This is a genomic window from Bradyrhizobium sp. UFLA05-112, from assembly GCF_053572325.1.
Genome location: NZ_JBANBK010000005.1, coordinates 1 through 57671 on the forward strand (window position 1 = coordinate 1; position 57671 = coordinate 57671).

A 57671-nucleotide genomic window follows, 5' to 3' on the forward strand; every position below is an offset into this window, starting at 1 on the left:
GTACGTACGCGAACATGCGCAGGTTTCCGGGATTAGAGCCGAATCCGGTGATCTCCGTCAGCGGACTGTGCTGGCCCGTGCCGCGCAAGTTTTCGGCAAAGCGCAGACCGTCCAGCTTTGGCAGACGTCTTAAGAGATCGACATTCCTGGTTAACGACACCGACAGCTCCTGATGGGGCAACTTCCAACGCCACCCCAAAACAGATAGTTGCTGCGACGCAAAATAAAAAGTCTGTGTGCCGTCAATCCCCGTGAATTAACGGGCAATTCGACTACGCAATCGACAACGTTGCCTAGAGTTCATGCGGGCGCGCGGCGCATCCATGTCAGAAATGCGACGCAGATCATGATTAACGTCGCAAACAGGGCGATCGCGACAAAAAAACCTGCACGCGATGAGTGCAACGATTCGACAGCAAAGAATACCGCACCGATTGCGGCGACACCGGCTGCATTCCCGATCTGAATGGTTGTGCCGTACATGCCGGATGCCGAGCCTGCCGCGACAGGCTTCACCGTCGAGAGCACGGCACCCGAGAGCGGCGCCATCACGAGACCCTGGCCATAGCCGAAGATGATCATGGTGAGCGCAAGCATGACCGGCGTCGGCGCATCGACAGAGAAGGCAAGAAGCGCGAGCGCCGCGAGACCCGCGGTCTGAAGCGCGCAGCCCTCGATCAGCACCTTGGTGCCACGATGCCGCGCCCGCACGCCGCTGTGGCGCGACGCCACGACGAAGGCGAACGCGAGCGGAATGAAGGCGCTGCCGGCCGCGAGCGGCGGAATCTTCAACCCCTTTTGCATGAACAGCGTCATGATCAGGTAGAAGGACAGATTGGCGAGAAAGAAAAAGAACGCGGCGCCAAGTCCGCGCAGGAAAGCAGAGTCCGACAACAGCGTGAGATCGATCAGCGGCATGCCGCCGCGCCGCGCCACGGCGTGCTCCAGGCGCAGGAAGAACGCGAGCATAGCGACTCCAATGGCCACCACGCCCCAGAGCCACGGCGCCCAGCCAGCATCGTGGCCGAACAGCAGCGGCCCGATCAGGCACAACAAGCCTGCGAACAAGACAAGACTGCCGGCGACGTCGAGCCGCGTGCCGACTCGTCGCGTGGCCTGTGGCATGATGCGCATCGCGGCGGCGATGATGAGGAGGCCGAACGGCACGTTGACGAAGAACACCGAGCGCCAGCCGGCATGCGCAAGGTCGATCGTCAAGAGCAGGCCGCCGAGCAGGAAGCCGGCGGCACCGGCGAGCCCCAGCACGATGCCATAGATGCCAAACGCGCGGTGGCGCGACCCGTCAGTAAATAGAAGATGCAACGTCGCCAATACTTGCGGCACCATCAGTGCCGCGGTTGCGCCTTGCGCCAGCCGCGCGATGATCAGCTCGGAAGCGGATTGCGCAAGCCCGCACCACAGCGAGGTCAGCGTGAAGCCGGCAACACCGGCCAGAAACACGTTCTTCGTGCCATGGATGTCGCCGAGCCGACCGCCCGTGACCACCAGCGTCGCATAGGCGATCAGGTAGATCGCAACCACGGATTCGATCTGCGCCGGCGTCGCATGCAGGTCGACCGCGATGGTCGGGATCGCGACGTTGACCACGAAGGCGTCGACGCCGAACATGAACTGCGCGGCCACCACGATCGCCAACACCCACCAGCGGCGACTTGAATCCAGCGGCTTTGCGACGATCCGATGCATTGGCACGCGCCCGTTTCGAATTTCTCTGGCCGGATGCTTTCAGATTGGATGCAGCGGAGCGATTACCTCCGAGGTAGGATTCGCGCACTCTTCCTTCCGCCTGCGGCAAGAGAGAAAAGAAGCACGGTCGCTCTCATCCCCGCACATAGCTGCATTCCGCCGCGCGGGAGACGGCGCGATTGCCTTCGCATGCGCGAGCACGTAGCTTCGCGGACCAAACAAACAGAAAATTCAGCCGGAGAGAACGCCATGGCGCGCCTGAAATTCGGAGCCTTTCTTGCCCCGCATCACCCGATCGGGGAGCATCCGATGCTCCAGTTCCGGCGCGATCTCGACCTCGTCGAGCAACTCGACGCGCTCGGCTATGACGAGTTCTGGTGCGGCGAGCATCATTCCTCCGGTTGGGAGATGATTGCGTCGCCAGAGATGTTCCTGGCAGCGGCCGGCGAGCGCAGCAAACGCATCAGGCTCGGCACCGGCGTCGTCTCGCTGCCCTATCACCATCCGTTCAACGTCGCCCAGCGCATGGTGCAGCTCGACCACATGACCGGCGGACGCGCGATCTTCGGCTCCGGCCCCGGCGCGCTCGCATCCGACGCACATACGCTCGGCATCGACCCGATGACGCAGCGCGACCGTCAGGACGAGGCGATCGCCATTATCCGCCGCCTCTTCAATGGCGAGCGCGTCACTGCCAAGAGTGATTGGTTCACGATGAACGACGCCGCGCTCCAGCTCCTGCCGCTCCAGGAGGAGATGCCGTTCGTGGTGGCCTCGCAGATCTCACCCTCCGGCATGACGCTCGCCGGCAAATATGGCATCGGCATCATCTCGCTTGGCTCGATGACGACGCAGGGCCTGATGTCGCTGCGTCAGCAATGGGAATTCGCCGAGGATGCCGCGAAAAAGCACGGCACCAAGGTCGATCGCGCCGACTGGCGCGTGCTGCTCACCTGGCACATCGCCGAAACCCGCGAGCAGGCCCGCCGCGAGGCCGGCGCCGGGCTGATGCGCTGGCACAACGAATATAATGTCGGCACGCTGCAACGGCCGGGCCTGACCGCGTTCTCCTCGCCGGACGAGGCCGTGGACAAGACCGCCTTCGTCGACGGCGCGGCCTCCACCATCGGCACGCCCTATGATCTCGTGAATACCATCAAGAACGTGATGGAGGTGTCCGGCGGCGTCGGCGCCATCATCGGCTTCGTGCACGACTGGGCCAATCCGGAAGCCACGCGCCGGAGCTGGGACATGGTCGCGCGCTATGTGGTGCCCGAGATCAACGGCTACATCGACGGACTTCGCAGGTCGCAAAAATTCGTGATCGAGAACCGTGCGATCTTCGAGCGCGCGGGCCAGGCGGTGATGGCCAAGATCATGGAGAACGAGAAGGCCGCCGAGGCCCTGAAGCAGACCGGCCCCGGCCGCGTCGCGATCCCCGCCGTCAACGCGCCGGATTTGCAGAAGGAGGCGGCGAAAAGGCAGGCCTAGGGTCCGCGGCATTCGCTTGCGAACGCCGTCACATCGGTTCCGCCCCAACTGTGCTATGCTGACTGCGTAGCCGGCCGCGTGGTCGCACGATCCCGTTCGGTCAACAACCGGAGCCAACGCCATGTCGATGCAGAGTGTGGCCTCGCCCGCGATCAGCTGGACCGCCCCCAGGCGCAACGAGCTCAAGCACATTCCGGGTGACGAGGGCTGGCCGATCATCGGCAAGACGCTCCAGGTGCTGGCCGACCCCAAGGGGCACATCGAGGCGGCCGGGGCGAAATATGGGCCGGTCTATCGCACCCACATTTTCGGCGAGACCAATGTCGTGCTGCTCGGGCCCGAAGCAAACGAGCTCGTGCTGTTCGACCAGCAAAAGCTGTTCTCCTCGACCCATGGCTGGAACAAGGTGCTCGGCCTGTTGTTTCCACGCGGCCTGATGCTGCTCGATTTCGACGAGCACCGCCTGCACCGCAAGGCGCTGTCGGTCGCCTTCAAGTCCGGGCCGATGAAGTCCTATCTCAGCGATCTCGACAAGGGCATCGCGGCGCGAGTGGCGCAGTGGAAGACGAAGCCGGGCGTGATGCAGATCTATCCGGCGATGAAGCAGCTCACGCTCGATCTCGCCGCGACGTCGTTCCTCGGCGCCGATATCGGGCCGGAGGTCGACGAAATCAACCGCGCCTTCGTCGACATGGTGGCGGCCGCCGTCACCCCGATCCGCCGCCCCCTGCCGGGCACGCAGATGGCGCGCGGCGTGAACGGGCGCAAGCGGATCGTCGCCTTTTTCAGGGAGCAGATTCCGCTGCGCCGCGCCAGGCAAGGCGGCGAGGACCTGTTCTCGCAGCTCTGCCACGCCACCCATGAGGATGGCGCGCTGCTCTCCGAGCAGGACATCATCGACCATATGAGCTTCCTGATGATGGCCGCGCATGACACGCTGACCTCGTCACTGACGTCCTTCATCGGCGAGCTCGCGGCGCATCCGGAATGGCAAAGCAGGCTGCGCGACGAGGTTACGGCGCTAAAACTGTCGGCTGGCGCGCCGACGAGCTTCGACGATCTCGAAAAGATGCCGCTGTCGGAGATGGCGTTCAAGGAGGCGCTGCGGATCAAGCCGCCGGTGCCGTCGATGCCGCGCCGCGCGATGCGCGACTTCACGTTCAAGGGGTTTACGATTCCGGCCGGCACGGCGGTCGGCGTCAATCCGCTCTATACCCATCACATGAAGGACATCTGGCCGGAGCCGGATCATTTCGATCCCTTACGCTTCACCGAGGAGGCGCAGCGCAACCGTCACCGCTTCGCCTGGATACCCTTTGGCGGCGGCGCGCATATGTGCCTCGGCCTGCACTTCGCCTACATGCAGGCGAAATGCTTTGCGCGGCACTTCTTGCAGAATCTCGAGGTATCGCTGGAGCCGGGCTACAAGCCGGACTGGCAGATGTGGCCGATCCCGAAGCCGCGCGACGGATTGCGGGTTGTGGTGAAGGCGGTGTGACATCGTCGAGATCGTAGGGTGGGCAAAGCGAAGCGTGCCCACCACGTCTGTCGCAATCGTGGAGAGATGGTGGGCACGACGCGCGAAGAGCGCGTCTTTGCCCACCCTACGAATCCCGCCCTGCCTCGCCTTCCGGTATACGCCACCTCGCGATCACAATTTTGGCACCTTCAGCGACAAAGACTTCTGCTGGTCGCTCCAGCCTGCCCATGGGATGTTCCTGTCTTCGAATGCTTCAAGGCCAATCGACCGGCACTGCGCGGTGTCGTCGTTCCAAGGGCCAATAGTCCCGCCTGCCAATGCCGGGGCAAGCTATGCTTGCGCAGGCGGCCTGTGCAGCGCCTTCATTTGCAGCCCGCCTTCCGAGTTCGCTTTGCGGTTGAACGGCAGATGATGAAACTGGTCGACGAATTCCGGAAAGGCTGGCTCGGCATCTCGCCGCCTTCGCTGGCGCTCAGCGTCGGCTTTGCGACGATCTGTCTCGTGCTCGCGACGCTGGTGCGCTGGGGCCTCGCCCAGGTGCGGCCGGACATCTTCTTCACGCCGTATTTTCCGGCCGTGTTCTTTGCCGCCGCATTCGGGGGCCTGCGCATCGGCGTCATCACCGCGCTGATCGGCGGCGTGCTTGGCGTCAGCCTGAATTTCGGCGATGCCCATGCCGACACCGCGCGCTTCGTCCTGCTCGTGCTGTACTGGGCCGTCACCGCGCTCACGATCTGGGGCGTCGAGCACTACCGCTCACTGCTCATCGAGCAGCGGCGGATCTCCAAGCGCCTTATCGAGGAAGAGGATTATCGCAAGCTCCTGGTCGACGAATTGCAGCACCGGCTGAAGAACAAGCTCTCGACCGTGCACGCGGTGCTGCATCAGGTGCTGCATGACCAGCCGCAGGTCTGGGCCCGCGTCGATCCGCGGCTGCGGTCGCTGGCGGCAACTGACGATCTGATCGCGCGCGTCGACAATTCCGGCTGCGACATACGCGACCTCCTGATTTCCGAGCTCGGCCCTTACGGCCATGTCCGCTTCTCGCTGAACGGCGAGCGGCTGTTCCTGCCGGCAAAGCTTGCGGTCACGCTGTCACTGATGTTTCACGAGCTCGCCACCAATGCGAGCAAATATGGTGCGTTTTCTGCACCACGCGGCCTGTTGCAGGTGTCCTGGACCGTCTCCGACGATCGTCTCACCATCACGTGGGACGAAACGGAAGGACCCAGCGTCGACAAGGTCTCGGCACCGGGCTTCGGCACCAAATTGTTGAAATCGGCGCTAATCGCCTTCGACGGCAAGACCGAGATCTCATACCTGAAGAGCGGCGTTCATTGCATCATGCAATGTCGCATTCCCAAATCCTGACACTTTGGCGGCAAAGCCAAAGCAGTCCGCGCGCATTCCTCGCGGTTTCGCAGGTGCCGTTGATACTCTGTTAATGACGATGGGTGCCGCGCGTGCCGGCGCGAACAGGTTGTGGAAACCACGCCTGTATTTCTGCGTATCCCTTAACCAAAACTAAGAGGGACTTCGGCAAGATCGCGCCATTACAAAGCCGCGCCCGAACAACAAGATTCATGAATTCTATGGACGACAGCAAATACTGCGGCGCGACTGATGCCGAGCTCGGATTTCTCAAGGAAATCGTTAGAATGCTGCCTGCCGGCGTGACCGTGCAGGACGCGCGCGGCGACCTCATTCTGGTTAACGATGCCGCCGCCCGCCATCTCGGCATGGATGGCAACCGGCCCACACCGGACCTGGCGCAGCGCCGCCAGGCCTGCCAGCAGGCGATGCGGGGCGGCCAGCCGGTGGTGGCCGAGGAATCCGTCCATGATGGCACCGCGCGCCAGGTCCTGCTCACCACCCATCGTCCGGTCCGCCTTGCCGGCCGCGATCTCCTCATCTCCACCTCCTCCGACATCACCGAGCAGAAGAATTTCGAGGACCAGCTGTTTCGCTCGGCCTATTTCGACGAGCTCACCGGCCTGCCCTCCCGGCGCGTGATCGAGCACCGCGCCAACGGCATTTTGGCGCGCGAGCACAGCGGCGAACGTTTCGCACTCGCCTTTCTCGACATCGATAATTTCAAGCACATCAACGACTATTACGGTCATTCGGTCGGCGATGCGCTGCTGGTTGAGCTATCGAAGCGGCTCGGCCGCGACTTGCGCGAAACCGACATGCTGTCGCGGATCTCGGGCGACGAATTCCTGCTGCTGCTCTCGCCGATCAAGAGCGAGGAGGAGGTCGCCGAATTTATCCAGGCGACGCTGAAACGCCTCACCGCGCCCTTCTTCATCGACTCTTCCGAGATCTTCGCCTCCACCTCGGTCGGCGTCAGCCTCTATCCCGATCACGGCCGCTCCTTCGAGGTGCTGCGTCAAAATGCCGACATCGCGATGTACCGCATCAAGAACGACGGCAAGGGCTCCGCCGCGTTCTTCGATTCCGGCATGGAGCGCGAGGCGCTCGCGCGCATGAAGATCGAGCAGTCGCTGCGGCTCGCCATTCTCGAGAAGCGTTTCTGCTGCGCTTTCCAATCCAAGGTCGACATCCGCACGCAGGCGGTGAAGGGCATCGAGGCCTTGGTGCGCCTGCGCGACGACGAGGGCGTGATCCAGGCACCGGGCTCGTTCATCAACCTCGCGGTCGAGCTCGGGCTGATCGACGAGCTCACCCATCTCGTGCTGGCCGAGATCGTGCGGTCGATCGACCTGATCAACGACACCTTTGGCGCGGAAGCCAGCATCAGCATCAACATCGCCGCCAAGCAGGCGGGCAATCCCGAATTCATGCGCTCTTTTGCGCGGGCGCTGGACGAGACCGGCTTTCCGAAACGCTTCATGATCGAAGTGACGGAGGACGCCTTCGTCGCCACGAATCTTTTTCAGTCCGAGATCCTGCCGATGTTCCGCAAGCTTGGCGTCGGCATCTCCATCGACGATTTTGGCATCGGCTACTCCTCGCTTTCGGCTCTCGCCGACATCACGGCCGACGAGCTCAAGATCGACCGCTCCTTCATCACCGACATCCATAAGCGCCCGCGCAGCCAGGGCATCTTGCGCGCGATCGAATCCTTGAGCGAGGCGCTGGGCATGACAGTCATCGCGGAAGGCCTCGAATCCTATGAGGAGCTGGCCTATCTCCAGGCCGCGACCAAGATCCGCTATGCGCAGGGCTATTACTTCGCCCGGCCGATCTTCCTGGAGGAGCTGAAGCTCGCAACGCCCGCGGCCAGCGAAGCGCGCGTCAGCACCGCAAGCCGCCCGGCGCAGCAGAACCGCCAGGGCTATTCGCGCGCGAGCGGATACCGGCGATAGGGTCGGCGCTGGTGCAACATTCTCAGTGTCGTCCCGGCGAAGGCCGGGACCCACAACCCCAGGAAGGAGTCGTGGCGCGAGCTGGTAACCACGAGTCTTCGCCAAACCACTTCCTGTGGTAATCGCGACGAGCGCAGAGCGCTCGCGCGGAGGTCCTGGATTTGCGCTCCGCTTCGCTGCGCTTGTCCAGGACGACGTGCTGGACGAGTTTTCGCCCTTTGAAATTGCTGGCCTTTTGCTAAGAAGCAGGCGAACGTCCGGGCTTGCCTCGCTTGGCAGCCACCGAGGTACGCCATGTCCGCCTCCGTCGTCAGCGATTCCGCCTATATTCGCGCCCGCGCCATGGAGACGCTGTTCGAGCGGCTGGAGCATCTCTGCGAGGGTGCCATTGCGATCGATCGCAGCGGGCGCGTGGTCTATGTCAACGAGAAATACGTCACCGCGATCGGCCTTTCGCACGAGTCCGAGGCGCTCGGACGTCCGATCGAGGAGATCATTCCCAACAGCCTGATGCGGCGGGTGGTGGAGACCGGCGAGCCGATCATCCTCGACATCATGGAGCTCGGCGGCGAGCAGCTCGTCGTCACCCGCATGCCGATCGAGGACGAGCGCGGCAACATCATCGGCGCCATCGGCTTCGTGCTCTATGACCGCCTCGAGGGCCTGAAGCCGCTGCTCGCGCGTGTCACTCAGCTCGAGAGCGATCTGCGACTGGCGCGGCGGCAATTGTCGCATGTCCGCGCCGCACGCTTCACTTTTGCCGATTACGTCGGCGCGACGCCAGGCATCGCACAGGCCAAGGAGCTGGCGGCGCGCGCCGCGCGGCAGAACGTCACCGTGCTGCTGACCGGCGAGACCGGGACGGGCAAGGAGATGCTGGCGCAGGCCATCCACAACGCCTCCTCCCGCGCCGAAAAGCCGTTCGTCAGCGTCAACGTCGCCGCCATTCCCGACACGCTGATCGAGTCGGAATTCTTCGGGACAGTGCCGGGCGCCTATACCGGGGCCGACCGCAAGGGCCGCGAGGGAAAATTCCGCATCGCCGATGGCGGCACGCTGTTCCTCGACGAGATCGGCGAGATGCCGCTGCAGCTCCAGGCCAAGCTGCTCCGCGTGCTGCAGGAGCGCGAGATCGAGCCGCTCGGCTCCGACAAGGTCACCAAGATCGACGTGCGCGTGGTCGCCGCGACCAATGTGGATCTGCACAAGCGTGTCAGCGACGGCGCGTTCCGCGCCGATCTCTATTACCGGCTCAACGTGCTCTCGATCGGCCTGCCGCCCTTGCGCGACTGTCTCGGCGATCTTCCTGACATCTGCGCGCGACTGCTCGAGGACATCAGTGCGACCGGCGACTACGTCAACGCGAAGATCACACCGAGCGCGCTCGCCGCGCTTGCCCGCTACGACTGGCCCGGCAACGTCCGCGAGCTCCGCAATATTCTGGAGCGCGCGCTGATCCTGAGCGACTCGGGACGGCTGACCGGCGAGGATTTTGCCCGCATCCTGCCCGTCGGGGACACCAGACCTGTGGCGCAGGTCCGCACGGGCGGCACCATCGTCCCCTATGCCGAAGCGGAAGCCGAGTTCGAGAAGCACACGCTCGAGCAGGCGCTCGCCGCCAGCAACGGCCAGATCTCGGAAGCCGCAAAGATGCTCCAGATCTCGCGCGCGACCTTCTACAAGAAGCTCGCCAAGTTCGGCCTCGCCTCGGGACCGGCTTCCGTCTGAGTTTCGAGACTGAAAGTGTCCGGAGTCTCAGACTCCGGACACTGCGCACCGCGCTCCCTTCCCGTCGCCGATGCGCGAATTGCCGGGTTTTCAGCCACTTTGCCCACAACCGCCGCATCTGGCGCGGAGCTTGCTTTTCGCTCTGCACAAAGACGCATGTTGCAAGTGCGCGCTTGGCAAAAACAGGGAGAACCCAAGATGAGTGGAGCGATCACAGTCAATCAGCTTCAGGCAAAGCAGCCATCGCACGTCACCGTCGCCACTGCGAGCCTGATCGGCACGGCGATCGAATGGTACGATTTCTTCCTCTACGGCACCGCCGCCGCGCTGATCTTCAACAAGCTGTTCTTTCCGACCTTCGACCCCATGATGGGCACGCTGCTGGCGTTTGCGACCTATGCGCTCGGCTTCATCGCGCGCCCGCTCGGCGGCGTCGTGTTCGGCCACTACGGCGACAAGATCGGCCGCAAGACCATGCTCTATCTGACGCTTCTGATCATGGGCGCTGCGACCGCGGCAATCGGCTTCCTGCCGACCTATGAGACCGCCGGCATCTGGGCCGCGATCCTGCTCGTCGCCTGCCGCCTGATCCAGGGCTTTGGCTTAGGCGGCGAATGGGGCGGCGCCGTGCTGATGGCGGTCGAGCACGCGCCCGAGGACAAGAAGGGCTTTTACGGGAGCTGGCCGCAGCTCGGGGCGCCGCTTGGCCTGGTGCTCGGCACGCTGGTGTTCTCGGTCGTCTCGTCGATGCTGACCGACGCGCAGCTCTATGCCTGGGGCTGGCGCATCCCGTTTCTGTTCTCGATCGCGCTGGTGCTGGTCGGCCTATGGATCCGCTTCACCATCGCGGAATCGCCGGAGTTCCAGAAGGTCAAGGACACCAAGCAGGAAGTGAAGATGCCGATCCTCGAGGCGATCCGGATGTATCCGAAGAACATTCTGCTCGCGATGGGCGCGCGCTTCGCCGAGAACGGCTTCTTCTACATCTATGCAACCTTCGTGCTCGCCTATGCGACGCAATCGCTCGGCATGAACAAGCAGGACATGCTGAACGGCGTTCTGATCGCGGCCGCGATCGAGACGTTCACGATCCCTGCGTTCGGCGCGCTCTCCGACCGCGTCGGGCGGCGGCCGGTTTACATCTTCGGCGCGGTCTTTTCCGCGCTGATGTCGTTCCCGCTGTTCATGCTGCTGTCGACCAAGAATCCGCAAGCCGCCTGGATCGCGATCGTGCTGGGTCTCGCCGTCGGACATGCGGCGATGTACGGCCCGCAGGCGAGCTTCCTGTCGGAGCTGTTCGGCACCAAGGTGCGCTATAGCGGCGTCTCGCTCGGCTACAATCTCGCCTCGATCTTCGCCGGTGCGCTGTCGCCGCTGATCGCGACCGGTCTGATGACGGCCTATGCGCCGGCAACCTGGCCGATCTCACTGTACATGATCGTGCTCGCGATCATCACCATTGTGTCGGTCTACTTCGCCACCGAAACACGCAAAACAGCTCAGGCCTGGGCGGCCTGAGCCTCGTCTAGCGCCGCAGGGAGCGGCCTGTTCGAGGGTCGCTCCCCGCGATAAGATCGACCAAAGCGCGATGAGATTAGGTAGAATCGTCATCGCGCTTTAGGTTGTTGTTTGAGCATGATCTTTCCGGAAAACCGCTTCACACTTCTCCGGATCATGCTTTAGAGCAACAATAACGGCATGCGGTCCAGGGATCGGGAGAAACGCCGTGAGCCAGCACCCAGCTCTGCCTTACCTACGCAATTCCGAGAAGGGCAAGATCGTCACGGCGGCGGAAGCCGTCATGCTGATCCGCGACGGCGACACGGTCGCCACCGGCGGCTTCGTCGGCATCGGCTTTGCCGAGGAGATTGCGATTGCGCTGGAGGAGCTCTATCTCTCCAACGAGGGCGATGCGCCCTATACGCAAGGCAAACCGCAGAATCTGACGCTGGTCTATGCGGCGGGCCAGGGCGACGGCAAGCATCGCGGCCTCAACCATTTCGCGCATGAGGGCCTGGTCCGCCGCGTGATCGGCGGGCATTGGGGACTTGCCCCCAAATTGCAGCAGCTCGCAATCGCGGGCCAGATCGAGGCCTACAACCTGCCACAGGGCGTCATCACGCATCTGTTCCGCGACATCGCCGCGCACCGTCCCGGCCACATCACCCGCGTCGGCATGGGCACCTTCGTCGACCCCCGCAACGGCGGCGGCAAGCTGAACGCGCGCACCACCGAGGACATGGTGGAGCTGATCAAGATCGGCGGCGAGGAGTGCCTGCTGTACAGGACGTTTCCGATCCATGTCGGGATCATTCGCGCCACCACCGGCGATCCCGACGGCAACCTGACCATGGAGAAGGAGGCGCTGACGCTTGAAGCGCTCGCCATCGCTATGGCCGCGCATAATTCCGGCGGCATCGTCATCGCCCAGGTCGAGCGGGTCGCCGAAAGCGGCAGCCTCAATCCGCGCCAGGTCAAGATCCCCGGCATCCTCGTCGACTGCGTCGTGGTGGCAAAGCCCGAGCACCATTGGCAGACTTTTGGCACGCAATATAACCCGGCCTTCTCGGGCGAGATCAGGGTGCGTGCCACGTCGCTCCCCGCAATGCCAATGAACGAGCGCAAGATCATCGCCCGCCGCGCCGCCTTCGAATTGAAGGCCAACAGCGTCGTCAATCTCGGCATCGGCATGCCCGAGGGAATCGCCTCGATTGCCAACGAGGAGCGGATCATCGATCTCATCACGCTGACGGCCGAGCCCGGCGTGATCGGCGGCATCCCCGCCAGCGGAATCGACTTTGGCGCGGCGATCAACACGCAGGCCGTGATCGACCAGCCCTACCAGTTCGATTTCTACGACGGCGGCGGGCTCGATGCGGCTTTCCTCGGCCTTGCCCAGGTCGATCGTGCCGGCAATCTCAATGTCAGCAAGTTCGGACCGAAGCTTGCCGGCGCCGGCGGCTTCATCAACATCAGCCAGAACGCCAAGGAGGTCGTGTTCGTCGGCACCTTCGGCGCGGGCAAGCAGGCCATTGCGGTCAGCGACGGCAGGCTGTCGATCGTCCAGGAAGCGAAGTCGCGCAAGTTCGTGGACCATGTCGAGCACGTCACCTTCAGCGGCGTCGTGTCGGCGGCGCGTGGGCAGCGCGTGCTCTATGTCACCGAGCGCTGCGTCTTCAGCTTACGACCCGACGGCCTCGAGCTCGTCGAGGTCGCCCCCGGCATCGATATCGAGCGCGACATCCTGCGCCTGATGGACTTCAAGCCGCTGATCCCGCGCGACCCCGCCCCGATGGACGCGCGCATTTTCCGCGACGATCTGATGGAGCTGCGCGAACGGCTTCTGACGATCCCGCTCGACCAGCGCTTCACGCTGGACGAGCAGCAGAACCTGTTCTTCGTCAACCTGGAACGCTATCCCCTGCGCAGCAAGGCCGATATCGACGCCATCGCGCGGATCGTCGAGGCCAGGCTCGCCCCGCTCGGCCGCCGGGTCTACGCCATCGTCAACTACGACAACTTCTCGATCCTCCCCGAGCTGATGGACGACTACTCGGCCATGGTCCGCAGCCTCGTCGACCGCTTCTATTCCGGCGTGTCGCGCTATACGACTTCAGGGTTCCTGCGCATCAAGCTCGGCGAGGCCTTGGAGAAGCGCGGCGTAGCACCGCACATCTTCGAGAGCGCAGCCGAAGCGCAGTCGGACTGGCGGCAGATCGAAGGGACGGACGGACGCGATGACGGCGCGTCACGCGGCGCGCGGCAGGCTCAAAAATGATGCAGGCCTTGCATGCGCGATTTCAGGCGGAAGGTTGAATTGCAATGTTCGCCGCGCTGTGCAAATCGCTGTTGCCCAACAAAATCAATCAGGAGGGACCATCTTGCGTTTACCAGTCATAATAACAACAACCATAGCAACAACGATTTTTGGCCTCGCCGCAGCCACCGCCGCGCGCGCAGATGACCTGAAGATCGCGCTGATCTACGGCAAGACCGGTCCGCTGGAGGCCTATGCCAAGCAGACCGAGACCGGCCTGCAAATGGGTTTTGAATACGCCACCAAGGGCACCATGACGCTCGACGGTCGCAAGATCGTCATCATCACCAAGGACGACCAGGGCAAGCCGGACCTTGCCAAGGCCGCGCTCGCCGAAGCCTATCAGGACGACAAGGTCGATATCGCGATCGGCACGACGTCGTCGGCCGCGGCGCTGGCGATCCTGCCCGTTGCCGAAGAGAACAAGAAGATTCTGATCGTCGAGCCTGCCGTCGCGGACCAGATTACCGGCGAGAAGTGGAATCGCTACATCTTCCGCACCGCGCGCAACTCCTCGCAGGACGCGATCTCCAACGCGGTCGCGATCGGCAAGCAGGGCGTCACCGTTGCGACGCTGGCTCAGGACTATGCCTTCGGCCGCGACGGCGTCGCCGCCTTCAAGGAGGCGCTGGCCAAGACCGGCGCGACGTTAGCTGCCGAAGAATATGCCCCGACCTCGACCACCGACTTCACCGCGGTCGGCCAGCGTCTGTTCGACGCGCTAAAGGACAAGCCGGGCCGCAAGGTGATCTGGGTGATCTGGGCGGGCGCCGGCAATCCGCTGGCCAAGCTCCAGGACATGGATCCGAAACGCTACGGCATCGAGCTCTCGACCGGCGGCAACATCCTGCCGGCGCTCGCGGCATACAAGGCGCTGCCGGGCATGGAAGGCGCGACCTATTACTACTATGACATCCCGAAGAACCCGGTGAACGACTGGCTGGTGGCCGAGCACCAGAAGCGCTTCAACGCGCCGCCGGACTTCTTCACCGCGGGTGGCTTTGCCGCTGCGATGTCCGTCGTCGCCGCCGTCACCAAGGCGAAGTCGACCGACACCGAGAAGCTGATCACGGCGATGGAAGGCATGGAATTCGACACGCCGAAGGGCAAGATGGTGTTCCGCAAAGAAGACCATCAGGCGCTCCAGAGCATGTATCACTTCAAGGTCAAGGTCGATCCGAACGTTGCCTGGGCCATCCTCGAGCCGGTGCGCGAGCTGAAGATCGAGGACATGAACGTTCCGATCCGCAACAAGCGCTGAGCTTCTTTCTTCACCTCCCCCGCTTGCGGGGGAGGCCGGGTGGGGGCTCTTTCCTCTTGGGGGTTCTCGCCTGCGGAGACACCCTCTCCCGTAGCCGACGCTCCGCATCGGCGTCCTTTTCTAGAACGGCGGCCGCAGGCCGCCTATGCCTCCCCCGCAAGCGGGGGAGGGTGCGCAGTATGATCCGCGGTTAGATCCTCATCTCATCATTCGCCAGACTGCCAATGACGCTGACCCTTGAAACCCGCGACCTCACCATCCGCTTCGGCGGCCATGTCGCGGTCAACAACGTCACCTGTAGCTTCCGCCCGGGCGAGCTCACCGCCATCGTCGGACCGAACGGCGCCGGCAAGACCACCTATTTCAACCTGATCTCGGGCCAGTTGCGCGCGACGAGCGGCAGCATTTTGTTCGACGGTACCGACATCACCGAGCATTCCGCGCCGCTGCGCACCCGCGCCGGCCTCGGCCGCGCGTTCCAGCTCACAAACCTGTTTCCGAACCTGACGGTGGAAGAGAATGTCCGCCTCGCCGTGCAGGCGGCGAACGGCACGCATTACGAGATGCTGCGGCCCTGGATGGTGCGGCGTGACCTGATCACGCGCGCGGACGGCATCCTCGATCAGGTCGCGCTCGGCGGCCGCCGCGGCGTCGCCGCGACCGCACTGTCGCACGGCGACCAGCGCAAGCTCGAGGTCGCGCTGATGATCGCGCTGGAGCCGAAAGTGTTCATGTTCGACGAGCCGACCGCAGGCATGAGCATCGACGAGGTGCCCGTCGTTCTCAATCTCATCGCACAGCTCAAGCAGGACAGCAGCAAGATCATCCTCCTGGTCGAGCACAAGATGGACGTGGTGCGTTCGCTCGCCGACCGCATCATCGTGCTGCACAACGGACAACTCGTTGCCGATGGTCCGCCGGCCGAGGTGATCGCTTCCCCCATCGTGCAGGAAGCCTATCTCGGCGTCGCACCCAAGAAAGCTGCAGAGGGCGCAGCATGACCGACCTACTGACACTGTCCGGCGTGCACACCCATATCGGCCGCTATCACATCCTCCAGGGCATCGACCTCGTGGTCCCTCAGGGGCAGACCACCATGCTGCTCGGGCGCAACGGCGCCGGCAAGACCACGACGCTGCGCACCATCATGGGCCTGTGGCAGGCCTCCAGCGGCGAGATCAGCCTCGCCGGCGCGCGCATCGAGGGCCGCGCCACGCCCGACATCGCCCGGCTCGGCGTCGGCTACGTACCGGAGAGCATGGCGGTGTTCTCCGACCTCACGGTGAGGGAGAACCTGGTGCTGGCGGCGCGCGACGGCCCGCTCGACGACGCCCAGCTCGATTGGATTTTTGGCTTCTTCCCGGCGCTGCGCCGCTTCTGGCTGTCGCGCGCCGGCAGTCTCTCCGGCGGGCAGAAGCAGATGCTCTCGATTGCGCGGGCCATCATCGAGCCGCGCAAGCTCTTGCTGATCGACGAGCCGACCAAGGGGCTGGCGCCCGCGATCGTCATGGCGCTGATCGAGTGCCTGAAGGAGATCAAGCGCAAGGGCGCGACGATTCTCCTGGTCGAACAGAACTTCTTTGCCGCCCGCGAGCTCGGCGACAGCGTGCTGGTCATGGACAACGGCAAAATCGTCCATCGCGGCGAGATGGCGGCGCTCGCCGCCGACGTGCCGCTCCAGGAGCGGCTGCTCGGCCTGAGCCTAGAGGCACATCAATGACCGACCTTGCCGCAACCGATCCGCTGCCGAAGCCGAAACGCGACATCGCGCCGATCCTGCTGCCGATTGCGCTCGCACTCGCCGTGATTCCCTTCGTCGGCTCGACCAGCTCCTGGCTCACTCTGACTGCCGCGAGCCTCGCCATGGGCATGATGATCTTCATCATGGCCTCGGGGCTCACGCTGGTGTTCGGCCTGATGGACGTGCTCAATTTCGGCCACGGCGCCTTCATCGCGGTCGGCGCCTATGTGGCGACCCTGATCCTGCTGCCGTTCGCGGCCGCGATGCAGGCGGATTCGCTCTGGCTAAACCTTGCGGTGCTTGCGCCGGCCGCGCTGCTCTCGATGGCGGTGTCCGGCGCGCTCGGCCTCGTCGTCGAACGCGTGCTGATCCTCCCCGTCTACGGCCAGCACCTGAAGCAGATTTTGATGACGACCGGCGGCCTGATCGTCGCCGAGCAGACGCTTTATGCCGTGTGGGGCCCGCAGATCATCCCGCTGCCGCTGCCGACCTCGCTACGCGGCTCCTTCATCATCGGCGACGTCGCGATCGCGAAATACCGCCTGCTTGCGATGCTGGTCGGCCTCGTCGTCTTCATCGCGATCCAGCTCGTGCTCAACCGCAGCAAGCTCGGGCTCCTGATCCGCGCCGGCGTCGAGAACCGCGAGATGGTGGAGGCGCTCGGCTATCGTATCCGCCGCCTGTTCCTCGGCGTGTTCATGACGGGATCGGCCCTCGCCGGCCTCGGCGGCGTGATGTGGGCGCTCTATCGCGAGCAGGTTCACGCCTCCATGAGCGACGACCTCACCGTGCTGATCTTCATTGTCGTCATCATTGGCGGGTTAGGTTCGATCGGCGGCTGCTTCATCGGCGCACTTCTGGTCGCCATGGTCGCAAATTACGGCGGCTTCCTGGTGCCGAAACTCGCACTCGTCTCTAACATCCTACTGATGGTCGCCGTTCTGATGTGGCGGCCGCGCGGCCTCTATGCGGTGACCAGCCGATGATGATCCTGTCAGGCGACCCGCCGCGGAGCCGCGTTCTCACCCTCACTCTCCTCGTCATCATCCTGGCGCTGGCGGCAACGCCCTATTTGTTTCCGGGCGCCAAGGCGATGAACGTGGCGGCCAAGATCTGCATCTTCGCTGCGCTGGTCGCCTCCTATGACCTCCTGCTCGGCTACACCGGCACGGTGTCGTTCGCCCACACCATGTTCTACGGCATCGGTAGCTACGCGATCGCGATCGCGCTCTATTCGATGGGGCCCAATTGGGGTGCGGTGGCAACCGGCATCGTCATCGGCCTGCCCCTTGCGGCGCTGCTGGCGCTTGCGATCGGGCTGTTCTCGCTTAGGGTCGCGGCGATCTTCTTTGCAATGATCACGCTTGCGGTCGCCTCCGCTTTCCAGGTGTTGGCCTCGCAGCTCTCCTGGCTGACCGGCGGCGAGGACGGGCGGAGCTTTCAACTGCCGGAGCTACTGCGGCCTGGCACCGTGCTGATCCCAAAGAGCCTTGCAGGTTTCGAGTTCAACGGCCGGACCCTGACCTTCTATCTCGTCTTCGTTGCGTCGGCCCTGATGATCCTCGCGCTGCTGCGAGTCGTGAACTCTCCGTTCGGCCGCGTGCTCCAGGCGATCCGCGAGAACCGGTTTCGCGCCGAGGCACTCGGCTACCGCACCGTATTCCACCTCACCTATGCCAATTGCCTGGCTGCGCTGGTTGCCGCCAGCGCCGGCATCCTCAACGCTCTGTGGCTACGCTACGCCGGCCCCGACACCTCGCTGAGCTTCTCGATCATGCTGGATATTCTCCTGATGGTCGTGATCGGCGGCATGGGCACGATCTACGGCGCGATCATCGGCGCGACGATCTTCATCCTTGCGCAGAACTATCTGCAATCGTTGATGGGCGTTGCCTCGAAGGCAGCAGCCGACGCCGGCCTGCCGCTGCTGCCAGGCCTGTTGCACCCGGATCGCTGGCTGCTGTGGCTCGGACTGCTCTTCATTGCCAGCGTCTACTTCTTTCCGACCGGCGTGGTCGGACGTCTGCGCAATGCCGGCGCCAAGAAGACGTGACGCCTCACGCGTTAAGCCGTCATTAACGATGCGGCGCCCGCCCCTTCATCTGTGCAATACACAACCTTGAGACGACGCAGCACGATTCATCGCTTGCCAGACCGGCCTAATGGCCTTGTGGTAACCGATTAAAGCTTGGGTAACCGGCTTTCCTAAGGTTTGGGCCATCTGTGCATAGTAAGCCTCTTCCCCTAGGGAGGGGGAATGCGCCGGATGTCGTCCACGATCACGAGCAGAATATCCGCGGCCGCCAGGGGCGGCTGGAACGCTGCCATACGGCGCGGACCCGTGCTGTGGCTGACGCTGAGCGGCGCCCTGCTGGTGGCCGGCATTTTCGTCGTCACCACCATGGCGATCGGCGACTTCCGCGAACGCGCCCTCGTCAACAACGAGCGCGAGCTGGAAAACACGGTGCTCTTGCTGACTCGCCATTTCGATCAGCAGTTCGAGGATGCCGAGACTGTCGCCGCCGATCTGATCGCGCAGATGAACCTGCCAGACATCTCCTCGCCCGAGATGTTCCGCGAGCGCATGTCGAGCGATGAAGCCCATCGCATGCTTACGAACAAGATCAGCGCCGTGAACTATCTCGGCGATATCGCGATCTACGACACCGACGGCAACATCATCAACTGGTCGCGACACGAGCCGTTGCCGAAGATCAACATCTCCTCACGGGCCTATTTCCAGACCTTCAAATCCGATCCGCAATCCGAGCCGGTGCTGCTGGAAACCGTGCGCAGCCTTCTCATCGGCAGGTGGACCACGGTGGTGGCACGCCGGCTGACGAGCCCGCAGGGCGAATTCCTCGGCGTCATGCTGCGCCGGATCGATCCTGAGAGCTATCAGAAATATTTCTCCTCCGTTGCGCTCGGCAAGGGCGCAGCCATCTCGCTGTTCGACCGCCGCGGCGCGATGCTGGCACGCTACCCGCACATCGATGAGCTGATCGGAAAAAGTTACGCCAACGCACCGTTGTTGCAGAAGATTGCGACCAAGGGTGGCCGGCAGACGGTGCGGATCGAGAAGAGTCCGATCGACGGTCAGGGGCGGCTGGGTGCCGGTGCGCCGCTCGTGCATTTCCCGATCATCATCATCGCGACCAATACGATGGAATCGGCGCTTGCGGACTGGCGCGAGCAAACCCGTTTCATGATCATCGCGGCCACGCTGGTGGCGACGATCATTGCACTCATCCTCTATCTCATCATCCGCCAGATCAGTCGCCAGAGTCGCGAGGCGCAAGCGCGAATCGAGTCGGAACGACTGCGGCTCGACACTGCGCTGAATAACATGTCGCAGGGCCTGGTCCTCTACGACGCCACCGGACACATCGTCACCTGCAACCGGCGCTATACCGACCTGTTCGGCCTGTCCCCGGACGTCATCAAGCCCGGCTGCCACATCCAAGACGCAATGTACCACTGCAAGGAGATGGGGCTATTCGACGGCGACGTCATCGAATTCTGCGCCGGCGTGATGCGGATCGTCGCCGAGGGCAAGGTCTCGACAAAAGTGACGGAGCTGCCCGATGGGCGCGCCTTCCAGATCATCGATACGCCGCTCGCACAGGGCGGATGGGTCGCCACGATCGAGGAGATCACCGAGCGACGCAATCTCGAGCAGGAGCGCGACCGTAACTACACTTTCCTGCGCGAGATCATCGACCACATCCCGTCGCAGATCACGGTGAAGGACGCGCGCACGCGACAATATCTGCTGGTCAACCGGATTGCCGATGACGTGTTCGGTGAATCCGGCGCGTCGATCGTCGGCAAGACCGCCTTCGACATTATTCCGGAGCGGGACGCCAAGACCGTCACTTGCGACGACGACCGCCTGCTGCGATCGCCCGACGAGCTGCTCGTGGACGAGCGGGCCTGGGAAACGCGCACCGGCGGCCGCCGCCATGTCATCTCCAAGCGCATCGGCATTCGCGACAAGGCCGGCGAGCCGCGCTACATCATCAACGTCATCGAGGACGTGACCGAGCGGCGCCGCGCCGACGAGAAGATCGCGCATATGGCGCATTACGACGCGCTGACCGACCTGCCGAACCGCGTGCTGTTCCGCGAGCAGATCGAGCGCGAGCTCGAGAAGGTCGCGAGCGGCCAGCAGTTCGCGCTGCTTTACATCGACGTCGACGAGTTCAAGGGCATCAACGATTCACTCGGCCATCATGTCGGCGACGAGCTGTTGAAGGCGGTCGCGGCCCGCATCCGCGCCTGTCTCAAGCCGGGCGACCTGATCGCGCGGCTCGGCGGCGACGAGTTCGCGGTGATCCAGACCAGGATCGAGACATCCGCCGACGTGCTCGCGTTCGTGACGCGGATCCACGAGGCGATCCGCCGGCCCTACCATTGTCTCGGCCATCAGCTCTCGACCGATGCCTCGATCGGCATCGCGCTGGCGCCGCAGGACGGCATCGATCTCGACCAGCTGATCAAGAATGCCGACCTCGCGATGTACGGCGCCAAGGCGGAGGGACGCCGCACCTATCGCTTCTTCGTGCCGGCGATGGATGCGTGTGCCAAGGCACGCCTTGCGATGGAGCAGGACCTGCGTCAGGCCCTGGTCGACGGCGGCTTCGAGCTTCACTATCAGCCGCTGGTCAATCTGCGCTCCGGCGAGGTCTCCGGCTGCGAGGCGCTGCTCCGCTGGCGCCACCCCGAACGCGGCATGGTCTCGCCGGCCGAGTTCATTCCCGTGGCTGAGGACACCGGCCTGATCAACGAGCTCGGCGACTGGGTGCTGCGCACGGCCTGTGCCGAGGCCGCAAGCTGGCCCCGCCATGTGCGGCTTGCGGTCAACGTCTCGCCGGTGCAGCTCAAGTGCGAGACACTGGCTCTGAAGATTGCCGGCGCGCTCGCCGCGTCCGGTCTCGATCCCTGCCGCCTCGAGCTCGAGATCACCGAGGCCGTGCTGATCCGCGACGACGAGGCCGCGCTCTCGATCCTGCATCAGCTCCGCTCGATCGGCGTGCGCATCGCGCTCGACGATTTCGGCACCGGCTATTCGTCGCTGAGCTATCTGAAGCGCTTCCCGTTCGACAAGATCAAGATCGACCGCTGCTTCGTCGCCGACATCGCTGAGACCAGCGGCGCACCCGTCATCGTTCAGGCCGTGGTCAACATCGCCGGCGCCAGCAACATGACCACCGTCGCCGAAGGCGTCGAGACCGAGGCGCAGCGCGATATGCTGCGCGCCCTCGGCTGCACGGAGATGCAGGGCTATCTGTTCAGCGCGCCGAAGGCCGCGAACGATGTGCGAAAACTGTTCAGGCCGAGCAGCGCGCAAGTGCAGGCGGTGGCCTGAAGATGGCGAAGCCCGCCCGCCCCAAACAGTTAGACGTCGCGCATTCCTATGCCGTGCGGCTGATGCAGCATCTGGTGGTCCCGACCTTCGTGATCGACCCCAAGCGCCGCGTCGTGATCTGGAACAGAGCCTGCGAGCGCCTGACCGGGGTTGCCGCCTCCGAAGTGATGGGCACGAGCAAGCACTGGCAGGCCTTCTACGAGACGAAGCGCTATTGTCTTGCCGATCTCGTCGCGCTCGACCTGCCCGAGCAGCTGCCGGAGCTTTATTCCGAATACACCGCGCGCGGTCACAACGGGCTCGGCTTCGGCGCCGAGAACTGGTGCATGATGCCGAAGCTCGGCAACCAGCTCTATCTTGCGATCGATGCTGGCCCGATCCACGACGAGGCCGGCAATCTGATCGCGGTGGTCGAGACCTTGCGCGACCTGACCGACCAGAAGCGCGCCGAGATGGCCCTCAAGGAGCTCGCCAGCAAGGATGGGCTGACCGGGCTCTCCAACCGCCGCTCCTTCGACCAGATGCTGATGACCGAATGGTCGCGCGCGCAGCGGACGCAGCTGCCGCTCTCGCTGCTGTTCGTCGACGTCGACCATTTCAAGCTGTTCAACGACCTGCACGGCCACCAGACCGGCGACGAATGCCTGCGCGCGGTCGCCAACGTCGTCCGCAGCCACGCTGCGCGCCCGCTGGACCTTGCGACGCGCTATGGCGGCGAGGAGTTCGCGATGATCCTCCCCGAGATGAATTGCGAGGCCGCCTGCACCCTCGCCGAGCAGATCCGCTGCGCGGTCATGGACTTGCGGATCACGCATGGCGCGGAGGGCGCCGGCGACCACGTCACGCTCAGCGTCGGCGTCGCAAGCCACGTCCCCGGCGAACACGACGACCGCCCGGACCGATTGCTCGGAGCAGCCGACCAGGCGCTCTACGCCGCCAAACGGCTCGGCCGCAACCGTGTCATCTCCGCCGAAGCCATGTTGGCCGAATTCGCCCGCCTCGATCGCGGGATTCGGGAGGTTCCGGCCCTGGCAGCGCGCCGGTCCAGCCGGAGCTGACAAGGGCGTCGAGCGGAGGTTGCCGACCCCGCGCCAATCAGCTAAATGGGGCCTCGCTGCACCCGTAGCTCAGCTGGATAGAGCGTTGCCCTCCGAAGGCAGGTGTCAAGTCCTCTGGTGCGAAAAGTGAGGAAGAAAGAGTATTGTACTGCAATGGCTTGCGAGGATAGCGCATTGGGCTTAACTCAGTCGCGAAATCTGCGTAAGCACTGCGTAAGCAGTAAGCACCCGTAGCTCAGCTGGATAGAGCGTCGCCCTCCGAAGGCGAAGGCCACACGTTCGAATCGTGTCGGGTGCGCCAAATTTTTGAAGTGATGCTAAACTGGCGGTCTTACTGTTAAGAAATGTATCGGTGCCCCCTAGGATCGCCAGCACCACTTGCCATCCCGATAGCTCCAGTTATTCGATGCGGAAGAAGATGTCGGGCGGTTTGAGCTTTACCCGCCATGTTCTTGAACGCGAAATCCGTCCTCCGGCCCCACGCTCGGAAGCTACGGTTTTCGCGGTGACTACGGGGCAACGTCGCGTAACTAGCCGCAACGACCTTTGTTGCACCTCTCGTTTTTTTGCTGTCGATTTGAACGATCGAATACAAAGGAGAACAGTGCAGCGGAGGAGAGGAAGTCAGTCAACTCCCATTGAAAGATAAAGCATTTTCGACCTTCCTAGACCAAAACTACCGTTTGAGCTACGGCCGAAAAACGGGGTTTGCCACCGATAAGAGCCTTATGCCAACAGCCCGTCATCGACACAGTGCCCTCACAGTCACCCAAAGGGCACTCACGCGATGTGTTTGCCCTCAGGTCTGTTGACTCGCCTGAAGAGGAGCCGTGAGCTGTCTTTGGACATCGGGCAAGGTGAACTGAAACACAGCGCCGCGAGGCTCGTTCGCTTCCACCCATAGCTTGCCCCCATGAGCCTCAATGATGGAGCGGCATATCGACAGCCCCATCCCTGTTCCACTAGACTTCGTGGTGTAGAAGGCGTCGAAGACTCGATCGAGGTGCGCCGGACCAATGCCGGGCCCGGAATCGCGGACGGCCACGAGGGCATCTGCGTGGTCTTGCTCGGTGCTGATCACCAGCTCTCGTCCCCCCTCCTCAACCGAGCTCATTGCTTCAGTCGCGTTCAGAATCAGGTTCAGCAAGACCTGTTGCAGCTGAATGCGATCCCCCAGAACCGGAAGCAATCCATCCGCAAGCCGGGTCTGGACCGAGACGCCATTCCTCTGGGTCACGCTTTGCGCAAATACGAGTACTTCGCTGATCGCCGCATTGAGGTCAAAACGCTCCTTTCGCGGCGGCGCTTTCTTGATTTGCTCTCGGATACGATCGATGATTTCTCCGGATCGATCTGCGTCCGCAATGACACAGGAGAGCGCTTCCCCGACCTCGCCCAGGTCTGGCGGCTGCATTTTCAGAAAATTCTGGGCTGCCCGGGCGTTGTTGCGCGCGCTGGCGATCGGTTGTGTGATTTCGTGAGAGAGCGAGGCTGCCAGTTCTCCCATCATGCTCACGCGGTTCATGTGGGCGAAATCCGATTCCATCTCCCGCAACCGCGCCAGCGCTTGTGTGCGATCCTCGATGTCCGTATTGGTGCCGTACCACGCAACAACCTTTCCTGCGTCGTCGCGCGAAGGCTCCGCACGAAGCAGGAACCAGCGATACGATCCGTCATAGCGGCGCATGCGGGCTGCAACTTCGCCGGGCTTTTCAGATGCAAGCAGTTGCCGCCAGATATCATTCACGCGCGGAAGGTCTTCGGGATGGATCGACCCATCCCGTCGCCAACGATCAAGCGAGACCCGCGTGTAGTCGAGCAACCGTTTGTTGAGATACTCGACGGAGCCGTCGGCTCCGGCGCGCCAGGCAGCAACCGGAATTGAGTCAAGAGTTTGTTGCACGTGCCTGACGTTGGCCAATTCGGCCTCGCTTCGTCGCAAGGCACTTTCGGCCATCTTCAGGCCCTGGATATCCGTGTTGGTGCCGTACCATGCGACAACTGCTCCTGCCTTGTCGCGCGAAGGCTCCGCACGATTGAGGAACCAACGATACGATCCATCGGAGCCGCGCAGGCGGGCTTCGACTTCGCCAGATTTTTCGGATGCCAACGATTGTAGCCAAACGTCCCGCAGGCGCGGAGCGTCGTCGGGATGGATCAAAGCAAGCCACTGCCAACCCAGCACTTGATCAAGCGAGACCCCTGTGTAGTCCAGCCAACGTTTGTTGATGTACTCGACGGAGCCGTCCGCCCGGGCGCGCCAAGCCATCGCCGGGATCGAATCAAGCGTTGCCTGTAGCTGGACCGCCTGTTCCGCGCGCTTGCGTTCGGTTAAATCGAGCACGAATGCAACGCCCTCGTCGCCGCCTTGTTCGAAAAGTGTGGCGCCAACAAGCACGGGAACACGGCTTCCGTCTTTCCGAAGGTACTCCTTCTCGAAGGGCTGCACGATCCCTGTTGAAAGCAGTTGTGCCCGCGTGAGCTGGTCGCGCTCGCTCCATTCCGGAGGACTCAGCTTGGTCCAGCGCACGCGACCCAAAACCAGATCCTCACGATCATATCCCACGATACGTAGAAACGCGTCATTGGCTTCAACAATCCGTCCTTTGCGATCGCGAATGAAGATCCCGATGATGTTGGCGTCGACCAGGCGCCGGATCTTCCCTTCGCGATCCGCGACGTCGTGATAAAGGCGCGCATTTTCGAGTGAAATCGCCGCCTGCGACGCAAGCACCTTCAATAAAGCGACGCGATCAGGCGTGAACACGTTCGGCGTCAGATTGTTCTCAAGGTAGAGAACCGCGGCGAGCTTTCCTTGATTGATCAGCGGTACGCTGAGAATAGAACGGACAGCACTCTGAACAATATAGGGATCACCAGAAAATGCATGCTGAGATGAAGCGTCATCGAGAAGCACTGTCTCATGGGTGCGCGTTCCATAGCGAACCAATGACTCCGGCAACGCCGGCGTGCTGGAGGACCGGTCCCGCAGGTGCACTTTTACGTTCTCTCCACTAGCGACCGCTTCCGCTTGTACCTGCAGCTCATCACCTCGCGGAACAATCAGTAGACCTCGTTCGGCGCCGGCGTGCTCGAGGGCTCCGCGCAAGAGCCTGTCGATGAGTTTGTCGAGAACTATCTCGCAAGAGAGCGCTTGCGATACCTTGATCACGGTCGCGAGATCGAGCTGTTCGACCGGCGCTTCGATAGTACCCGCTGGAGCCGTCGCGCGCTCGTCCTGCCTCAGCCGTGGATGGAGCTGATCGAGTTGCCGCACCTTTCCGTCGGCGCCCCATCGGAGATAGCCATCCCGCGCGTTTTTTAGGTAGAGGTGCGCGATCTCCTGGAAGCCGCGCGCCAAGTAGAAGCGGGCAGCCAGCTCGTAGGCGAGCGCCTCGTTGTGGACAAAGCCGTTGTCTCGCGCCGAGCGGATGGCCTGTTCATACAACTGCTCGGCATCGAGCACGCGGCCTTCGATCCGGGCGATCTCCGCGCCGACCAGGGCGGCGCGGTTCTCGAAGTTCTCCGGGCAATTGGCCTCCCACACGCGGAGCTGCTGGTGATGAGCGGCTAGTGCATCCACATGCTGCTGCCGTTGCTCGGGAAGCGCGGCGTAGTAAAATGCTGCGTGGGATAGCGCAGCGTAGAACTGATATTCTGCGGTTTCGAAGAGGGACGCCGATGTCCACAGCAGCCGTTGCGCCCTCTCCGAGGCATCGAGGGCGGCCCTATAGTCCCCGGCAAGGAAGCGTGCTTGGACCTTTCGGCACCAATACCAGCATTCGGCAAGTGCCAAATCCGAGTTACTGGACAAATGGCTCTCCATCTGAAGCTCGTCGAACTGCCCATCGTCGAAGCAACCAAATGTCGGGGTAAACCCGCGAAGCGTTCGTACCAGCCCGAGCTGTACAGCGATGATGTCAGTGACGAAGCCAAACTGCACCTTTCGCGCGAACGAGAGGCCATGCTCGGCCTCGCGCTGCACCTCGGGGAGCGGATCGCCCGCCGCGAGAAGGTTCGTGTTCAATTGGTTGCCGCAGTAGGCAGCGTAAGTGAGATCGCCGGTCAGGCTGGCGACCTCGAAAGCGCGGCGCACGAAATCGCGGCCAGCCCGGACATGTCTTGTCCAAGGCATAATCATGTTCCCGAAAAGCATGAAAGCGCGAGCCTGGAACCGCTTCAGGCCACGTTGTTCGGCCAAATCGCAGCCGAGCCGGCCGAAGCGAAATGCGGCCTGGTAATCGTGGAACTGCGCGCCAGCGACCACGCCGAGCGTGGCATAGGCAAAGCACGAGCCTTCGCAGTTGCCTTGCTCGAGGCTGAGGTTGACTGCCCGGCAAGCGATCAAGGCATATAGATTCGCATCCGTAAAGAATGCGGGGTTTATGATCCTAGTGAGGACCTCCAGTGTCGCGAGGGATGCCACATCGCTCATCAAGGGCAGGTCGACCAGATCCTCGATCGATCGGCTGCCGAGCTGCGACCAGATCCGCTGATACTCGCGCCGCACCTCCTCTTCCGTTGGGTGTCGCGACCACTCGATGCCCAGACGCCGGAGGTAGTCGAGGCCGACCGCGACCGCCTGACTGCTCTGACCAAGAGTCGTGTGCAGCTCCGCGAGCAGGCAGGCAATGCTGGCGCGTTCGACCGTTGTTGCGGCGCATGGCGACAGTGCTTTCAGACGATGCTCCGCTTCCGCCAGCGCGCCGCTCAGGAACTCACATTCGGCGCGGTTCAGCTCCAGCGCAAACGAGAGCTCGTGTCGGCGCTCCAACGCGTCTTCTGGCAGCAGCGCCGCGCCGGCAACGAGATAGTTGAGCGCCGAGGTATAAGCAGTCGATACCTTGGCGCGCTTGCCAGCGGCCAGGTTCAACTCTGCAAGCTGCTCGCGCTCGTCGCGTGACGCAATTAGAGTCGCGCCGCGGTTGAGCTGGTTGACAATCTCGAAGACCGCCTCATCGCGCTTTTCCGGCGGTGTCTCTGCCAAGAGAAGCCGGCCAATTTTCAAATGCGCCTCGGCCCGCGCCTCCTCCGGGATCAGCGCGTAGGCTGCCTCCTGCACTCGGTCGTGAACGAACTTGTAGGAGCGCGCGCCACGATCGATCAATTGCTGGTGCAGGGTGTCCGTCAGAGCGACGTGCACCTTTTCCTCGGACGTTCCGAGAACGATCGAAAGGATATTGAAATCGGCAACGTTGCCGAGGCACGCAAGCTGCCGCAACGCGTGCTGCGTGTCGAGCGGTAGTCGCGTCAGCTTCCCGGCCAGAAGCTCCACGACGTTGTCTGTGTATCTTTTAGCGTGGATGCCTCCCATGTCCCAAGACCATCGCCGCTGCTCGTGATCGAAGGCCAGCAGCCCCTCGTCGGCGACCACGTGAAGAAATTGGATCACGAAGAATGGATTGCCGTCGGTTTTCGTGTGCACCAACCATGCAAGTGGGGCGGCCCGCTCAGGGTCGCAGCGGAGCGTGTCCGCGACAAGTTCTCCCAGGTCTTCTGTTGTCAGCGGAGCAAGTTTGATGTCCTGCACCCTACCGGTTGCGCGGATCGCCTCCAGCTTGCGTATGAGCGGATGCGCTGCGGTGACTTCATTATCGCGGAAGGCGCCGATGAGGAGGAGATTGCGGAGATCGGACCGGCTCAACAGGTCTTCCAAAAGGTCGAGCGTTGCCGCGTCGAGCCATTGCAAGTCATCGAGGAACAGCGCCAGGGGATGTTCCGGTCGAGCGAAGACACCGATGAACTGCCGAAACACCAACTGAAAGCGCCGTTGCGCGTCTTGCGGGGGAAGCTCAGGGACCGGCGGTGGCTCTCCGATGAGGACCCTCAGCTCAGGAACGAGATCCACCATCAGTCCTACGTTCGGTCCCAGCGCTTCCCGCAATGCATCGCGCCAAGGTGTAAGGTCGGCTTCGCTTTTGCCGAGCAGCGGCCGGATCAGGCTCTGAAAGGCTTGTGCCAGCGTCGAGTAGGGAATGTCGCGTTTGTACTGATCGAACTTGCCGGAAGCGAAAAGGCCACGCGGTGGTACCAGCACGGGCTGGATCTCGTTGACGACCGAGGATTTGCCCACGCCGGAATAGCCCGAGACCAGGACCAATTCCGGGGCGCCACCATTGACGACGCGATCGAAGGAGGCAAGCAAGGTGTCGACCTCGCGTTGCCGCCCGTAAAGTTTCTCGGGAATCACGAGCCGGTCGGGCGTGTCGTGTTCGCCCAGTGCAAAGTCGTCGATCCGGCCCTGCGCCTCCCATTCGATCAGGCAGCTGCGTAGATCATGCTCGAGGCCAGCCGCAATTTGATAGCGGTCTTCGGCCCTCTTCGCGAGCAGCTTCATGACAATCGCCGAGACGACGCCAGGAATTTCTTTCAACCGCTCGGCCGGCGGCGCCGGCCGCCTGGCGAGATGGCAGTGCACCCATTCGATGGGGTCCACGGCAACAAACGGCAAAACACCGGTGAGCATTTGGTAGAAGGTGACGCCGAGCGCGTAGAGGTCGCTCCGCGTATCGATGGACCGGTTCATCCGTCCGGTCTGTTCCGGCGCCATGTAGGCCAGCGTGCTGGCAATCGTCTCGGGAGGGTGAGGCGACTGGCGCTCGCGCGCGAAGCGCGACGCAATGCCGAACCCGGTCAGCCTCACCTCGCCGGTCGCGTCGTTGAGCAGGATGTGGGCCGGCTTGATGTCTTTATGGACGAGGCCGCGCTGATGAAGGTTACCCAGTGCCGAGGCAATCGTGCAGCCGAGGCGCAAAAAGCGCGCCATATCCATGGGCGCGCCGAGCAACATCTCGAGCAGCTCACTGCCCGTGTCATCGAGCACCAGCATGGTTCGATTGGCTTCGCGCACGAGCTCCAATGGCCGCACTGCCCACGTGCCATCGAGTTCGTCCTTCAGCTCGTATTCGTGCGCGAGGCGATCGAGGGTCGAACGGGACGGGTGGTCGGCCGCAGGCGCTACGAGCAGCACGGCGCGCCGCTTACCGTCATCGTCGAGCCGCCAGCCGCGATGAAAGACGCGTTCGCTGTCCTTCCAGAGGATCTGAGAGCTGCCATCCGAGTACGCGCTGTTCAATGAATGCTGCAACAACTAACAAACTCCGGGATCGGACTTTCCGGGTCGAGTGGGACCAAGCGCGGTCTAATTGACGACGGAGCCGACATTCGGCCGACTTCCGCTGGACTTCTGTCGAGACTGCATAGGTTTGCTGCTTGCGCAGCGGCGGCGCTATTACCTCAGGGCGTCCATGAGTACTCGCCCAAACGGACGGTCTTCGACCAGATAGCGGACTGCTTCAGCGGCTTGAGACAGCGGAAAGACCCTGCTGATCGTAGGCTGCAGCTTGCCTTCCTTCAGGAATTCCAAGAGAGCCGCGTTCGCTGCAGCCACCGTTTGTTGGGCAAAGAGTCTGAAAGTGAACCCACGGATTGTTGCAGCTTTCCAAATGATGTCGGTAACGTTGACCTCGGCCTCACGTCCTCCAGCATAGCCGGCAGTGACCACAGTGCCACCAAAGGCGAGCGAGGCGAGCGCCTCACCAGTCAGTTTTCCGCTGACGCCGTCGACGACGATATCAACGCCCTTGCCTTCGGTGATCCGCATAACACCCTCCTTGAGGCTTTCTTTGGAGAGGTCGATCACATGATCATATCCAGCCGCGCGAGCTTGGTTTGCCTTTTTGGTGCTGCTGGCCGTAGAGATCGCTAACGAGGCGCCAAGGCGGCGAGCAACTTGCACCGTTTCCATCCCAACCGCACCGCCAATGCCAGGTGCCAGCACCGTCTGTCCCGGCCTGAACTTCGCTAACTCCGTTAGCGCAAGAAAGCCCGTCAAATATCCCGCACCAGCAAGATAGGCTGCGGCCTGATCGTCATCGACGCCATCAGGAATGAGCGAAAGACTCGCGGCGGGAGCAGCAACGAACTCGCGCCAGGTGCCGTCGGTCATGATGCCGAAGCCAGGCCCTCTGACAAACACGCGATTGCCGACGTTGAAGGCATCATTCTTGCTCGCGACGACTGCGCCTGCCCCCGTCTGACCGCCGATGCGTGGCAGGTTTTCAGGCGTTGCCCCATAGAAGTGGCCCGAGCGAAACGTGTTATCGAGTGGGTTGATGCCAACGGTCCGCATCGCGACGAGAACTTCGCCATCCCTAAGCACAGGCTGGGGAAGATCAACGAGGCGGTTCTCGCTGTAGTCGCCATAGGATCGGTATTGAATCGCTTTCATCGTCTTGCTCCAACCTGATCGCACCGCGTCGCGTGTCCGCAAACGATCTAGACCTCCCAAAACGGCCAAGTAGATGGTAGTTTCGGGAAGCACCCTTTCATTGGCGGAAGGAACGCCATGTCATGAAGGTGCTCGCGAAGCGAGCCGAAGACCGCTATCAGACGGCTGCCGGTCTCGAAAGAACTCGACGAGACCGGCGGCGACGGCGGCGGGATTCCTACCCGGCAAGTCGTGGCTCGCACACGGTATCGACACGGTGTCAATTTCTGGAATCCACTGCTGCAGTAGATCGGCGCCCTCAAAGAACACCGGCAATGTATCGCTGCCGCGCATCGACAGCACCGGGTGTCGAATATCTTTCAGGCCTTCGGTTGTGATATTCCAGCGTTGCATGGCTCCGAGTTCGACTTGAAAGAACGTGTCGATATCGGATACCGCACGGTCGAACGCACCCGCAGGCAGGGCGCCGTCGGTGAATCGCCGGTAGTCTTGTCCGTACACGCCTGCCAGGCTGATGTCCGTGGCCGCAGCTTTGTCTCCCGAGTCGTAGATCTCGCAGACAGATGCCACCCACTCCGTGAACTGCTCGCCGGACGGCACCAACGACCCGAGCGGCGGTTCCAGCAATGCCAGCTTCCGCACTTTGCCGGGGGCATCGGTCGCCATCTGCAATGCGATGCCTGCGCCGAAGGAATGCCCGGCCACGTGCGCCGACGCAATGCCCAGGTGATTCAACAACGCGATGCAGTCACCAGCCCACTCTTGCATCGTCATGCCGGCCGGAGCGCGTGAGCTACCGGCGTAGCCGCGGCGCCGATAATTGACGATCCGAAAATTCTCCGCGATTCCGGTCTGCTCGATCACCGGCACGAACCCATCCGACAGAATCGCTCCGTGGATAAATACCACCGGTTCCCCGGACCCGCGGACATCATACTCGATGTCCGCCCCGTTCAGCTGCACGCGTTCGATTCGTGGCGCTCCGGTCATTTTTTTTCCAGAGCTCGTGCGATGAGAAGAGTGTCAGCGGTCTGCTGCAGGCGCACGACCTTGCCGTCTCGGATTGTCCAGAAATGGGCGAAGCGGGATTGCATCCTTCGCCCCTTCTTCGTAACGCCAACATAGCGTCCGAGAGCGATCACGTGATCGCCCGACTCGAAGTACTCGTCCCCTTCCGCGTAGAACTCGTCGAAGTCGGCCAAGAATGGGAAGAAACCACTGAACGTCGTGTCGAGACCGCGATAGACGCCCCCGTTGGGGAATCCTTCGGCAATATCATACTCGAGGTCGTCCGCCAGGAGCGATTTGAAAACATTCACGTTTCCCCTGGCGCCGTACAATTTCCGGATGAGAGCGATCTGCGATGAATCCGACATGCGAACCTTCCTTAGGTTGATGTTGATGGCCCACTCGAGAGCGACACTGTCGGCAAACGATCTAGACCTCCCCAAAACGGCTAAGTAGATGGTAGCTTCGGGAAGCACCCTTTCATTGGTGGAAGGAACGCCATGGATCGATTGGAGGCGATGACCATCCTGCTGGCTGCGGTCGATACCGGGAGTCTCTCTGCCGCCAGCCGCCACCTCCGGATTCCCTTGGCGACGGGTTGCGGAGCTGGAAGAGCACTTGAATGTCCGGCTGCTCCACCGGGGCCACCGGAAAGTGGTGTTGACCGACGCCGGGCGTAGCTACGTCGACTCATGTCGTCGGATCATGGAAGAGATCGCTGAAGTCGAGCTCACGGCATCAGGTGAATATCGCGCGCCTCAAGGTGAGCTGATCATCACCGCGCCGGCGTTCTTGGGCCGCACTCATGTCTTGGCTGTTGTCGCGGAATTCCAGCGCGCGTTTCCGGATATCCGGGTGCGGCTGCAGCTGATGGATCGATACGTGAACTTGATCGACGTCTATGCCCCGTCAAACCTCTTCAGCTGGGTTGCGGCATTGGCTTTCGCCCACCCCGGACGATGATGCCGGCCGCAATTAGATTGATGCCCGCGAACATGAGCAAGGGAGGTCCATAACTTCCCAGGCTATCGCGTAACAGGCCGCAGATTGCCGGCCCGAAGGCCGTGGCGAAGGCGATTGCGGCCGCTATCAGGCCATAGATCGAGCCGAACGAAACAGCCCCGAACTCGCGCCGTGCGATCAACGGGGACAGCGTCGTAAGATTGCCTATCGTGACGCCATACATGGCGCTCGCAAGGAGCAGTGAGAATGCGCTCGTTGCATTGGACATGTAAGCAAGAGCAACGGTCGCGAGCAACATAACACCGGCGGCTGTCAGGCGAAGATCGATCCTGTCGGCAAACCGAGCCAGCGCGACGCGGCCTCCGAACGCTGCCGCGGCAGCAAGTGTTACAGCCGTCGATGCGCCGGCGTCCCCCAAGATCGGGGCCACCATGGGAACGTGATGACTGATGAATGCGATCTGGACCAGCATGGCGAGAGCGAACGCAAGCAACTGGGACTGAAACTGTCGGGTGCGCATTGCGCCATTGCGCGACCATTTGGCCTGCTGTGAAGCAGCCTTTAAGCCGCCGTCCGGAAGCAGGCCGAGCTCCTGCGGAGACCGTTTCAGGACCAGGACCACGACCGGCAACAGGACGATGGTCGAAGCCAATCCGGCGAGGCCGAAGGCTTGTTTGACGCCGAGCAGGGCTATGCCGCCCAACAGCAAGGGCGTGCCGATCATGCCGCCCACACTGGCGCCGAGCAGTGCCATTGAGACCGCGCGCCCCTGATGCAATTCGAACCACGGAGCCAGCGTCGTGCTGATCGTGGTCGTGGAAAGGCACGAGCGGCCGATCCCCATCACGGCGAACAGGCCGAATAGCTGCCAGCTTTCATGGCAGTAGCCGAGGCCCGCGACAGACAGGGCCAAGGCAACCACGCCGGTGGCGAGAACCGGTTTTGCGCCCAGTTCGGCGGTCGCAGTGCCGACGCTCATCAGGCACGCGGCGTTCACGAGATAGGAGAAGGTTACGGCCGTCGAGACTAGACTGATCGAAAAGCCGCGTGTCTCCGACAGGGCATGGATATAGACGCCCATGCCAAACACGCTGAGCGACCAGCTATGACTGCAACCAGTCCACACGCGAGTACGATCCACCAACCATAAAACAGGTGACTTTTCCGCAGGGAGAGCAGGTCCATTTCATGCTGCCGTCGATGGAGTATTGCAAAACAGTGCCGTCGGTCGAGATGCCGAAGCCAGGCCCTCTGACAAACACGCGATTGCCGGCGTTGAAGGCATCACTCTTGCTCGCGACGACTGTGCCTGCCCCCCTTCTGACCGCCGATGCGTGGCAGGCTTTCAGACTCGCACCGCGGAGCGTGTCGGCAAACGATTTAGACCTCCCAAAACGGCTAAGTAGATGGTAGTTTCGGGAAGCACCCTTTCGTTGGTGGAAGGAACGCCATGGATCGATTGGAGGCGATGACCATCCTGCTGGCTGCGGTCGATACCGGGAGTCTCTCTGCCGCCAGCCGCCACCTCCGGATTCCCTTGGCGACGGTCAGTCGTCGGGTTGCGGAGCTGGAAGAGCACTTGCATGTCCGGCTGCTCCACCGGGGTCACCGCAAAGTGGTCTTGACCGACGCGGGGCGCAGCTACGTCGATTCTTGTCGTCGGATCATGGAAGAGATCGCAGAAATCGAGCGCACGGCATCAGGTGAATATCGCGCGCCTCAGGGTGAGCTGATCATCACCGCGCCGGCGGTCTTGGGCCGCACTCATGTTTTGGCTGTTGTCGCGGAATTCCAGCGCGCGTTTCCGGATATCCGGATACGGCTGCAGCTGATGGATCGATACGTGAACTTGGTGGAAGAGCACGTCGATGTCGCCGTTCGCATCGGCGAGCTCGCGGACAGCAGCATGATTGTAACGCGCCTCGGGTTAATTCGCCGCGTGGTGTGTGCAAGCCCAGCCTATTTGAAGGCCCGCGGCGTGCCGAAAAAACCCGCCGATCTGGCATCGCATGACTGCGTGACCTTCGACCCCGCGACCCCCTGGGAGTTTCGCCGAAACGGAGCGACGCAGACGATCGATGTGCCGTCTCGCCTCGCCGTGAATTTGGGTGAGGTGGCGGCTGCTGCAGCAGTGGCCGGAGCCGGAATTTCCCGGGTGTTGTCGTATCTCATCGAGGACTTGCTGAAGTCGGGTTCGCTAGTGTCTCTGCTGGATGCGTATGAGCTGTCACCGAGGCCGGTCAGCATGATCTACCCCGGCCAGCGCCCGGTGCCGCTCAAGCTGCGCGCCTTCCTTGATTTTGCAGTCCCGCGACTGAGGAAGCGATTTGGCTACCCGAGCACTTAGCAGCTCAGCGTCTTCCTCCCAACGAGCCCCACCAGCCTTCTCCAGGCGATCCTTTCCTCCCAACAATGGGAGGATTGTTCTCAACGTAGCCATCTGGCGTCGAAAACACTTGGAAGCCAAGTAGGAACCATCGCTGGCAGAAAGTCCCCCACGATGCTGATGGTAACGCAAACCGCAGCAGCAACCACGCATCCAGCCGAAAGGAGAATGCCGCAATGACAACGAAGACGCTGACCAAATCCGAGGCAAGCGAAGCGGAGAAGAAGATCGAGAAGCTCCGGGAGCTCTACGCTGATGCACCGGAGATCGGCCGTGTGGCTCTCGAGAACCTCATCAAGGGCATGAAAGCCAAGGCCGCCTCGGGAGAGAAAACCTCGACTGCCGGCCGCATCGGATTGCAGAAGGGCAAGATCTCCGAACTGACGACCCTGCTGCCATTGCTGCCGGGTGGCGCGAAGCGCATCCGGGCAGTGCTGGACGCCGGAGGCAACCTCCAAAACGCCGACAACGTGGGCACCTTGCATGACATGCGCTACGTGTTCCTCGACAACGATACGAAGCTCTTGTTTGTCACGACATACGACGGTGATTGGGACCCGTATATCGACGATTTCGCCACGATCATTCCCGACGACCTCGACGTGGTGTTCGCCAACTGTGAAGGCTGGCCGGGCGTCCGTAACCCCGCCGTGAAGGACTTCATCGTCAAGCACCAGATCCCGGCCCACGCCTGGTATGTCGGCAACCCCAATCTCAGCGTCAAAGACACGCGAAGGCTGGAGAGGATCGGTGCGGCGGTCGACGAATTCCTCGACAAAATCGCTTAGCCGACGCTCACCGTTCGCATGGAGTCCGGTCCGCAAATGGACCGGACCCCTTTGAAAGGATGCTCGCATGTTGTCCCTCAACGAATCCGCTGGTGAAACCCTTTCAACGCGCTCGCCAGCGCTCGAAACGAGCGACATACAGGCAACCGTCCTGCGCCCTCGCCCCAAACCATACTCCGGAGAATACGTCATTCTCCGCATCGGCGATGCCGAACAAGGACGCGAGATGCTGCGGCGGATCCTTCCTCACGTCGCGCCCGCGGACGAATGGTGGGTGCCATCTTTGCCCGGCTGGCTCGGCATTGCGTTTACGTTCGAAGGTATCAAGGCGCTGGGCGTGCCGCAGGCGTCGCTCGACAGCTTTCCGATCGAATTCCGACAGGGTATGGCGGCGCGCGCCGCGATCCTGAATGATGTCGGCGCCAATGCGCCGGCCAATTGGGAGTATCCGTTCGGTACACCGGACGCGCACATCGCCCTGGCGATCTACGCCAACAGCGATGATGACCTGCAGAAGGTCCTGGATCTCGCACGCAAGAGCCATCACGACCTCGATCGCATTTCCGTCGTGTACCGTATGCAGTTCGGCGAATTGCCCGAGGGACGCAACCCGTTCGGCTTCAAGGACGGCCTGCACAATCCCCACGTTGAAGGAAGCGGTCCCGCCGGAGCCGGCACTGAAGCATCGGTGAAGGCCGGCGAGTTCGTCATGGGCTATCCCGACGAGCGCGGGGAAATCGCCAACGTCCCGATTCCCCTTGAACTGCGTCGCAACGGCACGTTCGTCGCGATCCGCAAATTCCACATGGATGTGGCCGCGTTTCGTAGCTACCTGCGAGCCCAGGCCTCCTCGCCAGAGGACGAAGAACTGATCGCTGCAAAAATGGTGGGCCGATGGCGCAGCGGCGCCCCCTTGGTGCTGGCGCCGGACCACGACGATCCCGCCCTGGGCGCCGATGGAAATCGGAACAATGATTTCAGCTACGCCGATGACATGAAGGGATTGAAATGTCCCTTCAGCGCGCACATTCGCCGCGTGAATCCTCGCGATGCGCTGAAAGACGACGTTGTCGCCGTCAATCTTCATCACTTCCTGCGCCGCGGCACGAATTACGGACCACCCCTGCCGGAAGGCGTACTCGAGGACGACGGCGCGGAGCGAGGTGGCGTCTTCCTGCTGATCGGCGCGAATCTACATCGGCAGTTCGAATTCCTGCAGTCGCAGTGGATAACCGATGGCAATTTTATCGGCCAAGGAACCGAGCAGGATCCGATCATCGGCAACAACGATGGCGAGGGCATCTTCACCATTCCAAGAGCTCCGGTTCGACGGCGCTTGCACGGCTTGCCGCGATTCGTGTCCGTTCGAGGCGGCGAATATTGCTTCATGCCCGGACTGCGCGCGCTGCGGTGGATCGCAAACCTGGGCCAGAAGGAAGGCTAACGATGTCCGATCACGTCGACGGCCCGCGGCAGATAGGCGACCCTGCAGCCGATCTCACCGACTTTTTTGCGTTCACGAGTCCGGAAAACCCGGAGCGCACGGTTCTTGCCATGTGCGTGTTTCCATACGCTGGCGAAAATGCGATCTTCTCGAACGTCATCGATTACTCAACCTCCGTTCGCCGGGTCACCGTAGCGGGCGTGGGCAACGCCGCAAAGTTTCAGCCTGCGGACAACGATATCCGCTTCAGCTTTCGCTTCGATACACTCAAGCGCGATGCTGTGGGGAACGCGATCCAGCACGGTATTTGCAAACTGCCGGACGGCCGGGAATTGCCGCTCACGGTAAACGACGAGATAGGAACGTCGACACCGGAGGGCGATGCCCGAGCATTCGCGGGACTTCGTTGCGACCCTTTCTACATCGGCTTGGACACCGATACGCTCAAAAAGGTTCCAAATCAGCTGCCGCACAACAACGTGCTCTGCATGGTCGTCGAGTTCGATACGCGCCGTATGCTCGACCCTACCAAGGACTCGTTGTTCGGCGCTATTGCTGAAACCATTCCGCCGCAGCAACGCACGCGGATCGCGCCTCCCATCGCGCGCGTCGACTGGGTCGGTCGTCCCGAGCAGACCAACGTGAGACTCAACAATCCAGCGCTGTCGGGGATCGACGATATCCGCGACCTCTGGAATCAGCAGACGCCGTTCGCGATTCCAGAGGAGCTGCAGCCCATGTTCCTGAAGCGTCTGAAAGACAGCTTCGCCAACTGGGACATGAAGGACGGCAAGACCGATTGGACGCCAGACGCGCTCGCCGCCAACGCAAACGTCTTCCTCGATGATTATCTGCTGTTCGATGTTGCCAAGCCGATCACCGACCAGAGCCATCTCGAGATCGAGAAGAGCACGATCGAGGGGCGCCCCTATCACACGGGAGGCGGCCGCACGGTCGACGCGAACGTCTTCGACATCCTGCTCACCTGGCTTGTCAACCGCGACCGGGAGTTCCTCCAGGGCGGTGCGACCGGGGCGACAAAGCCGGGCATGAAGACGTTTCCGTATTTTGCGGCCCCGAACACGGAGCTGCAAACCGTGAGCGAATCCATCGAGCTTGCGGCTGACCCCGATACGGTATGGTCGCTGGTCGGAAAATTCGGGGGCGAATGGCATCCGACGGTCGCGAGAGTGAGCTTGACCGGCACGGGAACAGGGCAGCTCCGCAAGATTGATACGCTTGACGGCAAGGAGTTCATCGATCGGCTCGACGCGATCGACACCGCGAAGCGGTCCTTTAGCTACACAAATATCGCCGGGATCGCGGCTTCCCGTTGCACCGGCACGCTCGAAGTGACGGCCAAGGACAGCGGCTCCGTCGTGGACTGGCGCATGCAATTTGTGGGAGCCGCCGGCGTAAGGGGGAGATTGTCGCCGTTGCTCAAGACGGGTCTCGAGAGTTTGAAGTCGCGGTTCGGAGCAGCCAAATGAAGGCAATCTTCGAACCTGACCTGCCTTATCCACCCGCCACCGACGGGGAGATCGCCGCGATCAACCTTGAGAGCGCGCGTGACAGCGCATGGGCGCGTTTTGCCCAGCACAGGCATCTCCACGACGCAGCAGAAACGGTTGTGGATAAGGAGCGTCTGGCATCACAATTTCTTGGCGATCTGGACGCGCTCGACCGTTTGGAAGCGCTCGCCTCGGAATTTGCGAGCGTGAACGGTTCGTTCCGCGCAGCGCTGATTGCAGCTGAGGTCGCTTCGACGTTACATCGATTCGGCGATGCACGAGGACACCTCGCGCGTGCGGCGCTGATGGGCGGATCGGGCGACGAAATCGAGCGCCACGCGCTGTCGATCGATCAGGCCTGTGGCGTGAAGCTCGACGCTGTGCTCGAGGCGCGGCGCCGAAGCGCTGCCGCCAGCGGCCGGCTTGAAGATATGGTCCCTCTCGGCGCCCTGCTCGCCGATCTCGAGTGTTTTGCCGAAGCGGACGCCGTCTATCGGCAGGCGATTTCCTCGTACGATGACGTTTCGCCGTTTCCGCTGGCTTGGACCTGCTTTCAGCTCGGCATGCTGTGGGGCGAACTCGTGCCCTCACCAGACCCGACTCTCGCCGCACTCTGGTATCGACGCGCGATTGCTTACCTTCCGGACTATGTGAAGGCGCGCGTGCACCTTGCCGAGATCCATGCGAGTCAAGACCGCAGCGAGGACGCTGAAGCATTGCTTTTGCCGGCGCTTTCGAGCAGCGACCCGGAGGTCAGCTGGCGTCTTGCCGATGTGCTGACTGCGCAAGGCAGGCTCAAAGAAGCCGAGAAACAGCTAGCTACGGCCCGGCTTGGCTTCGATCGGCTTCTTGGAAAGCATCTGCTCGCTTTCGCCGATCATGGCGCGGAGTTCTACGCCGGCAGCGGCGATGATTCCCGGCGCGCGCTCGAGCTGGCGCGCATCAATGTCGCCAACCGTCCGACCCGTCGTGCCCTGAACCAGGCGCATGCAATCGCGAGGATTGCCAATCCGGCCCCGGCGGCAAGTCATTCACACGAACACGAACCGCGCAGCGCGGGAGCTGTCGCATGACAATCTCCAGGAGGACAAGATGATCAAAGTCAGCGTCATCTACCCGAACAAGCCGGGCGTGCGGTTTGATCACGATTACTACCGCACGAAGCACCTGCCGCTCATCAAGAGCAGGATGGGCGCAGCCTTGAAGTACTACACCATCGACAGGGCGCTCACGGATGGAGAGGGAAAGCCTCTCGGCGCCTATGTCGCCATGTGCCATCTGCTGTGCGACTCGCTCGATGCGTACCAGGCATCGTTTGGGCCGCATGCCCAGGAAATCGGGGCGGACGTATCCAACTTCACCGACGTGACGTCGATCCACCAGATCAGCGAGGTGGTGGTCGAGAACTCTGCAATAGAGGCCACCGCGGTGCAGCACTGGATTCCGCCCATCGCCTCATCTCCACAGACGTCCGATCAGGTGTCCCGATGAAGAAAATCACCGCTTTGCTGTCCGCATTCATTACTTCGGCGCAGGCGCATGAATCACTTGTGCCACATGCGCATCCGCATGGATTGAGCCTGTTGCCGGGGACTGATGCCGTCATCTGCGCGCTGCTCGCGCTCGTCTTTGGATTGATTGCCTATTGGCGATTCCGACGCGTTCCCTGAACGGAAACAGGACTTTAGGAGGCCGTCGTGTTCAAAAGGCTGCTCATCGCGATCGTTGCAGTCGGATGTCTCGGGCTTGCGGGTTTTGCCGCGTTGGCGCGGCGGCCGGCTATCGCTCCGGTGGCGGCCCCGGCTGCGGGCAGCTTTCCGCCGGAACTGGTTGCAAGAGGAGAAGCGCTTGCTGGCGGCGGCTACTGCGCGGCGTGTCACACCGCGAAAGGCGGCGAGAGGTTCGCCGGCGGTTATGCGATGGCAACTCCGTTTGGCGTGATCTACTCGACCAATATCACGCCCGATCCGGAAACCGGAATCGGCACCTGGTCCGAGGCTGCCTTCAGACGCGCCGTGCATGAAGGCGTCTCGCGCGACGGCTCGCACCTCCTCCCGGTGTTCTCCTACGACCATTTCACCAAGCTCTCCGACGATGACGTGCGTGCGCTCTACGCTTATTTCATGACGCGAACTCCGGTTCACGCCCCGCGGCGGCCGAACGGCATCCCGTTTCCGTTCAACATCCGCTACCTGCAGGCGGGATGGAAACTGCTGTTCTTCAAGCCGGGCCGTTTTGAGCCGGATCCTCAGAGGAGCGCGGAGTGGAATCGGGGCGCCTATCTCGCGCTTGGCTTGAGCCACTGCGGCGCCTGTCATACTCCGCGCAACCTGCTGGGAGCGGAGAAGTCCGGCAACGCTTACGGTGGCGCAGTGATTGACAACTGGGTTGCGCCGCCGTTGACGGCCGCAAATCCGGCGCCCGCGCCCTGGGCTCACGAAGAGCTCTACGACTACCTGCGCACGGGCACGAGCAAACTGCACGGCACTGCTGCCGGACCGATGGCTCCCGTTGTGCAGGGCCTCGCTGCGCTGCCGGACTCCGACATCCGCGCGCTCGCGACCTATTTTGCCGATCTCGACAAGTCGGCGGACCGGTTGCCGTACGTCTCCGGCGCGGTGAGTCTTGCGATGTCCAGCGCGTCGGCCAAGCAGGGTACGCCATTCGATCCCGACGCGCGGCTCTATACCGCCGCTTGTGCGTCCTGCCACTACAACGCGACCAACGCGCCGCGCGCCGCACGGCCCGATCTTGCCCTTAACAGCGCGGTGCATCTTCCTGACCCGAGCAACCTGATCCAGGTCATTCTGCGGGGCATCGGCTCCGAGCAGGGTATGCCGGGAGTGGTCATGCCTGCTTTCGGCAATGCACTCAGCGATGCCGATATTGCTCGCATCGCCGCTTACCTGCGGCGAACGCGCACCAGCCTTCCGGCCTGGCCGGAACTCGCTGCCAAGGTTGCAGAGGTCCGCCGGCAGAACAGCGCAGCCAATTGATCGATTGGAGAACGAACATGACCTCATTTCACATTAATGGCCGCCCGGTGACGGTCGACGCCGAGGAGGACACGCCGCTGTTGTGGGTGATCCGCGACGAGATCGGTCTCACCGGGACGAAGTTCGGCTGCGGCATCGGCATGTGCGGCGCCTGCACGGTCCACGTCGGTGGCCGCCCCACACGCTCCTGCATAACAGCGCTTGCCAGTGTGGCTGGCGCCAACGTCACCACTATCGAAGGCCTCGATCCCGAGAGCCAGCATCCAGTGCAAAAGGCCTGGGCCGACCTTCAAGTCCCACAATGCGGCTACTGCCAGTCCGGCCAGATCATGCAGGCCGCGTCGCTCATCAAGGACTTTCCCTCCCCGACCGATCTGGACATCGATGCCGCCATGGCCGGGAACCTGTGCCGCTGCATGACTTACGTCCGCATCCGCAACGCGGTCAAACAGGCCGCTGTCCAATCACGGAAGGTTGCCAGCGATGACTGAGCTCAGGAATCAAACTGCACTGTCGCGCCGCGTCTTCTTGATCGGCTTGGCCGGCACGGCCGCCACCTTCGGTTTCGCGCCGGAAAAAGCCATCGCCCAGCAGCCGGCACTATTCGAGCCCACCATCTGGTACAGCGTCGACCGCGATGGAATCGTGACCGTGAACATCATCCGTGCGGAAATGGGCCAGCATGTCGGCACCGCCATCGCGCGCATCCTCGCTGACGAGCTCGAGGTCAAATGGAGCAACGTGCGCATCTCTGCGGTCGACACCGATCCGAAGTGGGGCAGCATGCACACGGGCGGTAGCACGTCGGTGTGGGTCGATTACCCGATCTACAGCCGCGCGGGAGCGGCGGGCCGCATCGCCCTTATCGATGCCGGCGCCAAACTGCTCGGGGCGAGCCCGGCGCAATGCGTCGCGCGCGATGGGGCCGTTCTCACGGCAAATCAATCCATCTCCTACGGCGAGATCGTGAGGCGCGGGGAGTTGATGCGCAAATTCACGTCTGACGAGCTTGCGCAGCTGCCGATCAAGCCGGCGTCGGAGCGGCGGCTCATCGGAAAAAAAGCCGATGCGCTCGACATCCCGACGAAGATCAATGGCACGGCGCGTTACAGCATTGATGCTGTGGTCCCGGGAATGGTCTATGCCCGACCCAAACTTCCCCCGACACGATATGGTTCAGTGGTCCGCAGCGTGGACGACTCGGCCGCGAAGCGGGTCAAGGGATATCTCACGAACCTGGTGCTGGAGGATCCCTCCGAGACGGTGCCTGGTTGGGTGGTCGTGTGTGCGACGTCCTATCCGGCAGCGATCCGTGCCGCCGACCTTGTCAAGGTCGATTGGTCTGCGGGAGAGGCTGAGCGGGTTTCGGAGCAGGACATCTTCGATTACGGCACGACGCAGATCGCCACACCACGCGGAGGGGCGCTTGTCGTCGACGACCCCGAGGTTGACACCGCGTTTCGCGCAGCCGCGTCCATGCTCGAACGAACGTACACGACCAGCAGTGTACTTCATGCCCAGCTTGAGCCAGTGAACGCGCTCGCCCTCGAGAAGGACGGTCGCTTCGAGATCCATACCGGCAGCCAAAATCAGAGCGCTATCCTGCCCGTGCTCGCCCGGGCGCTTCGCCTGCCGCAGGATCGCATTGTCCTGCGCACCTACCTGCTCGGCGGAGCATTCGGGCGCAGGCTCAACACCGACTATGCCGTCCCCGCCGCGCTGGCTGCCCAGACTCTTGGCAAGCCCGTGAAACTGGTGCTCACCCGCCACGACGACATACTGTTCGACTCGTTTCGCTCGCCGTCGATCCAGACACTGCGGCTGGCTTTCGATGGGCGTGGGAAGATCATGGCCATGGAACATCACGCGTCCGCCGGCTGGCCGACCTCAGTCTACGTGCCCCGAGCGGCCATGCCGAAGGCGCCCGATGGAAACCCAATCGATCCATTTGCTATCGACGGCGCAGACCACTGGTACAGTGTGGGCGCGCAGCGCGTGCGTGCTCTCGAGAACGACCTTGCCAACCGTGCATTTCGTCCTGGATATCTGCGTGCGGTGGCGCCCGGCTGGACCAATTGGGCCGTCGAGAGTTTTATGGATGAGGCGGCGCGAACGGCTGGCGCCGACCCCGTCGCGTTCCGCATTGGGCTGTTGGACGGCGCCGGCCGCAACTCCGGATCATCGCCCAACGCAGTAGGCGGGGCGAAGCGCCAGGCAGCAGTCCTCCAGCGAGCTGCGGAAAAGGCTGGCTGGGGCGCTCCCATGCCGATCGGCACAGGGCTTGGCGTCGCCACCACATTCGGTCAGTCCCGTTCTATGCCGACATGGGTGGCTTGCGTCGCGCGGGTTCGTGTCGATCGCGGCAGCGGCGAGGTTTCAGTCGAAAAGCTGACGATTGTCGTCGATGCGGGCACGCTCGTTCATCCAGACGGTGCCCTCGCGCAAGTCGAAGGCAGTGCCCTGTGGGGCCTCAGCATGGCGCTCTATGAGGGAACCGAATTCCAGAAAGGCCGGGTAAAGGACACGAACTTCGACAGCTACACGCCGCTACGCATCGGAGACGTGCCGGAGCTCGACATCGAGTTCATCGAGAGCACCGACACTCCGGTCGGCCTCGGCGAGCCCGGCACGACGGTTGTCGCGCCCGCCATCGGCAATGCCATTTTTGCCGCGACCGGGATACGCTTGCGCCACTTGCCCATCCGGCCGAGCGCCGTACTCGCGGCGCTCGCGTCGCAAAAGTGAGCAATAACAGAGCAGCAAATGACCACCCAAGCCAAGCCCTGCTCCGGCTACTGGGCCGCGTACTACATCAACCGCGATGGTGGCTGGAGCGTCGCATGTGACGCGCTCGGCCGCGTCATCCGGTGCGAGACCCAGAAACTGGCGCTCTCGGTCGCGGGTTATCGCCGTCGTCGCCTCCAGCCGTTGCGAGGGGGAAACCCACGTGCATCCGTCCGAACCCTTGGCGGTTCGGTTAACGCGGCCGGGGCGATTCTGACGCTAGGCCCGGTTTGGGTCCAGACGAGACCTCAGCCGCTTCCTCGGCCAAGTCTGGGCGGAAGATCTGGCTTCAATCCCCCTTACCTGCATTGGCAAGCCTTGCGCCGAGCCGCCGATGGCCTGTTAAGGCCGCCAGCTGCGAAGCGGGGGCACGGCAGGCGCTCGCCTTGACCGGGCGGCGGCGGTCCAGCCCAACTAAAGGGAGCAGGCGCGCCTTCGCCGTGGCTGCATCACAAGCTGAGCCCCCTGGTCCTGCCCAGCGTCCACTCGATGCCACCGTCGTCGCGCATAAGGCCGCCGATATGCTGGCCGATGCGCTTCTCGAGAAGGGGAAGCCAAGGCACGAGTTGAAAGCCGAGCCCGTTGTCGATCATGGCGAAGCGTCCGCTGACGAGGCTGGCGACGCCAGCGAGGCGACCACTGACATACTCGCCAGCGTTTGCTTGCATGTAGGTTAGCCCGCGCTCTCTCGCCATCTGATGGCCAACGCGCTCAACCTCCCGTCGCTCAAGAGCCGCCACCGTGTCTACGGGGACGCGAACGTGGCCATCCTTGGCGGTCGCAAGGCCCATCTCGACAAGTCGCCGAGCCCGACTGCTGATAGCTTTGTTGACCTCTCTGCCAAAACCGCTGTGCCTGATTTCCGAGCGGTCCTCGGCGATAATCTGTCGGTCGAGCCAAGTCGCACCATCGCTGGCAATCTGCCGGTCGAGGCCGATGGCCGAGAGCGTCCGTATTCTCAGCCCGTCGCCGCCCTGGCTGAGGTCGTAAGCCTGCCCACGCTCGACGATGTCCTTCGGGACCTTCCAATTATCGGCATCAATCCGCTCGACAACGCCTGCCCGCCGCAGTGCTTCCAGGCGGCGGACATGGGAACGCACGAATGCCTCGGGGTCCTTACCCTGTCGCTCAAAGCTGTCGCGGACGCGCTCCAGGTGCCGGCTCGGCCGGTAGGTGCCGTTGTGCTCTTCGACATTGCTGGCGATATTGCGGTCGGCAGGTCTTGGACCGGAGACGACTGGGGCCGCTTCGACGATCATGTCCCGCCCTACGTCCTGAATCCGGCTCGGGTCCTTGAACTCCAGGTGATGGACCCGGCCATCGATGCTGTCGACGATCAGGTAGACGCGCTCGCCCATCTCGTCCCCGGCAAGGCCCTTGGCCAACACCCGACCGACGATCTTCTCGCCTGAAGTTTCGCTGTGAACGGCGAATTGGCCAACCCCGCGCTCCTCGGCGCGGCCATTCCTGGTGAGCGCCCGGTGGATCGACTTGATGACCTCATTGCGGTGGTCCAGATCCTTCAGGACTTGCTCCGCGCGGTCTGAGACAACCCACCGTCCTGGCTCAGCCTGAGTGGCAAGACCGTATCGCTCCAGGTGCCTTACCCGGCCGATCATGAGGTTACGGTTCTCGCGGACGAGAAAGGTCGCGCCCTCGCCGGGCCGCAGGTCGATCACGCCCTGCTCCTGCTGCTCGCTCAAGAGCATCTTGTCGAGCCGCGTCACCCGCTCGGCCTCGACCTCGTTCTGTAGCTTCGTCTGAAGCTCGATCTCGCTCTGGTGACCCAATTCCCGGGTCACCAGTTCGCCCGCCCGGTGGCGGACGCCATGGGCGATATAGTCGCCGGCGATATTTAAGATGCGACCGTCATCGAGCACGCCGCGGACGATGATGTGAGTGTGGGGATGGCCGGTGTTGTGATGGTCGACCGCGATCCAGTCGAGGCGAGTGGCCAGATCTAATTCCACCTGCCGCATGAGGTCACGGGTGAAGCCGCGAAGGTCAGCCATTTCGGTTGCATCCTCGGGCGCGACAATGAACCGAAACTGGTGGCGATCTTTCCGGCCGCGCTCCACAAAGGCCATGCCGTCGGCCTCGTTCTCAAACGCGGAATAGGCCTTACCTCGTTCGCCGTCACGCGTGACCCCGTCCCGTTCGAGATAGCGGAGATGGGCGTCCACGGCCCTGCTCATCGTCCCGCGCATCTTCGGAGCTCGCGCACTCGGCCGCTGCGGATTTAGCCGGACCACCCTCGCTTTCACCACCACGCGCCGGGCCCGGAAGCGACCTGCGGAATCTCTCTGCCACCCGCCGTCCGCGCCCTGCCGAGCGAATGAGGCAACGACCTTCGCGCCCCGGCCGCGCGCGTTGAACCGGCCCGACCTTCCTCCTTCCCGGCCGCCGCCCGTTCGCGCTCCCGAGCCTATCCGCCGAGGATCGCCGCCTGCCTTGCGGACCGCGATCTGGACCTGCTTGAGGAACGGCTGCGTCCGAGGATTGATACGTGCTCCACCGTTACTAGGCCGGCCAGGTCTGATCCGGAAATTCTCACTGTCATCGCGTGCCATGACGCGACGATTGACATCGGAAACAGCCGACACAAGAGCTGCCGAACGTCGATCGCATTACATCGCATCAACGCGCACGATAGCAAACGGACAGCGGGACTCCTCTTACGCGCACATTGCGAGCGCCATCGCTTAGAAGATTGAAGTTCATCGAAAAAGTTCGGAGGGCGGCAGCTGCACACGTTGCCGAGCGCCATTTTCGCACCAGGACAACTTCCAAAAACCAATGTGCAGACAAGCCTTTGCGACCGAAGGGAGCCAGCGAACGCCGGTTCGCTTTATCTCGCCGTCAATCCCAGTCCCCGTAACCGTCCGAGTCCTGCCCATCTTTTCGGATATTTCGTTGTCGAGTTCTCTGGTTCTCCCGTTGGACTGGAGAATCTCCGATGGCATCGCATCATTCCTGGGCAAAGCCCAACAACTCGTTCCTGTCGGCGCATGTGGCCTGCTATCGAAGACCATTGGAAGCGGAGCACTACTGCAGGAAATATGATCTCTCGACGACAGGTTTGATGCGGTGTGCGCGCCATTTGCCATCTGCTCAAACGTGCAGAATATCAACGGAATTTGCCCCCGAAAAACGTCGAAGCGGCAGCACTAGAAGCAAACGAAGCGCCAAAGGAGGCCTCGTCTATCGTTACAGCGTGCGCACCGATAACGCTCCGAGTGATCTTCAGGCGTTCTGGGGCACGCATGTGGAGGTGATGAACTTCAGCGGCATGACGCGTGCGGTTCACCGACCGGCAACAGAACGCGTTGGTACAGAAGAGCGAAAGGCTGGGCGATGCCCAGTGACAGTCTGCCAACCCAGGCATTGCTACGAGCCTGCTCTTCCGTTGCAGGCGGGTAACAACCTTGCTTCGAAATTCGGATTCCGACAATGGTTAGCGTGGCCCCACACGCGCTGTGTGTGCGCCGGCTGCAAGCAGGAGCGCCACCGCCATCGGATCGAGCACGGCAACGAGCGCCAAGGTCAGCAACCGGACAGATCGCTCGAGGTCGGTGGCTGGCATGCCAATCAATTCGGCGAGATACCGCACGGGGCCAACGTCGGCTTCTGCACGGCGACGTTCGGCATCGGTCTTGGCTTTCTCGACCCGGAGGTTTGCAAGGGCCTGTGCCTCACGTTGACGAGCGGCGACGATGTCGGCCCGATCGCGGCGCTTCTGGTCGGCAATCGTCATCGCTCCAATGGGACGACCGAGCCGCGTCGATTCCTCGATTGCTGCATCGATCTGGGCAATGCGTCGATCGAGGTCGGCGACGCTCTGAACCTGGATCGCAAAGCGCGCCTCGGTGTCGGCGGTCCTATCCGCAAGCGCCAGATCGATGGTCACCATATGGTCGAGGTGAGCACGCGTGAGGAAGCCGAACACACCGATCGCGTTGAGGCTCATCAAGACACCGATCATGGTGACGAGAATCAGACACAGAAGAGGCGGTGCCGAGCGCCAGTTCTCTGTCAGCCATGCCGCCGCGACCAGCTTTCCAGCCTCCAACGCGGCACCCATGATAATCACGGGCCAGAACGCGCCGGCAAAGATGGCGGTAAGACCATCAATAGAGAAGGCCGCCGATACGCACGCGAGCACCAGCGCAACGATGAACGCGGCGCGCTTGACAGGTGTCATTGAACGTCGCGTGACGGTTGCTTCGGGCACGACGCCTGCAGCTTCTGTAGCAGCCGGTGTGACAGACGCTGTTACGACGATCTCTTCAGCGTTACGCAGGATATGACCAGCTTTCTGCCACGCCCGCAGCCGCCGACCGGCTCGCATTCGGTTCCAGCCCCATTGGCGCCCGAGCTCCGCTGCGCTGGCCGTGACCCGCCCAGCCGGCTGGGAGCGCAGCCAAGTCAGCGCCTCGGTTTCGTCGAACGGGCGGCTTGGGTGGGTTTCAGTCATTAACGAGACGCCGCTCCTCGGAGTATCGGCCGACGCCAGATCTGGGTTTACGATTGGCGGCACTATTGCGATCCCGAGCAGCCAGAAAGCTTACCCTCGGCGCGTTCTGGACTGCAGCAACTAATCCCGTGCCGAACAAAGTTCGCTAGGCTGGTCTCTTTTTTGGACGACTGGCGATCGTGCTCAGGCACGGTGTCACTCGATCGCGAACCTTCTAATCGATGCTGGCAAAGCTAGACTGGTTCCACAGACGCGAGCCATCGTCATCGTGGCCAAGGGTGGCATATGCTAAGCGGCAGCAGAACCGCCGAATTGCACGCCACAGCGCGCTCCCTTCGCGTGGCTGTGCCGATACGGCCATTCTGTAGTCTTGATTGACGCGGCGCGACCACAGCCGTCCAAGTTCGCAACCGCGGCGGCTCGCGCAAGGCGAGCCGCCGCAAGCCGAGGGTCAGCGCGACCAGACCAGCGCGTAGCCGTCATCGATAGCGACGAGGTTGGCATAGATCGGCGCCGGGAAAGAGGGGTCGTCGAGCTTCACTGAGTGATACACGGTGTTGTCCTTCGAAGTCCGCTGCCATGCGGCACCAATTTCGACGTTGCCGGCCATGATGCGCAGGTTCGGAGCTTTGTCGTTGCCCGAAGGGTCGGCCGGAAGGAAGCGCGCCTTGATATTGAGCGAGAGCGTCTTGATGGTGCCGGTGTACGAGCCATCTTCGGCGCGGGTGAAGGTGCCAATTTGAGCCATAGTGATCTCCTGCTGCTATTCTCCAAGTCCGCGACTACCGCGGCCTTGATGGCGATCTTAGAGCACCACAACGACCGGCCCGCAGCCTTGGCCCGCAGCGTTAGCGGAGGATGGCGAGTTGAGCGATCTTGTTGACTCGCGAGGAATGCCGCCGTTTGGCGGCAGGGGAAGAAGATCGAGAACGAGCCATTGCGGGTAAAGGTCGGCGGGCGTAGCGAGCGCATTGTGGCGCGTGATCCGCCAGCAAATAGGGCCGCTGCAGCGCCGACAGAAGCAGCCTCACGGAGGGAATGGACTCCAAGGCACCCGCCACAGCAGCGACCGCTGCACAAATCATCGGCAGTGCGGCCGAGCCACAACGCGATATCGACCTGCAGACCAAATCTGCAGCATCGTTCATTGCGAGCGAGTAAGCAAAAGACGGAACGTTTGTTGCCTGAGGCGCGTACGGCTTACTCAAGCGTACTTTGACGTCTGCTGTGCTCCCGCGAGAGCGGGGAAGCGGACATCGCCTGACTTCGCTTGTGGGCTATTAGCGGTCATTCCAGCTTAGCCAACGGCCGTGCGATCGCGATCGCTCCTCATGCCCTGTGTGACCGAGGTGAAGTGTGCCTCAGATCCGACCAAAGCGCGCGATAGCTTTCGATGGCATGTGCAAGGAAAATGCCAGCGCTCGCTAAACCCAAAACTGCTGCAACCGAATCGATCATCACAAACGTTCCATTGTGCTCACGTGGGTCAACCTCTTTTGCCTCGCTAATAGTAGTCGACGCTCGGCCACAGGCCAATTGCACGTGCGGGTCGTCGCCTTAGACGTTGGTGCGATTGGCGACAACCAAAGTCCAGGGATCACGGTGGCCGATGCGTCTGCGCTGGACGCTGGCGAAACTGCGCAACCCCGGTGACCCGTTTTCGTGCGACGAGCCACGCCACCAGATTTGCGAGAGCGCGTTTCTTCCCGTCACGCGTGGGGAGGCAAGCGATGAATCAGCCCAGACTATCCGCGGCCTTTGGCGGCGTTCCTGCGGACTCTGAGGGGCGCGCTGGGAGCGAAACTTGACCTTGGCTTCAGTTGGCGGTCTCGCCCACGACAACACCGTGCCAGCGTCGTCAGGCGTCAAGGATATAGTGCACCTCAAGCGGCTTGTCGATCTGGCTGAACCAATGGGACCGGTTCGCCGCGCGACGCCGGCCGCGTTCGTCGAGCGGCAGCTTGAGCTGACGCAACAGATTCGTCACCTCCATCCGCGCCGCGGCAATGCCGGGATTCAGGCGATCGCCGAACGTTGCGTCATCGAGATCATCAAGCGCGGTCAATCCCTGCGAAAAACGCTCGCGATACGCCGCGCGCTCTACGAAGCCGTCGATTGTGCGAAAACCTAGCTGGGACGACAATTCGCTCAAGCCCTCAGCGACGAGATGCTTGTTGCGTGATCCCAACATCGAGAGACGGTTGCGTACCACGATCCAGTCGGTTGTGGCACCGTCAAGCTTGCGGCGGTTGCGTCTTGCATCCCGCACCAGCTCTGCATAATGGCTCATGGCGGTCACGGCGAAGGTTGCGGGATCCACCGTGCCAAGCACGTCAAGGTCGAGGAAACTGTCGTTGATGGGCGTGACCAGCGTGTCGGCCATCGAATGAGCGAGCCGCATCAGATAGCTGTCGGTCCCCGGGGTGTCGATCACGATGAAATCGAAGATCCGCTCAACCCCGTGGGTCGCATCCGCGAACCGCTGGAACTCGGCATTTTCATTATCACCGATCTGCATAGTTTCGCCGAGCTTGATGCAACAATGTACCGGCAACTCCAGATCGATGCCCGTCCGCCGCGACCACGCGCTGCGGTTATTGACGTAGCGGGTAAAGCTCTGCTGCCGGCAATCGAGGTCAATGGTGGAGACGCGCTGGCCTGCCTTCAGCAGGGCGATTGCAATATGCAACGCCGCGGTGGATTTACCAGAACCGCCCTTCTCGTTGCCCAGCACCACCACATGAGGCGATTACCCTTGACTAGCCGGCACTAGCATGCGTTCCGTTTCCCGAGTCTATCCTTTGGACACGTCCTGTATCTTGATGCAGTTTGAGCGCATCGTTCTATTGCACAGGCGTATTGGCAAATAAGCTTTAGTAGCGCTGCGCTAAGCCATCCCCATCGCGCGCACCAAAAGGGAAGCCAATGCCAAGTTTCGTTCCGATAAACAGAAAGACCGGCGGGCGCTACGCCGCCGACCTTGTCCTGCAACTGCCGGCTCGCGGGCCGGTTCCGTTGCTTTCCGCTCTGCATCCATAGGTACGGTCAGGCGTTTGCACTTTTTTATTTGAGGCTAGAGGTTTTGGCCTAACAGTTGGCGGTCCCTAAATCACCGACTCGCTGCGGCTCGACGCAGCAGTGCACGACCACCCATCTGACCTTGCGTCTAATCTGCAATCGCGTGGCCACCAGCCACGACGACCGGCGCGACCACCAGCGTCTCGCCGGGCTTGTCAAACATGCCGTGCGGCAACTGGGCAATCGTCGTTTCGTCAGCCGTAACTGGCTCGGCCGAGCGCGGTCGCAGCGGAAGTCGTCAATGCCAAGCCAACCATTGCGGTCATCCTCAGCATTCGTCCGCATCCTTCCATCATTTGATCAGGATGGGCGATTCCACCCTCACCTCGTCGGCATCCGAAATCGAAATATCCAGCCAAAGCATCCATTTCCCCGCCGACAGCGAGGCAACCTTTACTTGCCAGCCATCCTCGCCGCCGCGAGATGCCACTATCGTCGGTAGTTTTCGTCCGGTCTCGGTATGCGACAGCGTGACAGAGACGCCTTTAGCCCTGAGTGGTGCTTCGTCCACGGTCTCAAGTTGGATCACGATGTCGACCGGGCCCGAGCGGCCCGGCGACACAGTGACGTTGGCCATCACCTTTTCGGTGTGAAGGTGAGTGAAGAAGCTGTCATCATCCGGCGCAGCCGCCGTTGCGTCTGACAGAAGACAGATCGCAGCCGCCACCCACAATGCAAGGACGAACTTCTCGAGCCCTAATCGTCCAAGCGACGCAAGAAATGGACTTTTCATGACCTCACATTTTCATCTTGGAATGGTCCATCTTCTGCATCTTCATGCCGTCGCTCCCTTGGACACGTCCTATATCTTGATGCAGTTTGAGCGCACGTTCTATTGCACGGGCGTATTGGCGGATCAGCTTTAGTAGCGCTGCGCTAAGCCATTCCCATCGCGCGCACCAAAAGGGAAGCCAACGCCAAGTTTCGTTCCCATCAGGAGAAAGGCCGGCGGGCGCTACGCCGCCGACCTTGTCCTGCAACTGCCGGCTCGCGGGCCAGTTCCGTTGCTTTTCGTTCGACATCCATAGGTACAGTCAGGCGTTTGAACTTTTTATCTGGGGACAGAGGTTTGGCCTAACAGTTGGCAGTCCCTAAATCACCGGCTCGCTGCGCCTCGTCTGCTGCGACGTCCGCGGGCGCTGTCGTCGTAAGACTGGTCGGCATTAGCATCGTCGCCGTAGTAAGGCTGGCCGCCATAGGTGTAGCCGCCGCCATAGTAAGACTGGCCGCCATCGTCGTAGCCGCCGTAGAGAGGCGCAGCGCGATAGGCGTAGCCGCGGTAGAAGGACTCGCCGCCATGGTCGTAGCCGCCGTGGTAGGGCGAGCCGCCAAAGCGGTGGCCGCCGAAGCTACCGTCGAGGTGGCCGAGGCCGTAGCCGCCGCCGGGGCGAGCGAAGGCGAAGCCGCCGCCGGGGTGGGCGAGACCGAAACCGGGACCGGGGTGGACGAGACCCAAACCACCAAAGTGGCCGAGGCCGAAGCCGGGGTGAACGAGTCCGAAACCACCAAGGGGGATGAGCCCGAAAGCGGATGCTGAGGTCGACAACGACGTGCTGCCGACGGCGAGAACAGCGGCTGCGACAACGATCATGGTTCTGCGCATTCCAAACCTCCTATGCGGACACGTGCTGTATCCGTCACGATTTCTGAGGAGCTATCTTGATGCCGTTTGAGTGCATGATGCTATTGGACGGGCGTATCAGCGAATAAGCTTTGGTAAGGTTTCGCTAAGCCACCCCATCGCACACAAAAGGGAAGCCAACGCCAAGTTTCCTTGCCAGCCTTCGGCGATGGTTGCGCCAACTCTGTCGTCAGTTTCGCACGGCGCTCCAATAGCCCGAGCAACGCGCGCTCCCCGAATAGCCGCTCCACGTTCCGCGACCTGAGTTGCTCGAGAGCCGGCCTGAGCCGGACGCGAATTTGTCCTGAACAGTCACGGAAGCGCGAACGGCACCCGAGCGAGCTACATAGCCCCTAAACCTCACCAGATTCGGATGCGTGACGACACCGTTGCTGATGTTGACCGAGAAATTGTAGGTCGGATTGCACGCGCCCCTTTGCGTCACGAAGACAAGGTCCCAGGACCCATCGTATGCAGGGCGGGCTTGCGCGCCGGAAGTAAATGCGAACAGGCAACTCGCGGTTACCGCGTAGGTGAGAAGCTGCTTCATCATCTGCTCCGAAGTTGTGGTCGTTGATTTTCCCCGATCCAAAGATTTTCCGTGCCCATCCGATCCAAACACCAGGGGTGGGGGCGGCCGGTCCTCGGGAGGGAAGGACCGGCCGCAGGCAGCCACGGCGAAGGGACTGGGCGCCGGGGCCAAGCAATTGCAATCTGCCCTGCCTCCGCTAAGCAAATTGGTAAGCGACAAGAAGCGTCAGCGCGAGTGAAGCAATCCGAACCTCGGCAAATCGTAGCGAATCCGCATGCAAGGGCATGATGCGCGGTTTTGTTCTCCTCTCGCAATCGATGGCAGGCATTCTGTGGGCTGCCAATGTGGCGTCCGCCGATCAAGGTCCGTGCTTTCCTCGATCTTGCCGCGCTGAGGCTGAAGACGTCTTCGCCGAGGCTGCTGTCTAGTTGGGACAAGCGCCGTTTTGCCCAATGGATCGCCGGGAGTATGGCGATCTTCAATGAGGTTTGCCGAGCACGAAGGTGAACGGCACTACAAAGAGCTCATCGCCCTCGTCGTCGATGACATGCAGGACCCAGTCACGCCAATCTTCGAGGCTAAGCTCCTTGGTGAAGGACTGCACGACCCGGGTCACGTGATCGCGCGCCTCAGCAAGATCGTTTACCGCGACCTCGAGCGGATCGACGAAAACCTTTTTCGTATTGGAGCAGAGAAAATATACTTGGGTCATGTTCGGCCTTGTTAGAACAGGGCGGCGAGTGGCCGCGAGATCTCAGTGTTGCTCGTTTCCTCGTCGGTGCGGCACGAAAGTCGAAGAGGTGATGCCTGCCTAGCATCTCGCTGGCGGTTCATGACAGGCTGGGAATGCAGCCTGGCCGCGCCGAAGCTCTACCGATTAATCCGAAGAAGCTCGTCTCGAGTTCGGCGCGAACTCTTTGCAAGAGCGTTCCGTTCTGGCCGTCCCGGATCGTGACAGTTGCGGTCAAACCCGACACCAGCGGCACGCCGAGCGGCACATGATCGATCGCGATGCGGATCGGCACACGTTGTGCCAGGCGTACCCAGGTGTACACGGGATCGACGTTCGGCAATCCCTGCGTGGATGCGGCTGCGTTGGATACGCTGACACCGCGGGTGACTGTTGCGATGTGACCAATGATCGGCTCCGAGTAGCCCATCAGCTTTGCCTCGGCGCGGTCGTTCACGCACAAGCGGGCCAGCTTCGTCTCCTCGAAATAGCCGTCGACCCAATAGCTGTCCGTGTCGATGACGGAGACATTGGCGGCACCCTGGTGCGCGTAATCCCCTGCTCGCAGCAGAAGGTTGGTGACAATTCCGTTCACCGGACTGCGCACCTCGGTGCGCTGCAGGTTGGTCGCCGCTAACCGCACCTGCTGCTCAGCCGAATCGACCGCGGCCTTGGCCTGCAGCGCATTTCCTTCGTAGACCTGTTTCTCTTCGGTGCTGCTCGCCAGATCCGACAGGCGTCGCCGGCGTTCGGACTGCAATTCCTTGACGCTCAGGTCCGCCATCCTTTGCTGTAACGCCGCCTTGTTCGCGCGCAGCGCGACGTCGAAATCGAAGCGATCGATGACGTACAAGACGTCGCCCTTATGGACGAATTGATTGTCGGCGATCCGCAACTCGGTGATCTTGCCGGAGATCTCCGGCGCCACGCTTACGACCTGAACCCGCAATCGTCCATCTCGTGTCCATGGTCCGGCGTTATACTGATCCCAGGTCACGAGAGCGACCAGCACCGCAACGACTGCGATCGCGGCTGTGGCTATCTTGCGGAGCACAAGCCGCACGGTTCGCAAGGCGCCGCTTCGCCGCCCCGACCTGGTTTTTGCCCATGGCGAAGCAACTTTGCTATGAACGGTCGCATCCATGGCGTCCCTCCTCTAGAACAACAGAATCAACAGACAGAGAATCGTCACATACAGGCTCAGCTCTGCGAGCGCAGCGTGGCTGAATAGCTTCGCGAAGCCGGCGACGTGCAGAAGCGGCCGAAGCACAACGATGACGACAAGCGCCGTCGCCAAATAGGTTACGAGCGGCGCGAGCAGGACGCCCCCGACGACCAGCTCCGGAAAGGTGTGTGCCATCAGGCTGCCTCCCGATCGAAATCGACCCTGCGGCCCCGATCGAGGACGTTGCTCGTCAGCACAAGGCATGCCGCAACATCCGCTTCGATGGAGTCCTTCTGCGGCGTCTGTTCACGCAACCTACTTGCGACGGTGCGCAGGGTGGTTGTATCTTGCATGGCGATTGCCTCGCGCGCTTCGTCCGCGAGTGCCGCGTCGGCGAGCAATATCAGCTTCGTTTCGCAAAGCCGGAGCATCGTCGATTGGTCGAAACAAGACAGCATTTCCGCGAGGGCCTGACTGTCCTGCTCTCCTCCGGCGGAAAGAAATTGCTCCAGTCGCGAGGCGTCACGGAACGTCGCTTCCTCCGGAGCCTCTCCATTCGGATTGGCCCGTTCCTGCAGCTCGCCGCGAGCCTCAGCGAGCAGCCATATCCTGCGCTTTTCATCGGAGACCGGTGGAATCAGAATCTGTGCCGCAAGCAAGACCGATGCCGCAGCGGCGATGAAGACACAGGTAAATAGGAAGGCCTGCGGATTGTAAGGCTGCGGATTGCTCGGTGCCAGCATGAGCAGAATGAACGGCAGATTGACGCGACCAAGCGATGACAAGAGGAGGTTTTGGGAGGTCATGAGGAGTGCCGCGCCGACGATGAAAGGCGCTAGACCGATGGCCAGAACAGGAAACGCGTCGGCACCATTGAGGATGACGAACTCGAGTATGCCGGCAAGCACAGCTGCGATCGGCGCACCAACAAGCGCAATCGCCGTGAAAGCGCGTGGATTCGGGGTTGTGGCTCCCAATGCG

General features: G+C 62.2%; 41 protein-coding genes, 2 tRNA genes and 1 pseudogene (1 of these 44 running past the window's edge). 27 read left to right on the forward strand and 17 right to left on the reverse strand.

The window, feature by feature from the left end:
• Positions 1-300 precede the first annotated feature (300 nt).
• The gene (locus SO180_RS04325) at positions 301-1707 is read right to left on the reverse strand and encodes an MFS transporter (protein WP_449377586.1); all 1407 of its coding nucleotides are present in this window, start codon (positions 1705-1707) and stop codon (positions 301-303) included.
• Between the two features lie 249 nt (positions 1708-1956).
• Between SO180_RS04325 and SO180_RS04330 the strand changes: the two genes are divergently transcribed.
• The 16 genes from SO180_RS04330 to SO180_RS04405 all read left to right on the forward strand — a co-directional run bounded on the left by SO180_RS04330 (position 1957) and on the right by SO180_RS04405 (position 23281).
• Positions 1957-3198, forward strand: a complete 1242-nt coding sequence (locus SO180_RS04330) for an LLM class flavin-dependent oxidoreductase (RefSeq protein ID WP_449377587.1) — start codon at positions 1957-1959, stop codon at positions 3196-3198.
• 121 nt (positions 3199-3319) lie between these two features.
• The gene (locus SO180_RS04335; protein ID WP_449377588.1) at positions 3320-4696 is read left to right on the forward strand and encodes a cytochrome P450; all 1377 of its coding nucleotides are present in this window, start codon (positions 3320-3322) and stop codon (positions 4694-4696) included.
• Positions 4697-5086: 390 nt separating this feature from the next.
• Entirely contained in the window at positions 5087-6049 is a 963-nt protein-coding gene (locus tag SO180_RS04340; protein ID WP_449377589.1) for a sensor histidine kinase, read from the forward strand.
• A 221-nt stretch (positions 6050-6270) separates the two neighbouring features.
• Positions 6271-8007, forward strand: coding sequence for a putative bifunctional diguanylate cyclase/phosphodiesterase (locus SO180_RS04345; protein WP_449377702.1), 1737 nt, complete (start codon positions 6271-6273; stop codon positions 8005-8007).
• A 294-nt stretch (positions 8008-8301) separates the two neighbouring features.
• Positions 8302-9735, forward strand: coding sequence for a sigma-54 interaction domain-containing protein (locus SO180_RS04350; protein ID WP_449377590.1), 1434 nt, complete (start codon positions 8302-8304; stop codon positions 9733-9735).
• A gap of 198 nt (positions 9736-9933) precedes the next feature.
• Positions 9934-11253, forward strand: a complete 1320-nt coding sequence (locus SO180_RS04355) for an MFS transporter (protein ID WP_449377591.1) — start codon at positions 9934-9936, stop codon at positions 11251-11253.
• Positions 11254-11461: 208 nt separating this feature from the next.
• Positions 11462-13513, forward strand: a complete 2052-nt coding sequence (locus tag SO180_RS04360; RefSeq protein ID WP_449377592.1) for an acyl CoA:acetate/3-ketoacid CoA transferase — start codon at positions 11462-11464, stop codon at positions 13511-13513.
• Between the two features lie 118 nt (positions 13514-13631).
• The gene (locus tag SO180_RS04365) at positions 13632-14813 is read left to right on the forward strand and encodes a substrate-binding domain-containing protein (RefSeq protein WP_449377703.1); all 1182 of its coding nucleotides are present in this window, start codon (positions 13632-13634) and stop codon (positions 14811-14813) included.
• A 224-nt stretch (positions 14814-15037) separates the two neighbouring features.
• A complete protein-coding gene (locus SO180_RS04370; RefSeq protein ID WP_449377593.1) occupies positions 15038-15814 on the forward strand; it encodes an ABC transporter ATP-binding protein in 777 nt (258 codons plus the stop codon).
• Entirely contained in the window at positions 15811-16533 is a 723-nt protein-coding gene (locus SO180_RS04375; protein WP_449377594.1) for an ABC transporter ATP-binding protein, read from the forward strand. Before SO180_RS04370 ends, SO180_RS04375 begins: the two co-directional genes overlap by 4 nt.
• Positions 16530-17540, forward strand: a complete 1011-nt coding sequence (locus SO180_RS04380) for a branched-chain amino acid ABC transporter permease (RefSeq protein ID WP_449377595.1) — start codon at positions 16530-16532, stop codon at positions 17538-17540. Before SO180_RS04375 ends, SO180_RS04380 begins: the two co-directional genes overlap by 4 nt.
• The gene (locus SO180_RS04385) at positions 17537-18607 is read left to right on the forward strand and encodes a branched-chain amino acid ABC transporter permease (RefSeq protein WP_449377596.1); all 1071 of its coding nucleotides are present in this window, start codon (positions 17537-17539) and stop codon (positions 18605-18607) included. The genes SO180_RS04380 and SO180_RS04385 overlap by 4 nt, the downstream gene beginning before the upstream one ends.
• A gap of 204 nt (positions 18608-18811) precedes the next feature.
• A complete protein-coding gene (locus SO180_RS04390; protein ID WP_449377597.1) occupies positions 18812-21922 on the forward strand; it encodes a bifunctional diguanylate cyclase/phosphodiesterase in 3111 nt (1036 codons plus the stop codon).
• A gap of 2 nt (positions 21923-21924) precedes the next feature.
• Complete coding sequence (locus SO180_RS04395) at positions 21925-22980, forward strand: sensor domain-containing diguanylate cyclase (protein WP_449377598.1); 1056 nt, start codon at positions 21925-21927, stop codon at positions 22978-22980.
• A 58-nt stretch (positions 22981-23038) separates the two neighbouring features.
• Positions 23039-23102, forward strand: a tRNA-Arg gene (locus tag SO180_RS04400).
• 102 nt (positions 23103-23204) lie between these two features.
• Positions 23205-23281: transfer RNA gene (locus SO180_RS04405), tRNA-Arg, on the forward strand.
• A 498-nt stretch (positions 23282-23779) separates the two neighbouring features.
• Here SO180_RS04405 and SO180_RS04410 read toward each other — a convergent pair.
• From SO180_RS04410 to SO180_RS04425, 4 genes are all read right to left on the reverse strand, one after another.
• Positions 23780-30070 carry an AAA family ATPase gene (locus SO180_RS04410; protein WP_449377599.1) on the reverse strand — a complete coding sequence of 2097 codons (6291 nt, stop codon included), beginning with the start codon at positions 30068-30070 and terminating at the stop codon, positions 23780-23782.
• A gap of 141 nt (positions 30071-30211) precedes the next feature.
• Positions 30212-31210, reverse strand: coding sequence for a quinone oxidoreductase family protein (locus SO180_RS04415; protein WP_449377600.1), 999 nt, complete (start codon positions 31208-31210; stop codon positions 30212-30214).
• Between the two features lie 120 nt (positions 31211-31330).
• The gene (locus tag SO180_RS04420; RefSeq protein WP_449377601.1) at positions 31331-32200 is read right to left on the reverse strand and encodes an alpha/beta fold hydrolase; all 870 of its coding nucleotides are present in this window, start codon (positions 32198-32200) and stop codon (positions 31331-31333) included.
• Positions 32197-32586 carry a nuclear transport factor 2 family protein gene (locus tag SO180_RS04425; RefSeq protein ID WP_449377602.1) on the reverse strand — a complete coding sequence of 130 codons (390 nt, stop codon included), beginning with the start codon at positions 32584-32586 and terminating at the stop codon, positions 32197-32199. Before SO180_RS04425 ends, SO180_RS04420 begins: the two co-directional genes overlap by 4 nt.
• A gap of 132 nt (positions 32587-32718) precedes the next feature.
• Between SO180_RS04425 and SO180_RS04430 the strand changes: the two are divergent.
• Positions 32719-33115, forward strand: a pseudogene (locus SO180_RS04430) (LysR family transcriptional regulator); the annotation flags it as partial.
• Positions 33116-33137: 22 nt separating this feature from the next.
• On the opposite strand, the gene SO180_RS04435 reads toward SO180_RS04430, so the two are convergent.
• The gene (locus SO180_RS04435; protein WP_449377704.1) at positions 33138-34322 is read right to left on the reverse strand and encodes an MFS transporter; all 1185 of its coding nucleotides are present in this window, start codon (positions 34320-34322) and stop codon (positions 33138-33140) included.
• Between the two features lie 309 nt (positions 34323-34631).
• Here SO180_RS04435 and SO180_RS04440 point away from each other — a divergent pair, with 309 nt between their 5' ends.
• The 10 genes from SO180_RS04440 (at position 34632) to SO180_RS04485 (ending at position 45051) form a co-directional block, all read left to right on the forward strand.
• Positions 34632-35528, forward strand: coding sequence for a LysR family transcriptional regulator (locus tag SO180_RS04440; RefSeq protein ID WP_449377603.1), 897 nt, complete (start codon positions 34632-34634; stop codon positions 35526-35528).
• Positions 35529-35743: 215 nt separating this feature from the next.
• A complete protein-coding gene (locus SO180_RS04445; protein ID WP_449377604.1) occupies positions 35744-36355 on the forward strand; it encodes a hypothetical protein in 612 nt (203 codons plus the stop codon).
• Positions 36356-36422: 67 nt separating this feature from the next.
• The gene (locus SO180_RS04450) at positions 36423-37799 is read left to right on the forward strand and encodes a Dyp-type peroxidase (protein ID WP_449377605.1); all 1377 of its coding nucleotides are present in this window, start codon (positions 36423-36425) and stop codon (positions 37797-37799) included.
• 2 nt (positions 37800-37801) lie between these two features.
• Positions 37802-39289, forward strand: coding sequence for a DUF4331 family protein (locus SO180_RS04455; protein ID WP_449377606.1), 1488 nt, complete (start codon positions 37802-37804; stop codon positions 39287-39289).
• Positions 39286-40383 (forward strand): tetratricopeptide repeat protein, encoded by a 1098-nt coding sequence (locus tag SO180_RS04460; RefSeq protein WP_449377607.1) that lies wholly within the window; start codon positions 39286-39288, stop codon positions 40381-40383. Before SO180_RS04455 ends, SO180_RS04460 begins: the two co-directional genes overlap by 4 nt.
• Before the next feature lie 19 nt (positions 40384-40402).
• A complete protein-coding gene (locus tag SO180_RS04465) occupies positions 40403-40801 on the forward strand; it encodes an EthD family reductase (protein WP_449377608.1) in 399 nt (132 codons plus the stop codon).
• A complete protein-coding gene (locus SO180_RS04470) occupies positions 40798-40980 on the forward strand; it encodes a hypothetical protein (RefSeq protein ID WP_449377609.1) in 183 nt (60 codons plus the stop codon). Before SO180_RS04465 ends, SO180_RS04470 begins: the two co-directional genes overlap by 4 nt.
• Positions 40981-41007: 27 nt before the next feature.
• Positions 41008-42306, forward strand: a complete 1299-nt coding sequence (locus SO180_RS04475; RefSeq protein ID WP_449377610.1) for a c-type cytochrome — start codon at positions 41008-41010, stop codon at positions 42304-42306.
• 17 nt (positions 42307-42323) lie between these two features.
• Positions 42324-42797, forward strand: coding sequence for a (2Fe-2S)-binding protein (locus SO180_RS04480; RefSeq protein ID WP_449377611.1), 474 nt, complete (start codon positions 42324-42326; stop codon positions 42795-42797).
• On the forward strand, positions 42790-45051 hold the full coding sequence (locus tag SO180_RS04485) for a xanthine dehydrogenase family protein molybdopterin-binding subunit (protein ID WP_449377612.1): 2262 nt from the start codon (positions 42790-42792) through the stop codon (positions 45049-45051). Before SO180_RS04480 ends, SO180_RS04485 begins: the two co-directional genes overlap by 8 nt.
• A gap of 488 nt (positions 45052-45539) precedes the next feature.
• Here the strand turns inward: SO180_RS04485 and SO180_RS04490 are convergent, their stop codons facing one another.
• The 11 genes from SO180_RS04490 to SO180_RS04540 all read right to left on the reverse strand — a co-directional run.
• Positions 45540-47273, reverse strand: coding sequence for a DUF3363 domain-containing protein (locus tag SO180_RS04490; protein WP_449377613.1), 1734 nt, complete (start codon positions 47271-47273; stop codon positions 45540-45542).
• Positions 47274-48544: 1271 nt separating this feature from the next.
• Positions 48545-49627 (reverse strand): hypothetical protein, encoded by a 1083-nt coding sequence (locus SO180_RS04495; RefSeq protein ID WP_449377614.1) that lies wholly within the window; start codon positions 49625-49627, stop codon positions 48545-48547.
• Positions 49628-50015: 388 nt separating this feature from the next.
• The gene (locus SO180_RS04500) at positions 50016-50312 is read right to left on the reverse strand and encodes a DUF736 domain-containing protein (protein ID WP_449377615.1); all 297 of its coding nucleotides are present in this window, start codon (positions 50310-50312) and stop codon (positions 50016-50018) included.
• Between the two features lie 1110 nt (positions 50313-51422).
• Entirely contained in the window at positions 51423-52304 is an 882-nt protein-coding gene (locus tag SO180_RS04505) for a division plane positioning ATPase MipZ (RefSeq protein ID WP_449377616.1), read from the reverse strand.
• 630 nt (positions 52305-52934) lie between these two features.
• Entirely contained in the window at positions 52935-53375 is a 441-nt protein-coding gene (locus SO180_RS04510) for a hypothetical protein (protein WP_449377617.1), read from the reverse strand.
• 4 nt (positions 53376-53379) lie between these two features.
• Positions 53380-53622 (reverse strand): hypothetical protein, encoded by a 243-nt coding sequence (locus tag SO180_RS04515; RefSeq protein WP_449377618.1) that lies wholly within the window; start codon positions 53620-53622, stop codon positions 53380-53382.
• A gap of 116 nt (positions 53623-53738) precedes the next feature.
• Complete coding sequence (locus SO180_RS04520; RefSeq protein WP_449377619.1) at positions 53739-54245, reverse strand: hypothetical protein; 507 nt, start codon at positions 54243-54245, stop codon at positions 53739-53741.
• Between the two features lie 1028 nt (positions 54246-55273).
• Positions 55274-55507 (reverse strand): DUF6894 family protein, encoded by a 234-nt coding sequence (locus tag SO180_RS04525; RefSeq protein ID WP_449377620.1) that lies wholly within the window; start codon positions 55505-55507, stop codon positions 55274-55276.
• Positions 55508-55625: 118 nt separating this feature from the next.
• Positions 55626-56453: an HlyD family secretion protein gene (locus SO180_RS04530; protein ID WP_479683991.1), complete on the reverse strand. Its 828-nt coding sequence runs from the start codon at positions 56451-56453 to the stop codon at positions 55626-55628.
• Positions 56454-56681: 228 nt separating this feature from the next.
• A complete protein-coding gene (locus tag SO180_RS04535) occupies positions 56682-56885 on the reverse strand; it encodes a DUF1656 domain-containing protein (RefSeq protein WP_449377622.1) in 204 nt (67 codons plus the stop codon).
• Positions 56885-57671, reverse strand: the final stretch of a protein-coding gene (locus SO180_RS04540) for an FUSC family protein (protein WP_449377623.1). 1016 nt of this gene lie beyond the right edge of the window; the window shows 787 of its 1803 coding nt (coding positions 1017-1803); its start codon lies beyond the right edge, outside the window; the stop codon is at positions 56885-56887. Before SO180_RS04540 ends, SO180_RS04535 begins: the two co-directional genes overlap by 1 nt.

Excerpts from the sequence above, each read along its gene's own strand:
- SO180_RS04465 (WP_449377608.1), top strand. The coding sequence starts at position 40,403 with ATGATCAAAGTCAGCGTCATCTACCCGAACAAGCCGGGCGTGCGGTTT.
- SO180_RS04355 (WP_449377591.1), top strand. The coding sequence starts at position 9,934 with ATGAGTGGAGCGATCACAGTCAATCAGCTTCAGGCAAAGCAGCCATCG.
- SO180_RS04370 (WP_449377593.1), top strand. The coding sequence starts at position 15,038 with ATGACGCTGACCCTTGAAACCCGCGACCTCACCATCCGCTTCGGCGGC.
- SO180_RS04440 (WP_449377603.1), top strand. The coding sequence starts at position 34,632 with ATGGATCGATTGGAGGCGATGACCATCCTGCTGGCTGCGGTCGATACC.
- SO180_RS04350 (WP_449377590.1), top strand. The coding sequence starts at position 8,302 with ATGTCCGCCTCCGTCGTCAGCGATTCCGCCTATATTCGCGCCCGCGCC.
- SO180_RS04395 (WP_449377598.1), top strand. The coding sequence starts at position 21,925 with ATGGCGAAGCCCGCCCGCCCCAAACAGTTAGACGTCGCGCATTCCTAT.
- SO180_RS04535 (WP_449377622.1), bottom strand. The coding sequence starts at position 56,885 with ATGGCACACACCTTTCCGGAGCTGGTCGTCGGGGGCGTCCTGCTCGCG.
- SO180_RS04525 (WP_449377620.1), bottom strand. The coding sequence starts at position 55,507 with ATGACCCAAGTATATTTTCTCTGCTCCAATACGAAAAAGGTTTTCGTC.
- SO180_RS04510 (WP_449377617.1), bottom strand. The coding sequence starts at position 53,375 with ATGAAAAGTCCATTTCTTGCGTCGCTTGGACGATTAGGGCTCGAGAAG.
- SO180_RS04385 (WP_449377596.1), top strand. The coding sequence starts at position 17,537 with ATGATGATCCTGTCAGGCGACCCGCCGCGGAGCCGCGTTCTCACCCTC.
- SO180_RS04335 (WP_449377588.1), top strand. The coding sequence starts at position 3,320 with ATGTCGATGCAGAGTGTGGCCTCGCCCGCGATCAGCTGGACCGCCCCC.
- SO180_RS04450 (WP_449377605.1), top strand. The coding sequence starts at position 36,423 with ATGTTGTCCCTCAACGAATCCGCTGGTGAAACCCTTTCAACGCGCTCG.
- SO180_RS04520 (WP_449377619.1), bottom strand. The coding sequence starts at position 54,245 with ATGCGCAGAACCATGATCGTTGTCGCAGCCGCTGTTCTCGCCGTCGGC.
- SO180_RS04390 (WP_449377597.1), top strand. The coding sequence starts at position 18,812 with ATGCGCCGGATGTCGTCCACGATCACGAGCAGAATATCCGCGGCCGCC.
- SO180_RS04325 (WP_449377586.1), bottom strand. The coding sequence starts at position 1,707 with ATGCATCGGATCGTCGCAAAGCCGCTGGATTCAAGTCGCCGCTGGTGG.
- SO180_RS04500 (WP_449377615.1), bottom strand. The coding sequence starts at position 50,312 with ATGGCTCAAATTGGCACCTTCACCCGCGCCGAAGATGGCTCGTACACC.
- SO180_RS04480 (WP_449377611.1), top strand. The coding sequence starts at position 42,324 with ATGACCTCATTTCACATTAATGGCCGCCCGGTGACGGTCGACGCCGAG.
- SO180_RS04330 (WP_449377587.1), top strand. The coding sequence starts at position 1,957 with ATGGCGCGCCTGAAATTCGGAGCCTTTCTTGCCCCGCATCACCCGATC.
- SO180_RS04345 (WP_449377702.1), top strand. The coding sequence starts at position 6,271 with ATGGACGACAGCAAATACTGCGGCGCGACTGATGCCGAGCTCGGATTT.
- SO180_RS04420 (WP_449377601.1), bottom strand. The coding sequence starts at position 32,200 with ATGACCGGAGCGCCACGAATCGAACGCGTGCAGCTGAACGGGGCGGAC.
- SO180_RS04425 (WP_449377602.1), bottom strand. The coding sequence starts at position 32,586 with ATGTCGGATTCATCGCAGATCGCTCTCATCCGGAAATTGTACGGCGCC.
- SO180_RS04415 (WP_449377600.1), bottom strand. The coding sequence starts at position 31,210 with ATGAAAGCGATTCAATACCGATCCTATGGCGACTACAGCGAGAACCGC.
- SO180_RS04340 (WP_449377589.1), top strand. The coding sequence starts at position 5,087 with ATGATGAAACTGGTCGACGAATTCCGGAAAGGCTGGCTCGGCATCTCG.
- SO180_RS04380 (WP_449377595.1), top strand. The coding sequence starts at position 16,530 with ATGACCGACCTTGCCGCAACCGATCCGCTGCCGAAGCCGAAACGCGAC.
- SO180_RS04460 (WP_449377607.1), top strand. The coding sequence starts at position 39,286 with ATGAAGGCAATCTTCGAACCTGACCTGCCTTATCCACCCGCCACCGAC.
- SO180_RS04445 (WP_449377604.1), top strand. The coding sequence starts at position 35,744 with ATGACAACGAAGACGCTGACCAAATCCGAGGCAAGCGAAGCGGAGAAG.
- SO180_RS04375 (WP_449377594.1), top strand. The coding sequence starts at position 15,811 with ATGACCGACCTACTGACACTGTCCGGCGTGCACACCCATATCGGCCGC.
- SO180_RS04485 (WP_449377612.1), top strand. The coding sequence starts at position 42,790 with ATGACTGAGCTCAGGAATCAAACTGCACTGTCGCGCCGCGTCTTCTTG.
- SO180_RS04470 (WP_449377609.1), top strand. The coding sequence starts at position 40,798 with ATGAAGAAAATCACCGCTTTGCTGTCCGCATTCATTACTTCGGCGCAG.
- SO180_RS04455 (WP_449377606.1), top strand. The coding sequence starts at position 37,802 with ATGTCCGATCACGTCGACGGCCCGCGGCAGATAGGCGACCCTGCAGCC.